Origin of the sequence: Providencia sp. PROV129 (genome assembly GCF_028482245.1) — a bacterium.
In the GTDB taxonomy this organism is placed as follows: Bacteria; Pseudomonadota; Gammaproteobacteria; order Enterobacterales; family Enterobacteriaceae; genus Providencia; species Providencia vermicola.
Window position 1 is genome coordinate 173,015 of the sequence record NZ_JAMPQD010000006.1, and the last position, 57,671, is coordinate 230,685.

Annotated in this window: 53 protein-coding genes and 1 tRNA gene (2 of these 54 running past the window's edge); 32 read left to right on the forward strand and 22 right to left on the reverse strand. The window is 40.7% G+C overall.

Translation table 11 applies throughout. The annotated features are described in order from the left end of the window. From PSF27_RS03655 to PSF27_RS03675, 5 genes are all read right to left on the reverse strand, one after another. Positions 1-207, reverse strand: partial view of a hypothetical protein gene (locus PSF27_RS03655; RefSeq protein ID WP_272573267.1) — the 5' portion only. Its footprint begins 195 nt before the window's first position; 207 of the gene's 402 nt are visible here — the first part of the coding sequence; it begins with the start codon at positions 205-207; its stop codon lies beyond the left edge, outside the window. After that, positions 204-1,544 carry a phosphatase PAP2/dual specificity phosphatase family protein gene (locus PSF27_RS03660; RefSeq protein WP_272538497.1) on the reverse strand — a complete coding sequence of 447 codons (1,341 nt, stop codon included), beginning with the start codon at positions 1,542-1,544 and terminating at the stop codon, positions 204-206. The genes PSF27_RS03655 and PSF27_RS03660 overlap by 4 nt, the downstream gene beginning before the upstream one ends. Positions 1,545-1,749: 205 nt before the next feature. Then, positions 1,750-3,516: a bifunctional alpha/beta hydrolase/class I SAM-dependent methyltransferase gene (locus PSF27_RS03665; RefSeq protein WP_206084138.1), complete on the reverse strand. Its 1,767-nt coding sequence runs from the start codon at positions 3,514-3,516 to the stop codon at positions 1,750-1,752. A gap of 9 nt (positions 3,517-3,525) precedes the next feature. Next, positions 3,526-4,149: a CDP-alcohol phosphatidyltransferase family protein gene (locus PSF27_RS03670; protein ID WP_272680884.1), complete on the reverse strand. Its 624-nt coding sequence runs from the start codon at positions 4,147-4,149 to the stop codon at positions 3,526-3,528. A 245-nt stretch (positions 4,150-4,394) separates the two neighbouring features. Next, positions 4,395-5,198 (reverse strand): AraC family transcriptional regulator, encoded by an 804-nt coding sequence (locus PSF27_RS03675; protein ID WP_206084140.1) that lies wholly within the window; start codon positions 5,196-5,198, stop codon positions 4,395-4,397. 154 nt (positions 5,199-5,352) lie between these two features. Between PSF27_RS03675 and PSF27_RS03680 the strand changes: the two genes are divergently transcribed. The 5 genes from PSF27_RS03680 (at position 5,353) to PSF27_RS03700 (ending at position 11,545) form a co-directional block, all read left to right on the forward strand. Beyond that, positions 5,353-6,303 carry a 4-hydroxyproline epimerase gene (locus PSF27_RS03680; protein WP_206084141.1) on the forward strand — a complete coding sequence of 317 codons (951 nt, stop codon included), beginning with the start codon at positions 5,353-5,355 and terminating at the stop codon, positions 6,301-6,303. A 10-nt stretch (positions 6,304-6,313) separates the two neighbouring features. Then, a complete protein-coding gene (locus PSF27_RS03685) occupies positions 6,314-7,561 on the forward strand; it encodes an NAD(P)/FAD-dependent oxidoreductase (RefSeq protein WP_272680885.1) in 1,248 nt (415 codons plus the stop codon). 17 nt (positions 7,562-7,578) lie between these two features. Further along, the gene (gene dapA / locus PSF27_RS03690; protein ID WP_272538494.1) at positions 7,579-8,445 is read left to right on the forward strand and encodes a 4-hydroxy-tetrahydrodipicolinate synthase; all 867 of its coding nucleotides are present in this window, start codon (positions 7,579-7,581) and stop codon (positions 8,443-8,445) included. A 10-nt stretch (positions 8,446-8,455) separates the two neighbouring features. After that, a complete protein-coding gene (locus PSF27_RS03695) occupies positions 8,456-9,940 on the forward strand; it encodes an aldehyde dehydrogenase (RefSeq protein ID WP_206084144.1) in 1,485 nt (494 codons plus the stop codon). Positions 9,941-10,027: 87 nt separating this feature from the next. Next, entirely contained in the window at positions 10,028-11,545 is a 1,518-nt protein-coding gene (locus tag PSF27_RS03700) for an alanine/glycine:cation symporter family protein (protein ID WP_206084145.1), read from the forward strand. Positions 11,546-11,554: 9 nt separating this feature from the next. On the opposite strand, the gene PSF27_RS03705 is transcribed toward PSF27_RS03700, so the two are convergent. Then, a tRNA-Ser gene (locus PSF27_RS03705) sits at positions 11,555-11,642 on the reverse strand. A 336-nt stretch (positions 11,643-11,978) separates the two neighbouring features. Here PSF27_RS03705 and ghrA point away from each other — a divergent pair. Together ghrA and PSF27_RS03715 are read left to right on the forward strand one after the other, a co-directional pair. Next, positions 11,979-12,920 carry a glyoxylate/hydroxypyruvate reductase GhrA gene (gene ghrA / locus PSF27_RS03710; RefSeq protein WP_206084146.1) on the forward strand — a complete coding sequence of 314 codons (942 nt, stop codon included), beginning with the start codon at positions 11,979-11,981 and terminating at the stop codon, positions 12,918-12,920. 144 nt (positions 12,921-13,064) lie between these two features. Continuing rightward, the gene (locus PSF27_RS03715) at positions 13,065-13,622 is read left to right on the forward strand and encodes a TorD/DmsD family molecular chaperone (protein WP_272538490.1); all 558 of its coding nucleotides are present in this window, start codon (positions 13,065-13,067) and stop codon (positions 13,620-13,622) included. 203 nt (positions 13,623-13,825) lie between these two features. On the opposite strand, the gene PSF27_RS03720 is transcribed toward PSF27_RS03715, so the two are convergent. After that, positions 13,826-14,386: a lipoprotein gene (locus tag PSF27_RS03720; RefSeq protein ID WP_206084148.1), complete on the reverse strand. Its 561-nt coding sequence runs from the start codon at positions 14,384-14,386 to the stop codon at positions 13,826-13,828. Between the two features lie 38 nt (positions 14,387-14,424). Next, positions 14,425-15,630, reverse strand: a complete 1,206-nt coding sequence (gene mdtH, locus PSF27_RS03725; RefSeq protein WP_206084149.1) for a multidrug efflux MFS transporter MdtH — start codon at positions 15,628-15,630, stop codon at positions 14,425-14,427. A 414-nt stretch (positions 15,631-16,044) separates the two neighbouring features. Here mdtH and rimJ point away from each other — a divergent pair, with 414 nt between their 5' ends. From rimJ to PSF27_RS03745, 4 genes are all read left to right on the forward strand, one after another. Next, positions 16,045-16,632: a ribosomal protein S5-alanine N-acetyltransferase gene (gene rimJ, locus PSF27_RS03730; RefSeq protein WP_272538486.1), complete on the forward strand. Its 588-nt coding sequence runs from the start codon at positions 16,045-16,047 to the stop codon at positions 16,630-16,632. Positions 16,633-16,715: 83 nt separating this feature from the next. Further along, positions 16,716-18,254: a murein biosynthesis integral membrane protein MurJ gene (gene murJ, locus PSF27_RS03735; RefSeq protein ID WP_272680886.1), complete on the forward strand. Its 1,539-nt coding sequence runs from the start codon at positions 16,716-16,718 to the stop codon at positions 18,252-18,254. A gap of 331 nt (positions 18,255-18,585) precedes the next feature. Further along, entirely contained in the window at positions 18,586-18,822 is a 237-nt protein-coding gene (locus tag PSF27_RS03740; RefSeq protein WP_206084153.1) for a hypothetical protein, read from the forward strand. 54 nt (positions 18,823-18,876) lie between these two features. Next, complete coding sequence (locus tag PSF27_RS03745) at positions 18,877-19,449, forward strand: helix-turn-helix transcriptional regulator (RefSeq protein ID WP_206084154.1); 573 nt, start codon at positions 18,877-18,879, stop codon at positions 19,447-19,449. A 19-nt stretch (positions 19,450-19,468) separates the two neighbouring features. Here the strand turns inward: PSF27_RS03745 and argS are convergent, their stop codons facing one another. After that, on the reverse strand, positions 19,469-21,199 hold the full coding sequence (argS, locus tag PSF27_RS03750) for an arginine--tRNA ligase (protein ID WP_206084155.1): 1,731 nt from the start codon (positions 21,197-21,199) through the stop codon (positions 19,469-19,471). Positions 21,200-21,365: 166 nt separating this feature from the next. Between argS and PSF27_RS03755 the strand changes: the two genes are divergently transcribed. From PSF27_RS03755 to PSF27_RS03775, 5 genes are all read left to right on the forward strand, one after another. Further along, a complete protein-coding gene (locus PSF27_RS03755) occupies positions 21,366-21,920 on the forward strand; it encodes a VOC family protein (protein WP_206084156.1) in 555 nt (184 codons plus the stop codon). Positions 21,921-22,104: 184 nt separating this feature from the next. After that, positions 22,105-22,866, forward strand: a complete 762-nt coding sequence (cutC, locus tag PSF27_RS03760; protein WP_272538485.1) for a copper homeostasis protein CutC — start codon at positions 22,105-22,107, stop codon at positions 22,864-22,866. A gap of 334 nt (positions 22,867-23,200) precedes the next feature. Next, the gene (locus PSF27_RS03765) at positions 23,201-25,624 is read left to right on the forward strand and encodes a DMSO/selenate family reductase complex A subunit (protein WP_206084158.1); all 2,424 of its coding nucleotides are present in this window, start codon (positions 23,201-23,203) and stop codon (positions 25,622-25,624) included. A 10-nt stretch (positions 25,625-25,634) separates the two neighbouring features. Beyond that, entirely contained in the window at positions 25,635-26,252 is a 618-nt protein-coding gene (locus tag PSF27_RS03770) for a DMSO/selenate family reductase complex B subunit (RefSeq protein ID WP_206084159.1), read from the forward strand. Between the two features lies 1 nt (position 26,253). Beyond that, on the forward strand, positions 26,254-27,030 hold the full coding sequence (locus tag PSF27_RS03775; protein WP_206084160.1) for a dimethyl sulfoxide reductase anchor subunit family protein: 777 nt from the start codon (positions 26,254-26,256) through the stop codon (positions 27,028-27,030). A 54-nt stretch (positions 27,031-27,084) separates the two neighbouring features. Here the strand turns inward: PSF27_RS03775 and cmoB are convergent, their stop codons facing one another. From cmoB to PSF27_RS03800, 5 genes are all read right to left on the reverse strand, one after another. Next, positions 27,085-28,056, reverse strand: coding sequence for a tRNA 5-methoxyuridine(34)/uridine 5-oxyacetic acid(34) synthase CmoB (cmoB, locus tag PSF27_RS03780; protein ID WP_225818332.1), 972 nt, complete (start codon positions 28,054-28,056; stop codon positions 27,085-27,087). Between the two features lie 2 nt (positions 28,057-28,058). Further along, positions 28,059-28,808 (reverse strand): carboxy-S-adenosyl-L-methionine synthase CmoA, encoded by a 750-nt coding sequence (cmoA, locus tag PSF27_RS03785; RefSeq protein ID WP_225818333.1) that lies wholly within the window; start codon positions 28,806-28,808, stop codon positions 28,059-28,061. A gap of 124 nt (positions 28,809-28,932) precedes the next feature. Further along, positions 28,933-29,331 (reverse strand): MAPEG family protein, encoded by a 399-nt coding sequence (locus PSF27_RS03790; RefSeq protein ID WP_206084163.1) that lies wholly within the window; start codon positions 29,329-29,331, stop codon positions 28,933-28,935. A 149-nt stretch (positions 29,332-29,480) separates the two neighbouring features. Next, a complete protein-coding gene (locus tag PSF27_RS03795) occupies positions 29,481-29,885 on the reverse strand; it encodes an NUDIX hydrolase (protein ID WP_206084164.1) in 405 nt (134 codons plus the stop codon). A 111-nt stretch (positions 29,886-29,996) separates the two neighbouring features. After that, complete coding sequence (locus PSF27_RS03800) at positions 29,997-30,320, reverse strand: DUF4377 domain-containing protein (protein WP_206084165.1); 324 nt, start codon at positions 30,318-30,320, stop codon at positions 29,997-29,999. A 518-nt stretch (positions 30,321-30,838) separates the two neighbouring features. Here PSF27_RS03800 and aspS point away from each other — a divergent pair. The 6 genes from aspS to ruvB all read left to right on the forward strand — a co-directional run bounded on the left by aspS (position 30,839) and on the right by ruvB (position 36,368). After that, a complete protein-coding gene (aspS, locus tag PSF27_RS03805; RefSeq protein ID WP_272680887.1) occupies positions 30,839-32,608 on the forward strand; it encodes an aspartate--tRNA ligase in 1,770 nt (589 codons plus the stop codon). An 8-nt stretch (positions 32,609-32,616) separates the two neighbouring features. Then, positions 32,617-33,048 (forward strand): dihydroneopterin triphosphate diphosphatase, encoded by a 432-nt coding sequence (gene nudB / locus PSF27_RS03810; RefSeq protein WP_206084167.1) that lies wholly within the window; start codon positions 32,617-32,619, stop codon positions 33,046-33,048. Between the two features lie 30 nt (positions 33,049-33,078). Continuing rightward, a complete protein-coding gene (locus PSF27_RS03815; RefSeq protein ID WP_206084168.1) occupies positions 33,079-33,822 on the forward strand; it encodes a YebC/PmpR family DNA-binding transcriptional regulator in 744 nt (247 codons plus the stop codon). Between the two features lie 239 nt (positions 33,823-34,061). Further along, positions 34,062-34,583: a crossover junction endodeoxyribonuclease RuvC gene (gene ruvC, locus PSF27_RS03820; RefSeq protein ID WP_206084169.1), complete on the forward strand. Its 522-nt coding sequence runs from the start codon at positions 34,062-34,064 to the stop codon at positions 34,581-34,583. 140 nt (positions 34,584-34,723) lie between these two features. Continuing rightward, positions 34,724-35,341 (forward strand): Holliday junction branch migration protein RuvA, encoded by a 618-nt coding sequence (gene ruvA, locus PSF27_RS03825; RefSeq protein WP_206084170.1) that lies wholly within the window; start codon positions 34,724-34,726, stop codon positions 35,339-35,341. Between the two features lie 16 nt (positions 35,342-35,357). Further along, positions 35,358-36,368, forward strand: a complete 1,011-nt coding sequence (gene ruvB / locus PSF27_RS03830; RefSeq protein ID WP_206084171.1) for a Holliday junction branch migration DNA helicase RuvB — start codon at positions 35,358-35,360, stop codon at positions 36,366-36,368. A 61-nt stretch (positions 36,369-36,429) separates the two neighbouring features. On the opposite strand, the gene PSF27_RS03835 is transcribed toward ruvB, so the two are convergent. The 3 genes from PSF27_RS03835 to znuC all read right to left on the reverse strand — a co-directional run bounded on the left by PSF27_RS03835 (position 36,430) and on the right by znuC (position 38,586). After that, the gene (locus PSF27_RS03835; RefSeq protein ID WP_206084172.1) at positions 36,430-36,897 is read right to left on the reverse strand and encodes a hypothetical protein; all 468 of its coding nucleotides are present in this window, start codon (positions 36,895-36,897) and stop codon (positions 36,430-36,432) included. 143 nt (positions 36,898-37,040) lie between these two features. Then, positions 37,041-37,826: a zinc ABC transporter permease subunit ZnuB gene (znuB, locus tag PSF27_RS03840; protein WP_206084173.1), complete on the reverse strand. Its 786-nt coding sequence runs from the start codon at positions 37,824-37,826 to the stop codon at positions 37,041-37,043. Further along, entirely contained in the window at positions 37,819-38,586 is a 768-nt protein-coding gene (znuC, locus tag PSF27_RS03845) for a zinc ABC transporter ATP-binding protein ZnuC (RefSeq protein ID WP_272680888.1), read from the reverse strand. The genes znuB and znuC overlap by 8 nt, the downstream gene beginning before the upstream one ends. A 76-nt stretch (positions 38,587-38,662) precedes the next feature. Between znuC and znuA the strand changes: the two genes are divergently transcribed. From znuA to PSF27_RS03890, 9 genes are all read left to right on the forward strand, one after another. Continuing rightward, on the forward strand, positions 38,663-39,622 hold the full coding sequence (gene znuA, locus PSF27_RS03850) for a zinc ABC transporter substrate-binding protein ZnuA (protein ID WP_206084175.1): 960 nt from the start codon (positions 38,663-38,665) through the stop codon (positions 39,620-39,622). A 20-nt stretch (positions 39,623-39,642) separates the two neighbouring features. Then, a complete protein-coding gene (gene mepM / locus PSF27_RS03855) occupies positions 39,643-40,980 on the forward strand; it encodes a murein DD-endopeptidase MepM (protein WP_241016837.1) in 1,338 nt (445 codons plus the stop codon). 118 nt (positions 40,981-41,098) lie between these two features. Then, on the forward strand, positions 41,099-42,073 hold the full coding sequence (gene lpxM, locus PSF27_RS03860; protein WP_206084176.1) for a lauroyl-Kdo(2)-lipid IV(A) myristoyltransferase: 975 nt from the start codon (positions 41,099-41,101) through the stop codon (positions 42,071-42,073). 1,249 nt (positions 42,074-43,322) lie between these two features. Then, positions 43,323-44,180, forward strand: a complete 858-nt coding sequence (locus tag PSF27_RS03865) for a LysR family transcriptional regulator (RefSeq protein ID WP_272680889.1) — start codon at positions 43,323-43,325, stop codon at positions 44,178-44,180. A 188-nt stretch (positions 44,181-44,368) separates the two neighbouring features. Continuing rightward, positions 44,369-44,890, forward strand: a complete 522-nt coding sequence (locus tag PSF27_RS03870) for a fimbrial protein (RefSeq protein ID WP_206084178.1) — start codon at positions 44,369-44,371, stop codon at positions 44,888-44,890. Between the two features lie 58 nt (positions 44,891-44,948). Next, on the forward strand, positions 44,949-45,611 hold the full coding sequence (locus PSF27_RS03875) for a fimbrial biogenesis chaperone (RefSeq protein WP_206084179.1): 663 nt from the start codon (positions 44,949-44,951) through the stop codon (positions 45,609-45,611). Positions 45,612-45,623: 12 nt separating this feature from the next. After that, entirely contained in the window at positions 45,624-48,110 is a 2,487-nt protein-coding gene (locus PSF27_RS03880; RefSeq protein ID WP_272680890.1) for a fimbria/pilus outer membrane usher protein, read from the forward strand. A gap of 8 nt (positions 48,111-48,118) precedes the next feature. Next, on the forward strand, positions 48,119-49,138 hold the full coding sequence (locus PSF27_RS03885; RefSeq protein WP_272680891.1) for a fimbrial protein: 1,020 nt from the start codon (positions 48,119-48,121) through the stop codon (positions 49,136-49,138). Between the two features lie 136 nt (positions 49,139-49,274). Beyond that, entirely contained in the window at positions 49,275-49,703 is a 429-nt protein-coding gene (locus PSF27_RS03890; protein WP_272680892.1) for a DUF7832 domain-containing protein, read from the forward strand. Positions 49,704-49,789: 86 nt separating this feature from the next. Here the strand turns inward: PSF27_RS03890 and pyk are convergent, their stop codons facing one another. Together pyk and PSF27_RS03900 are read right to left on the reverse strand one after the other, a co-directional pair. Then, complete coding sequence (pyk, locus tag PSF27_RS03895) at positions 49,790-51,232, reverse strand: pyruvate kinase (protein WP_206084183.1); 1,443 nt, start codon at positions 51,230-51,232, stop codon at positions 49,790-49,792. Between the two features lie 199 nt (positions 51,233-51,431). Further along, complete coding sequence (locus tag PSF27_RS03900; RefSeq protein ID WP_206084184.1) at positions 51,432-52,277, reverse strand: MurR/RpiR family transcriptional regulator; 846 nt, start codon at positions 52,275-52,277, stop codon at positions 51,432-51,434. A gap of 471 nt (positions 52,278-52,748) precedes the next feature. Between PSF27_RS03900 and zwf the strand changes: the two genes are divergently transcribed. Next, positions 52,749-54,224 carry a glucose-6-phosphate dehydrogenase gene (zwf, locus tag PSF27_RS03905; RefSeq protein ID WP_206084185.1) on the forward strand — a complete coding sequence of 492 codons (1,476 nt, stop codon included), beginning with the start codon at positions 52,749-52,751 and terminating at the stop codon, positions 54,222-54,224. 103 nt (positions 54,225-54,327) lie between these two features. Here zwf and PSF27_RS03910 read toward each other — a convergent pair whose 3' ends face one another. The 3 genes from PSF27_RS03910 to PSF27_RS03920 form a co-directional block, all read right to left on the reverse strand. Continuing rightward, the gene (locus PSF27_RS03910; protein WP_272538476.1) at positions 54,328-55,110 is read right to left on the reverse strand and encodes an ABC transporter ATP-binding protein; all 783 of its coding nucleotides are present in this window, start codon (positions 55,108-55,110) and stop codon (positions 54,328-54,330) included. Between the two features lie 73 nt (positions 55,111-55,183). Continuing rightward, positions 55,184-57,259, reverse strand: coding sequence for a TonB-dependent receptor (locus PSF27_RS03915; RefSeq protein ID WP_206084187.1), 2,076 nt, complete (start codon positions 57,257-57,259; stop codon positions 55,184-55,186). A 197-nt stretch (positions 57,260-57,456) separates the two neighbouring features. Next, on the reverse strand, positions 57,457-57,671 hold the 3' portion of the coding sequence (locus tag PSF27_RS03920; protein WP_241016838.1) for a FecCD family ABC transporter permease. It continues 826 nt past the right edge of the window; only the last 215 of its 1,041 coding nucleotides appear in the window; its start codon lies beyond the right edge, outside the window — the gene reads right to left on this strand; the stop codon is at positions 57,457-57,459.

Here is a 57,671-nt window from a genome sequence, read left to right on the forward strand (position 1 = left end):
ATTATCAAGCCACAAACGATAAATATAGTAATGACTAATAATAAATAAAATAATGCCAACAAATAAATAGTACTTTCCGTTATTTATACCTAAAAAAAGATTAAGCTGGCAAATTAAACCTAATACAGAACCTATAGCCAAATAGAGCCAACTTCGCGTCAGTATCTGAATGACTTCTCCGCAGTTTTTATCTGTAAGCTGGTTCATTTATGTTTCCTATTTAAATAATAGTGCGTAAACCAATTATTTAATTGTTCTTTAGTTGCTAAGTTTAAAATAACTTGTGGCCTAGCAAGTTCAACCATTTCGACTGCTTTATCTATCGTTTGAGCATCACCATGATGAACTAGCCATGCAACAGCAACGGTGGCACTGCGTGAATAACCCAGTTTGCAATGAATATAGACAGCACCGTGCTGGGCTAAACTGTCCATCGTATGGACTGATTGCTCGATATCCTCTGCGCTCAGTGGTAACAAATCTATTTGTGGCTGGCTACAATACTTCAGCCCTTTGCTAAAAGAATTGCGAGGCCATTCGCAAGTCATGTCTAAAACAGCTGCAGTTTGCAAAGGGTAAAGCGGGCGGCCTCCCAAAACGATATGTTGATTCACAATGCTAGGTTGCCTGCAATGTTTAGCAAAGTAATGATAGGTTCCCCAAGCAATTAGGCGATAAGGTAATAATAAGATAGCGGCGGACGGGGAAATCTTGCCATCGGGTGTTTTTTGAAAGATGCTGGCACCAGCGCCTAAGTAACCGAGAGTAATAAACAATAAAGCAACAGCAGGCCACAGCAATATCCAAGCAGCACCTTGAATCAAAAAAGCGAGAGCAAAGCAAACGACTGAGCCAATGCCATAATTTTTGCTCATTTTAAAACTGCGAGGGGACCCTGTGTAATGCCATTGCCAGCGTGTATTGATAGGCAGCAAATAACTGACAAGCAAACCAACTGAGAAACCAGCAATAACATCAATAAAATGGTGCTGCCAAGTCGTGAGGACAGAAATTAAGATCAAAACTGACCAACTGTGGAGCAGCCAACGCCACCGTGTTGGTGTATGAGCTCGAAAGCGTAGCCATAGGAGCCAAAGCAAAATGATATGTAATGAGGGGGCTTGGTTAAATGGCAGGTCAAAAAGTTCTAAGCTGTCAAACATCCAGCCAAAAGCGCCATCCGTAGTTGGGCGAGGAAAGCTAAATTTAAGTGGAAATAAAAGAAAGCCAACGCAGGCAGAAATGGAAGCGGTAATTAATCGTAGACCATGGATTGTTTGTTCACGCCGTGTTGTACAGATAAATAAGGATAATCCGTAGAATAGGTCAATGCTCCAATAGGGAATAATAGTCCAAGGAACAAACGGGATGTGCTTTTCCCATGAATACACAAAGGAAGGTACATGGGGTAAGGTCGCTGTGTAGTTATTGACCTGTCCATAAGTGAGAAAGAAAAATGGAGCTAAAAAAATTAGCCACAGCAGGCCAAACAACAAAGTGTGTTGTTTAGATAATAGCTGAGTAGGTTGGTGAAGGGCTGTCATCGTCCTTTGCAATATTCCTTTGTGCTCTAAAAATCATCTAAGAATAAATAGTGAGTGCTGCAATTACCTGTTTGTAGAAAGAAAATGTATATTTAACTCACAACATAGGGGCTTTGCCTATCAGAAGCAATAGTGATAGCCAATATTGGCAAACTTGAGGTTAGCTACGTTGACGGCAACCAACCTCAAATGATAGGTTAAAAGATTAACGGCGTCTCGCTATTGATACGCTGAATATTCCCCAGTTATCAATAGATTGACTTAATTTTTCGAACCCTGCTTCGTCAACTAAAGCATCCATTTCGCCTTGGCTGCGGCAACGCATAACCCAAGCTTGTCCGCCTTGGTGGCTGGGTAAAACACGAGCAATCATTTCCACTTGAGGGTGCCATGGTTGGCAAGTGTAAATGAGCAGCCCACCTGAAGGTATGACTCGGGATAATCCATCTAATGAAGCTCTAATTAGTTGGTTACTCGGGAATAGCTCATATAAACCACTCACAACACCCAGTGTAGGCGCAGGCGTCACGGAAGCTAAATCATCAGCGTCGAAGGCATTGCCTTCCACAAAATGGATTTTATCTTCAAGGAAACGCTCTTTTATATGTAAACGCCCCTGTTCTACATTAATTGGGCTGTAATCACGCAAAAGAACAGATTCAACTTTGCCATAATCGTTAATTGCATCGAAGATATAACGGCCTTGACCCGCTGCAATATCCATAATACGTACTGGCATATTGTTATCTGTTAAGTCACGGATAGCTTGGCGTAAAGTATTTTCAATATTGACTTTACGCTGACGGATCCCTTGCCAGCCAATACTGTTGAGGTATTGCCTGTCAATCACGCGTCCGAATAGGCCTTTTCCTTCCGCTTTATCACGATAGACATAGTCTAAAGTTGATCCTGAATCAAAGCCCTTATCGTAACCGATGCGAACCCCCTCAGAAGCTTTACCTAAGGTGTTCATTGATTTACTCATAATCTTGAAGGCAAGGTTTTTCGGGCACCATTTGGGTAACGGAGTAGCCAGTTTACGGTAATTTTCTGCGCTAGTGCTCCATGTGTCTTCGTACTGGTAATCATGTCGGTAAACAGGGAGACTAAATAATTTACTAATAAAATCACGTATTTTTTCGATAGGAATATGACGCTCTTTCTCACCTAAAGTATCGTGATAAAAGCCTGGTAAGATGTGCTTTTCTTTGATTGGTGTATTTAAGCGCTCAAAAAACTGATGCTGTGGGCGGTGATGAACAACATGGTCGCTACCTGATATAAATAATTGAGTTGGCAAGGTAATTGCGTTGGCATCTGCAACGACTCGATCGGCTGTTTTATACAATTCAAGTAAGATATTAACGGCAATAGGTCGAGTGATTAGCGGATCGCGGTTAAACGAATCAATACGCTGTTCATCATGGGTAAGAAATTTCGCTTTTACATAAGAATTAACATAGAACAGGCCTCGCATTTTTTGCATTAAAGCTAACCCTGTGCGAGCAAAAGGAACATACAGTTTAACTTTAAATGCAGGTGAGGCAAGAACCATCCCACGAATTTTCGGCGCATAGTCATGTACCCATGCGGAAACCAACACAGCCCCCACGCTTTGCCCAATTACAATGATATTTTCTAAAGGGATTTGATATTGCGTGGAGACATATCGGACAAATTCATCGACATCATGGATGGATGTGCCAAGAGAAGGGCTATAGCCCCTTGGACCTTCATTTCGCCCATGACCGCGAGCATCCCAAGCGAACATGGCGTAGTCAGGAAAGTTTAACTCATCAACAAGGTGTGCAACACGGCCTGAATGCTCATGACCACGATGGAATAAAATAATTGCTTTGTCCGTTGTCGTTTCCGTTGGCCAGTGGCGGTAAAAAAGCGAAGTGTGATCACTAGTTGTAAATTGCGATTCTAAAACAGGGCGTTGCGTCAGATAATCTGTCTGAGCGTTCATAATTATTCCTTAATTATTATCCGAAGACGTGCGAAACTCATCCAATGCACGGCGGATACGGTTATAGCAGGTATAAAGCAGCAACAAAGATAGAATAATAAAGAGATAATTTATCCAATCAGCGAACAGAAGCTGAGGAAAAATACTCACGAATAATCCGAGAGCGCCAAAAATAAAGGCTCGGTCACTTTTCCCGATAGGGCCGTCATAGCGTCTTGACGCACCTATTGCTTGTGCGGTGACACCAATAAACTCAGTCAATAGTGAGAAAAATAAAATAAGCAAAATTAGCCAAATTGCATGGGGAAAAATAATAGCAAAAGGGAGGTATAACGCGACATCAGAAACGACGTCACCTAATTCATTGAGGATTGCACCTAATTGGCTTTTTTGATGATGTTCTCGTGCTAGCATGCCATCAATAGCATTGAGCGCCATGCGGATAAACAACACAAACGGCAATAAAATAAATAGATGTGGGTTTGGGAAGAAAAACAAAACTAAACCGACAATAATGGAGAGTAATAATGCAGCCAAAGTCACTTGATTAGCCGTGATCCCTGCATTAAATAATTTACTAACGATTGGGCGAAGTAGATCTTGAAATTTTGGTTTCAGATCATAAATGGTCATTTTTTATCCTTTTATATGACATGCAATAGTGTCTTACATTGGACATATCAATACGCTATTCATAAATAGCCGCAATAAGAGCTATCTTAAGTTAATTTATTTTACTTAGGCATATTAAGATCAAAGTAGGATGTTTTTTTCGATTAGCCTATTGAAATCAATGAGGAAATTAGCTTAATCAACAAAGATTAAACAAAGCTTGTTTTATACTCAGTAAGATTAGAGATGAACAATAAGATACCCGATCACGCGATTATTTTTTGCTTATCAAGTGTTGAACGCATACGCTTAAATTGGCTGGGTGTCATGGTGGTCATTTCTTTAAATTTGCGACAAAAAGCACTGTGATCAGTGTAAGCACATTTTATTGAAATATCTGTAATTGAATGGTCATCTTCTAATAACTCAATGGCATGTTCGAGACGCTTTTTTTGAATATATTGTTGCGGTGTAATTAAAAAAATAGCTTTAAATTGACGATTTAATTGTGAAAGTGAAAGTCCTGAAATATCCGCAAGTTTCGTTATTTTAATTGCAGTATCAAAATGGTCACTAATATAGCGTTCAACGAGGCTAAGTTGGTTATTTAATTTAGGACTAACAGATTTAATATCTTGTAAATCGACAGAAATCCCTGCTACACCAATTACTTGGTTTCGAGTATTAAATATGGGTACCTTTGTGGTTAAACACCAACCAAGTAACCCAGCTTTATAAAGATGTAACTCAAGTTTATTAATCACACTGATTTTCTTTTCCATCACAAGGTAATCTTGCGAACTGTAACTTTGCCCTAATTCAGCGTGAAATAACTCTTCTGCACTTTTACCAATTACGTCATTAATACCATTCTTTTTACAGCGAATCGCCAAGTTATCATTGGCAAGTAAATACCGTGCATTATGGTCTTTCACAAAAAAAGTGACATTAGGGAGTGTATTAATTAACGGCATGACTAAACCGAGATGGTTTAGTAAAACTTCAATGTTATCAACAGGAAAAAGCATATTTTCTTGGCTGATTAATAATAACTTATTTAAATTGATCATGCTGCGCCCCCAAATATTAAATTATTGTTACTAATTTTCTTAAATATTTTTAGATTGTGCAGAAAAACGCATAAGTTCGATGGAAAGATATCAAGATTGATTAACAAAAATCAAGCAATCTATTAACAAATCATGATTAATAGGGTGCTAATCAATGCGATCTGAATATTCTAAAATTGAAGTAATAGATTCCCATACAGCAGGGGAACCAACACGCTTAGTGATTGAAGGATTCCCTCAGCTAGGTGGTGAAAGCATGGCAATACGTTTGGCAATATTGCGTGATAACCATGACGAATGGCGAAGAACAACCATCCTAGAACCACGAGGCAATGACATTCTCGTGGGGGCACTATTATGTAAACCACAAAATCCGAAAGCCGCGGCAGGGGTGATCTTTTTTAATAACGAAGGGTACCTTGGGATGTGTGGGCATGGAACGATAGGTTTAGTCGCATCCTTGCATTTTCTCGGGAAAATTTCTTACGGAAAGCATTTGATTGAAACCCCTGTTGGGGATGTTACGGCGGAACTGCACAACGATGGCAGCGTGAGTATCCAGAACGTATATTCATATCGTTACCGTAAAGCAGTACAAGTTGATGTGCCTGATATCGGTATGGTCACAGGGGATATCGCCTGGGGGGGTAATTGGTTTTTTCTTGTAGAAAACTCACCTATTTCGATTGATTTTAAAAACGTTAAATTGCTAACAGACGTAAGTTTGAAAATTAAACAAGCACTTGTTGACCAAAAAATCTTTGGTAAGAATGACCAAGAAATTGATCACATCGAACTATTTGGTTCACACCCTAAAGCCGATAGCCAAAGTTTTGTGTTATGTCCTGGTGGTGCTTATGACCGCTCCCCTTGTGGGACAGGTACCAGTGCCAAATTAGCCTGTTTAGCTGCGGATAAAAAACTCGCAGCGGGAGAAATTTGGCACCAAGCGAGCGTGATTGGCAGTGAGTTTCAAGCGAGTTTCCAGCCCGCGGATGAAAACGGCATTATTCCTACAATTCGAGGAAATGCCTATATTAGCGGCCAAAATACGTTGCTGATTGATGCGCAAGACCCATTTCGTTTCGGTATTTCGGTTGCGTAAGGGGATGGCGATGAAGAGTCAATATTCAGTGATTGTTGTCGGCGGTGGAATTATTGGCCTAAGCATTGCGCTTACCGCACAAGCTAATGGTACCGACGTCCTGCTAGTGGATAAAAATGAAATTGGCTCTGGGGCGTCATTTGGTAATGCAGGGCATATTGCAACTGAGCAAGTGTTCCCCATTGCAGACCCTTCTGTATTGAAATCAATTCCGAAAATGTTGCTCGACCCACTTGGCCCATTACGTTTGGATTGGCGTTACTTATTACCACTAACACCGTGGATGTTAAAGCTAGTCGGTAACATGCGCCATAAGCCGTTTACCCACATTCACCAGACGTTAATGATGTTAAATAGTGCGGCTTTTGACTCGTGGCAAGCCTTTATTCAAAAATGGCAACTCAGCGACCTTGTTAAAATGCAAGGCTCATTATTAGTGGCTGAAAAAAAAGAAACACTCGAAAAGCTCCATCAACATGGTGAATCTCTACAAAACATGAATGTACACAACTTGGTTATCGATCAAACCGAGTTACTTGAGCGCGAACCTGCACTTGCCACGAATCAACTTGGAGGGCTATTTTTCCCAAATACTGGGCATGTGGTTGATTTATCAAAATTACATTCAAAACTTGCGCAGTCATTTGTTGAGTTAGGTGGAAATATACTGACCAACTGTGAAGTCATTGTGATATCTTCGACATCAAATAAAGAAGCCTCTATCACCACAACCCAAGGGAAATTTACAGGGCAAAAAGTGGTTATTGCAGGCGGCGCATTTTCTAAATCATTAGTCAAAATGGTCAGTCGTATTAATGTGCCACTTGAAACAGAGCGCGGCTACCATTTAATGCTACCTCAAGAACAAGGGCGGCTGAATATTCCCGTATCCAGCATGGACAGGCGTTTCATTATGACCCCGATGGCGGGTGGTTTACGCCTTGCTGGTACCGTTGAATATGCAGGGTTAAAGCGCCCTGCAAATATGCAGCGGGCTCGTCACTTTTTACCACTCGCCGCCCCAATGCTAAAGGCGCCATTAAATGATGCACAATCAACACCGTGGATGGGGTTTCGCCCATCAACATCAGATTCATTGCCTGTCATTGATAATAAAGGCCCGTATATTTTTGCATTTGGTCACCAACACCTAGGGCTCACACAGGCAGCAATCACGGCTGACCTTGTAAATAGTTTTATTCACGAGCAGCCGACTGTTATCGACTGCACCCCTTTTTCCATTGAGCGATTTCTATAATTTTAAGGAGAATTCAGATGAATTTTCATGGCATTCTTGTCCCTTTAGTTACCCCTTTTCATGACGATTATTCATTAAATATTAGTGCATTAGCTGATTTAACTGAAAAGCTTATTGACCAAGGCGTCACAGGGTTAGTGGTCTGCGGCACGACAGGGGAATACTACGCGTTAAATGAAGATGAGCGCAAAACCGTTTTATCAACCGTGAGCAAAATTGCGAAGGGGCGCGTAACGTTGATTGCAGGGATTAACGATCTATCAACGGAAGGTGCGATCGCGCGCGCAAAACAAGCAAAAGACCTTGGATATGAAGGTTTAATGTTATCACCACCACCGTATAGTTTGCCTGACCAACAAGGCGTGTACGGGCATTATAAAAAAGTTGCAGAGGCCACAACGCTGCCGATCATTATGTATAACTTCCCTGCACGCATTGGTATCGAAATTGAGTACGAAACTGTGGTTAAGCTGGCTGAAATCGACAACATAGTTGCCATTAAAGAGAGTAGCGGGGATTTCAGCCGTGCTTTACGCCTATTACAGACACCGTTTAACAACTTCGAGGTGATTTGTGGTTGTGATGACCAACCCGTTGATTTCTTCTTTTGGGGTTCAAAAAGCTGGATAGCGGGTGCAGGCAATGTGTTCCCTGCTGAACAAGTCGCTATTTTTAAGGCGACACAAACAGGAGATTGGCAAGAAGCGAAAAGAATAATGAATGAAATATACCCAGGAATTTATTCCATGGAGTCTGGCGATTATAACCAAAAAGCCAAAGCAGGTTGCTTAAATGGCACGTTTAACGCAGGCCCTGTGCGTTTACCTTTAACTAATTTAGCCGTTGAAGCTAAAGACGAATTTGTCAAATTAGTGAAAAGGTAAGGTGGGGATAATGAAACTAAATCAACAGCAGGTTTTTGAACTCGCCAAGCAAGGAAAACTATGGGCGGGTAATTTAATTGATGGGGTGAATATTTCTCAACCTAAATTAGAAAACCGAACTCCCATTGACAATAGCCTTATTGGCTATATCGCTGACGGTGAAGCAAGAGATGTTGATGCTGCAGTAAAAGTTGCTCGAAATACCTTTAAAAGCGGTGAGTGGAGTGCACTTTCTCCTCAAAAACGCAAAGAGGTGATGCTCAAGTGGGCGGATTTAATTGCTGAACACAGCGAAGAACTTGCAGCACTTGATTGCATTGATGCGGGAAAACCCATTACCGAATGTATCAATACCGATATGCCAGCAACCGTTGAAACCTTTTATTGGTATGCCGAAGCGATTGATAAATTATTTGGAAAAATAGCACCAACAAGCCAACAAGAATTAGGGTTGATAGTTAGCGAGCCTATTGGGGTTGTGTGCGCGGTTCTACCCTGGAATTTCCCAGCCCAAATGTTTGCATGGAAAGTTGCGCCTGCGCTTGCTATCGGCAACTCTGTGATTGTGAAACCCGCGGAGCTAACGTCACTGAGTGCTTATCGAATGGTTGAGCTAGCTTATGAGGCAGGTGTACCGAAGGGGGCGCTCAGCTTAGTTTGTGGGCTGGGCGAAAAAGTGGGCGAAGCACTGGGACGTCACCCAGACGTGGATGTGGTGTCATTCACAGGGTCAACCGAAGTGGGGCGCTTATTTTTAAAATACTCAGCGGAAAGCAACTTAAAAGAAATTGTTCTCGAATGTGGTGGCAAAAGTCCGCAGGTTGTATTTGAAGATGCCAACCTTGATGCGGCCGTTCCCCATATCATGGCCGCCGCCTTTTGGAATATGAGTGAAAACTGTAGCTGCGGTTCTCGCTTAATTGTGCATGAAAATATTAAACAAGCTCTGCTGGATAAACTGGCGATTGCAGCAAAAGAATGGAAAGTGGGTGACCCGAGGCAAGCGGATGTATCAATTGGGCCGATGGTTGAAAAAGCGCACTTTGATAAAGTGAAATCGTTTTTAGATATCACAAAGCAAGAAGGGGGGAAAATCGCTATTGGTGGTCGCGTTCACCATGAAATTGGTTCTGGGTGGTATATCGAGCCGACAATTTTCGATAATGTGACTTCAGATATGTCGTTGTTTAAAGAAGAAGTTTTTGGCCCTATCTTAGCAGTAACCTCATTCAAAACGGAAGAAGAGGCAATTACGCTAGCCAATAAGACACAATATGGGTTAGCGGCCTCTTTTTATAGTCAAGACGTCCACCGAGCCATGCGCGTTGCTCGCCAAATTAGTGCGGGAACGGTCTCAGTCAATGGTTTTAGTGAAGGGAATATTACCACGCCATTTGGTGGTTTCCGTCAATCTGGTTTTGGCGGAAAAGACAATGGCCTAGAGGCTTTTGAACAGTATAGCCAAACCAAAGTTATCTGGTTTGTTCACCAATAAATAACGTTGACCTGAGTCTACAATGCTCAGGTTTTTTTTTACCCTGCAAACACACAATAAACAATTACAATAACGAAGGAGTACAAAATGGAAGCCATCGTTAATACCATCGTTGGTTACATATGGGGTAATGCACTGGTGTTTTTATCACTGGGCGTAGGACTCTACTTCACTTTAGCGACTCGTGGCGTGCAATTTCGCTATCTCATCAAAATGATTTGTTTATTAAAGGAAAATAAAGCATCAAAAGAGGGGATTTCTTCCTTCCAAGCTTTCTGTTTAGCATTGTCAGGCCGTGTTGGTGTTGGCAATATTGCGGGGGTTGCTACTGCAATAGCTGCTGGTGGGCCAGGTGCCATTTTTTGGATGGTAGTCATGGGGCTATTAGGTGGCGCGAGTGCCTTTATTGAATCTACACTTGCTCAAATCTATAAACAACGTTCAGATGGGCAATATCGCGGTGGTTCCCCTTATTATATTGAAAAAGGGTTAAAGTTGAAGCCGTTTGCCATCATTGTTGCCGCCGTAATTTGTTTATCTTACGGTGTATTAGTGCCAGGTATTCAGGCTAACACCATTGCTGACTCTTTCCAGACATCGTTTAACCTTCCTCCGATGGCGACTGGGGCGATTGTCACCGTATTAATGGCATGGCTTATCTTTGGTGGCGTGAAACGTATCGCAAGTGCAGCAGATAAAATCGTTCCCTTGATGGCGATAGCTTACTTGGTGATGATGGTGATTATTTTGGGCAGCCATTATGAAAAAGTACCTGCGATGTTTAATTTAATCTTCCAAAGTGCATTGGGTATGGATGCGGTATTTGGTGGGATTGTTGGAACCGCAGTATCATGGGGTGTTCGTCGCGCGGTATTTTCCAATGTGGCAGGTGCTGGTGAGGCAACATTTAGTTCAGCGGCTGCAGAAGTGAGTCATCCAGTAAAACAAGGACTTATTCAAGCATTCTCCATTTATATTGATACGGTTGTAGTCTGTACAGCATCAGGCTTAATGATCCTTGTCACCAATATGTATAATGTATTCCCCGATGGTTCTGCAACTGCACTGGTGGAATATGTACCAGGTGTTGCAGCAGGAACCGCATGGACACAGATGGCGGTTTCTACAGTGTTTACCTCTGCGGGCTCAGGCTTTGTGTCGATAGCAGTATTCTTATTCGCATTCACAACCTTAATGGCTTATTACTATATTGCTGAAACAACCATTGTCTACCTTGACCGCAAACTTGCTTATCCTGTTTTAAAACTGATACTTAAGTTTGTGTTCTTAATTATTGTGTTTATGGGTAGCGTGCAATCAGTGAGCTTAATGTGGAGCTTAGGTGATATTGGGTTTGGTAGTATGAGTTACCTAAATTTAATTGCGATAGTGTTTCTTTCTAAACCTGCGCTAAGAGCGCTGCGAGATTATGAACGGCAGGAAAAATTAGGTGTTGACCCTGTGTTCAGTCCAAAAGTTGCAGGGATAGAAAATGCAGAGTTATGGGAAGATATTAGCCGTGAATATCATGAGCGAGGTATTGGTATTGAGCAAAAGAATAATGAAAATAAAGGGAAACTACAGATAAAAGAAGAGGAAAACTAGTAGAAAAAATGGCGGTGAGGGAGGGATTCGAACCCTCGATACGTTGCCGTATACACACTTTCCAGGCGTGCTCCTTCAGCCTCTCGGACACCTCACCGTTTTTTCTAAATCCGTTGCAGACCAGAGAGAAATCCTGCTGTGCAACGGGGCGCTACTATAGGGAAAATAGCGTCTTGCGTCAACTCCCTATTGATTCTTTTTCTTACTTTTATGTCCGTTTAGCTAAATAAAAATCAATTTGTATAATATCTAATCTTAATTGTTGCTTGTTAAGATAAATCATTTTTTTAATGTTAATAAGAACTGCAAGGATTAAGCATAAAATTCGTTAGCTAGTTAACAAAATCCTCAACGAAAGTGATCTTGGTTGCGGTATGGACTTGAAAATAAACGTCATTGCGCACACTCTGTTAGAAACCTAAGAGGAGCTGCCATGAATATTTTATTTTACCATCCATTCTTTAATTCAGAACAATGGATTGAAGGAATGCGTGCTAGATTACCACAAGCTAATATTCGCCAATGGGAAAAAGGGGATAAGCAAAGTGCAGATTACGCTATGGTGTGGCTGCCACCCTATGAATGCCTTGCGGGGCGCAATGATTTAAAAGGTATTTTTGCATTAGGTGCAGGTGTGGATGCCATCTTAAAGCAAGAGCAAGATAAACCAGGTACACTCCCTGCGGGTGTCCCTGTGATGCGCCTTGAAGATACAGGTATGGCTATCCAAATGGAAGAATATGCCTGTGCAAAGGTCCTAGCATACTTTCGTCGTATGGATGAATATCGGCAGTTACAATCTCAGCGTCAATGGAAGCAACTGCCTGCTTATCAACATGAAGAGTTTGTGATTGGTGTCATGGGGGCTGGCGCATTGGGCCAAGCTGTTGCGAAGCGCTTAGTCAGCTTTGGTTTTCATGTCAGAACGTGGAGCCGTTCTGAGAAACAGATCCCTAATGTAAAAAGTTATTATGGCAATGAGCAGTTACCTGCATTCCTTTCGGGAACTCGTGTGGTCATCAATTTATTGCCAAGCACGCCAGAAACGGTTGGGATTTTAAATCAACAGCTGTTTAGCCAATTGCAACAAGGCGCTTATGTCATCAACTTAGCTCGTGGTGCACATTTGATAGAGCAGGATTTATTATCTGCATTGGATGCAGGACAAGTTGCTGGGGCTGCATTAGATGTGTTTGCGAGTGAGCCTTTATCCCAAATGCACCCGTTCTGGACGCATCCACGTATTGCGATTACGCCGCATGTGGCTGCATTTACCCAGCCGAAAGAAGCAATGGATATGATTGTCAGTAATATCAAGCGCATTGAAGCGGGGGAAGCGCCTGTGGGAGTGGTTGATATGGAACGTGGTTACTAATTACATCTAAAAGAATTGCAAGCTACCTGCTTTTTTCTAGCTTGCAATTTTGTTGTGTTTTTCTTCTCTAATACGTTTCTTATTTTTTCGGTATACTGAGCTTAAGAGCTGAGTCGCAACTGAATTTTAAATAGGAAAACCCATATGAACGAATTCTCAATCGTCTGCCGTATTTTAGGCACATTATTCCAACGCAGCGCTGATGACGCTCTTGTTAAACCTCTTATGGATATGATTGCGCAGGATAAATTGAAAGCATCATGGCCTCTAGAGCAAGATGAATTGTGGGCACGTATGGCGAAAGGATTGGATATTAAAGCGATTAGTGCTGACTACCAAGCCATGTTTGTCGGTGAAAATGCCACAGTATCAATGCTAGCCAATGATTATGACGAAGAAGTCACAGAAGCTGAAATCCGTGAGTTTTTAACCGTTAGAGGCATGACCTTAACGGATGCGCCAGTGAGCACATTGGGGGCGTTATTATTGGCTGCTTCTTGGTTAGAAGATCAAGCCGCCGAAGATGAAACCGCGGCACAAGAAGAATTATTTGATAGCTACATTCTCAGCTGGTACGGCGCATTTTTAGGTAAAGTCGAAGCCCATGCCACGACGGCGTTTTATCGCACATTAGCCCAAATTGCCCGTGATGCCGTTATTGCGCTGCGCGATGAGTTAGATTCCGAGGCTAATGAGGACTAATTTGTGAGTGTTTTATCGGTAGCCAGACCTCATGACTTACGGAATGCAAAAAGGCCAACGAAAGGCTCTTATGTGACACTGTCACTTATATTTAAGATCGATAATAAACAGTATTGATTAATATTTCTGATTGAGTTAAAAAGGCAACAGATTTCTCTGTTGCCTTTAATGCTTTTCTCAATCAAAAAAATTTATGGTTAAAATTAATCCACTAATGGAATGACCAGTTTACCTGGTTTAATCTCAAGTCCCTTAGCCAATTTTTTGGCTGTTGCTTCTGCAGCGCCGTTATCTGGGTTGAGGACATAGACGGGCTGTGTTTCGAAGAAAGTTTCAAGGGAACTATTTAGATAAGGGATTACCGCAGACATGGCGGTATCCATGTTCTCTGGGGTGACTTTATAATTGCTTATATTCAATTCTTTTAAGTAGATAGACCCTGTTTTTGCATCAAAAATTGGGCGAGCCGTTAAGGTTAAGCTAATTTGCGCCTCTGCTTTTCCAATCAAAGAGTCTAACTTAACCGTAGCATCACCATTTAGGGCGATTTTACCTGGCTCACTACGGCCTATTTCAGATTTTAAATTCGCCAGTTGGATATCTGCATCAGCAAGCCCAGAAATCCCCACTTTGTGGTCATATTTTACTTTATTAGCAAGGTAGCTATTTATTTGGGACTCACTAATACTGAATTCAGATAATTGGCTACAGCCCGTTATTAGAGTGATAAAACCAATCATTGTGGCCAATAAAAATTTTTTCATAAAGACTCCTTTTACAGTAATACCGCTAGTTTAGCGCATTACTGCCCACTCAACATGACTGTTTCAATTTTTTTACGGTTAAATTGCTTATGTAACGCCCACAGAGTGACAAAACCGATTATCCCCAGTAAAAACCAAGGCAATTGAGGCATATTCCATTGGTGCCCAATATCATACATCCAACCACCACCCGTATAACCAACAGCACCACCTAGGGCAAGGCCGAGACGGCTAAAGCCCATATAACTGCCACGAGCTCGGGGATCTGCAAGTGAAGCACTCAGCGTTTCTCTAGCAGGATCGGCAGTCACGGTCCCTAAATAGAATAGACAGATTAAACCAAATAACATATTTAACGAAGTTGTCATCCCTATTGGGAACATACTTAAGCTCATTAAAAATAGGCCTGCCATTAACCGCTGCTCTAGGCGAAAATGTTTTTCACTCCAACGTGCAATGGGGTAAAGCAAAGTGAGAGAAATCATAGCTTCAATGGCATACATCCATTTTACTGCCGTTGGTGTTCCAGCTAGCTCATTGACAACAATTGGGAACATTAACATCACTTGCACAGAAAGCATAAAGTAACCTGCTAAGGTCACAACATAGGTGACAAACCGTTTGTCTTTTAAAACACGGTTCATACCTTCTTTAATCGGAGTCCTTACCGTTGAAATACGATAAGCGGGGAGTAACCATGCATTACAGATGGCGGCAATGATAAACACCACGGCACCCGCCCAGCAGACATAGTGGAAATCATATTGTAGCAGCCAGCTACCAATCAAAGCACCGATAACAGCACCAGCACTATCTTGCATCAATAAAAGTGAATAAAAACGGCCGCGTTCGTAGGGGCGAGTAAGTTTGATAACCAGCGCCGTTCTGGGGGGATCAAATAGCGTGCCACCAAGGGCAGAAAGCACACAAGATAGCCACAACACCCAAGGGTCGTAAGCGATTGCCATCAAAGCAAAGCCACTTGCTCGTAAAAGCATTCCAATAACAATCATAGGCTTAGCACCAAATCGGTCAGCAATTGCGCCACCAAAAATACCCAAGCCTTGTTGAACAAATTGCCGTAGGCCTAATGCGAAGCCTACCACTACAGCGGCCCAACCTAGTTGGTCAACAAATCGGATTGAAATCAACGGAAAAACGACAAAAAAGCCGAGGACAACTAACATGTTGTCGAGCAAAAGGAAATATTTACCAAGGCTTCTTGCCCGTGACACCTGTGCCATGACACACCATTAAAAAATTGCTAAGAGAGGATTGTTCCATAATGTTACTTATCAATAATATCAGTATAATAGAGAGCAATAGATGATATTTTTTTATCGAGGGTGGCATCGAGGATCGATGATTTATTTTTATCGATGCAATAGCCGTCATATTTTGCACCGCAGTGTTGTTGGCTACACTTAGCTCCCCTAATCACATACTTTTGTATGCTCATAGGGATAGCTGCGTTTGCCGCCTAGCTGCAATGCAAACTATTGAAGAATTGAAAATTGAGAGCAAGATAATTCATCTGTTTGACTGACTGATTTTAGATGCTCATCAATAATAGAGAATGCTACACTTTGCTATTTAGCTAACGAATAAATATGCACGGCTAGGGAATCTAGCTATTTTAAATTAATAAAGGGTTAACGATGTTTGGTTATCGCTCAAATGTACCGAAGGTACGCCTGATCACTGATAGAATGATTATTCGTTTGACTTATGAGCGAGATAATTATCGCCTAGCTGATTATTACAGCTTGAATAAAGACTTTCTTATCCCTTGGGAACCGACTCGAGATAACTCTCACTATCAACCCGCTGGCTGGCAAAATCGTTTGCAAGTGATGAATGAAATGCATCGCGAAGGTAGTGCTTATCATTTTCTACTATTAGATAAAGAAGAAAACGAGGTGATGGGAGTAGCAAATTTTAGTAATGTCCTGCGTGGCTCATTCCATGCGTGCTATTTAGGGTATTCTCTGGGCGAAAAATGGCAAGGGCAAGGCTTGATGTTTGAAGCGTTAACCCAAGTAACTCGCTATATGCAACAACATCAGAAAATGCACCGCATCATGGCAAACTATATGCCTCATAATATGCGTAGTGGTAATCTATTGGCCAAGCTTGGTTTTGAGCGTGAAGGCTATGCAAGGCAATACTTACAAATCAATGGTGAGTGGCGTGACCATGTATTAACTGCATTGACGGATAATTCTTGGGCAATGAATAAAGCGTAAACTCTTAATTTACTTTTCAATCGTAGTCAGTGGCAGCCCGCGCTGTTAAACTGATACGATTGTTTACTTTTAGTCTATCAATCATGAATTTATTAAAATCGCTGGCGGCAGTAAGCTCAATGACCATGATGTCTCGGGTCCTTGGTTTTATTCGCGATGCCATCATTGCTCGGGTATTTGGTGCAGGCGCCGCTGCCGATGCTTTTTTTGTCGCGTTTAAATTGCCAAATCTGTTACGTCGGATTTTTGCAGAAGGGGCATTTTCTCAAGCATTTGTCCCCATATTAGCGGAATATAAAAACCAACAAGGTGAAGAAGCTACACGTACATTTGTCGCTTATATTGCGGGGATGCTCACCCTTGCTTTAGCGATAGTCACTGTATTGGGCATGATTGCGGCGCCCTGGATTATCTATGTGACAGCCCCTGGCTTTACTGATGATGCGGATAAGTTTGCGTTAACAACCGACCTGTTGCGAGTCACATTTCCCTATATTTTTCTAATCTCACTCGCTTCCCTTGCTGGGGCAATTTTAAATACGTGGAACCGCTTCTCTGTACCCGCCTTTGCACCCACACTACTCAATGTGAGTATGATCATTTTTGCTGCGTTTGCCGCACCTTACTTTGACCCGCCGATCATGTCACTGGCATGGGCGGTATTAGTGGGGGGGGTGCTACAATTGGTCTACCAGCTTCCCCATTTAAAGAAAATTAGTATGTTAGTGTTACCGCGCCTATCATTTCGCGATAGCGGTGTTTGGCGTGTAATGAAAATGATGGGGCCTGCGATTATCGGTGTGTCAGTCGCGCAAATCTCATTAATTATTAATACTATATTCGCCTCATTCCTACAGTCAGGGTCTGTTTCGTGGATGTACTATGCGGACAGATTGATGGAGTTACCCTCTGGAGTGCTTGGTGTGGCCTTGGGAACGATCTTGCTGCCATCTCTCGCGAAGAGCTTTACGAGTGGAAACCAGAATGAATATCGACAATTAATGGACTGGGGACTGCGTCTTTGCCTGCTATTAGCATTACCATGTGCTCTTGGTTTAGCTATCTTATCTGAAGCGCTGACGGTTTCATTATTCCAATATGGTAACTTTACCGCACATGATTCGTTAATGACACAATATGCATTGATAGCCTATTGTGTAGGGCTAACAGGCATGATTTTAGTGAAAATTTTAGCGCCTGGTTTCTATTCACGCCAAGATATTCGTACTCCAGTTAGAATTGCCATCGTGACCTTAATTTTGACGCAATTAATGAACTTAGCCTTTATAGGGCCTTTACAACATGCTGGTTTGGCATTATCTATTGGCTTAGCGGCTTGTTTTAATGCAGGTGCTCTGTATTGGCAATTACGTAAACAAGATATTTTCCAACCGCTTGCAGGGTGGAAAGGTTTCTTATTTAAGCTACTGATTGCGTTAGTTGTAATGGGCGCGGTGTTATTTGGCCTGCTGCACTTTATGCCATCTTGGCAAGAAGGGAATATGCTCATGCGTATGTTGCGCTTAATTGGTGTGGTGATTGTCGGAGCTGGTAGCTATTTTGTTGCTTTATATATATTAGGTTTCCGCCCACGTGATTTTATGAAGAGAAGCATCGCGTAACATGCTGAAAGTCTGTTAATTTAATGAAAGCCCATTAATTTGGGCTTTTTTGTCTCGATATTCTATCGTTTTAAACCCCATTGTATTTTCTATCCATTTCCAATTTTTTCATCTCTTTTAATAATTCCTCAATTAATAATATTATAATTATTTTATGATATATCAAGTAATTGTTTTTATTAATAAAAATAACATTCATTGTTTGTTTTACGGTATATTTAGTGCGCGCTTGTTTTTTATCAATAAAGCGTAGGAGGCCACTAGAAATTGGCATAAATAGGATGTTGACCAATGTCAACGTTTTTGGTTATAGTGTATTTATCGGAGGGCGATGAAAAAACATCCGAACAAGCATATTCAAGCAGCCATTGAATATGCGATTGCTAATGGCTGGTTTTGGGTGAGTGCAGGGAGTTCATCACATACATTTTGTAAATTACGTTGTGGTAACGCTGTTGATGAGCACAAAACACATATGATGAGTGTTTGGTCAACACCAAGAGTGATGGAAAACCATGCCAAGCAGATCATCCGGAAAGTGGATCACTGTATTGCACTTTCGAAATAATTATAGCGGCTTAGGCCGCTTATTAGATGATAAAAAAGAGATTAAGGAGCTTTGATGGCGCAATACGCATTCACGTTAACACTTTCTGGGGTAACGGTAGATACCACGGGCTTAGAAGATGCTTTATTTACGGCAGGCTGTGATGATGCCTTGGTGTGCTACTATGGTAATTCCGTTTATTTAGAGTTTGATAGAGAGGCGAGTTCACTGGATGCGGCTATTGAAACGGCAATTGCTGATATTGAGAGCGCAGAAATCTCAATGCAAGTGGCATCAGTTGATAGCACGCTGGTTGGTTTAAGTGATATTGCAGAGTTAGCAGGGTTAACACGCCAAGCGGTTGCATTATTAAAAGATGGGTCAAGAGGAAAAGGCAATTTTCCAGCCCCAGTACAACGTTTAAGTGGCAACTCACCTTTGTGGGATTGGGCTAGTGTGGCTAGGTGGTTAAAGGATAATAATCGTTTAGGGCATGACCCTGAACTTTGTGAAAAAGCAAAAACATTGTGTAAGTGGAATCTAGTCTTACAAAATTGTGCGAATGAAAACGTTGAAGAAATACAGACTTTGACGCAAAAGTTACTTACGCGACGAAAAGAAAAACAGCCCACCGAGGCGAGCTGTTAATTAAATAACGCGAACGTGATTACATTCTTTCGACTGTTTCAATACCTAATGTATCTAAACCTGTTTTTAAGGTTTTTTGCGTTAACGCCGCCAGTTTTAAACGGCTTTGGCGTACAGCGTCATCTTCGGTCGATAAAATTGGGCAGTGTTCGTAGAAAGAAGAGAATAGGCCTGCAAGTTCATACAGGTAAGCACACATCACATGTGGCGTTCCATCACGCGCAACAGTGAGAATGGTTTCTTCAAACTGCAATAAACGTGTCGCCAGTGCGATTTCACGTGGGTCTTGCAGTGAAATTGGTAAAGTCAGATCTGCTTGAGTTAAGTTGGCTTTTTTGAAGATAGAAGCAACACGGGTATACGCATATTGCATATACGGTGCGGTGTTTCCTTCAAACGCTAACATGTTATCCCAATCGAAAATGTAGTCCGTTGTTCTGTTTTTCGATAGGTCTGCATATTTTACTGCGCCAATACCAACGACATTCGCCACATTCAGTAGCTCGTCTTCAGGCATGTCTGGGTTTTTCTCGCGGATCAGCGCTTGTGCACGTTCAACGGCTTCATCTAATAAGTCAGATAAACGTACAGTACCACCTGTACGGGTTTTAAATGGCTTCCCGTCTTTACCCAGCATCATTCCAAACATGTGGTGTTCAAGTGCCATTGTCTCAGGGATATAACCCGCTTTACGGACGATAGTCCAAGCTTGCATCAAATGTTGGTGCTGACGTGAATCGATGTAATATAATGAGCGATCGGCATGGAGCGTTTCGTAACGGTATTTGGCGCAAGCGATGTCAGTGGTGGTGTATAAGAAACCGCCGTCTTTTTTCTGGACGATCACGCCCATTGGTTCGCCTTCTTTATTTTTAAATTCATCAAGGAAAACGACGGTAGCGCCTTCACTTTCAACGGCTAAACCTTTGGCTTTTAAATCAGCGACAATGCCTGGTAACATGCTGTTATATAAGCTTTCACCCATTACATCGTCTTCAGTTAAAGTGACATTTAGGCGTTTGTAGGTTTCTTGATTCTGCTGCATAGTGATATCAACAAGCTTACGCCACATTTCACGGCAGTATTCATCACCTGATTGCAGTTTTACGACATAACCACGAGCACGTACCGCAAATTCTTCATCTTCGTCATAGTGTTTTTTAGCTTCGCGATAAAACTCTTCCAGATCAGCGAGCGCCATGTCATTGGCACTTTCGTTTTGCACTTTTTCAAGATAAGCAATGAGCATACCGAACTGAGTTCCCCAGTCGCCAACATGATTAGCGCGGATCACGCGGTGACCGATAAATTCTTGCGTACGTGCAGCAGCGTCACCAATAATGGTTGAGCGCAAGTGACCAACGTGCATTTGTTTTGCCACGTTAGGTGCAGAATAGTCGATAACGATGGTTTCGGCTTTTACAGGGGCAAGGCCTAAACGTTGGGAGGCTAATGCTTCTTCAACGTGTTTTTCAACCCAAGAAGGTTCAAGGAAGATATTAATAAAGCCTGGTCCAGCAATTTCCACTTTGCTGGCAATACCATCTAAATCTAAATGATTGAGGATCTGTTCAGCGAGTTGTCGTGGTGGCATCCCCAGTTTTTTAGCCGCGCCCATGACGCCGTTGGCTTGATAATCACCAAATTGGGCTTTAGCGGATTGACGCACGAGTGCATCACTGTCTGCTGGAGCGCCCGCTGCAAGCATTGCAGTACTAATTTTGTCTGAAAGAATCGCCTGAATATTCACTGAATTACCTTAAATTACGAACATAGTTACCACATTGTGCCATCACATGTGGAGAACTAAAAGGTGGAAGAGAAAAATCGGCAGGTTTTATACCATATTTTGGGGGACTCATGCTACAGTCAGCGCCATTGTTTAGATGATAAGTAGATAAAAAGAGGTTTTTGTTGTGCTGCCATTTCGTGAAGTTCCACAATTAAACGATTTATGGGAAGACTTACCTAAATTTGCCAACCAGTTGCAATTAATGGCGAAACAACTTGATGTGTCATTAACGGCTTACGTTATCGATCATATTTCAGTACGCTGCCACTACCTTGAAACAGCACAGCGCTGGCATGAAGGTTTATTGCAATGCGGGCAGATTATTTCCGATAATATCATCAATGGCAGGCCAATTCGTTTATATGAACTTAGCCAACCACTACAAATTGCTGGGCAGAGTGTATTTATCGTTGAGCTACCGTTTCCAAAAGATAAAAAATACCCACAAGAAAGTTGGGAACATATTGAAATGGTGATTAATGTGCCTCCCGCAGAATTGGAAAAAACGGCACGAGCATTACTGCCGAACCCTCTTCCAATCGGATTTAATGTGAAAGTAAGTCAGCCTAAAGGGCAGCAAGAACGTTTGCCCAATCCAACATTGGCAGTGTCAAATGGTAAGATAACCGTCAAATACCACCCATTTACGCTAAAAAAGATAATTGAAAGTGAAAAATAAGTGATGCAATTAACGTTATTGATCAATAGTGCCAGTGTTTTTTTCGGGGTGTGATATCCATCCGATAACATTTTTTAATAAATGGCATTATTCAAAACGGTATTAACAATTATTATTCTACCCCTATCTATTTGTATTAGGGGAATTTAAAGCATGGGCTTTATTACCACATTTGGAGGTAATCATGGCGAAACTGGAAATTTGCTGTTTCGGAATTGAATGTGCTCAAGTAGCGCAAGAATACGGTGCTGACCGTATCGAATTATGCTCTGGTGCCGCAGATGGCGGTCTAACACCAAGCTATGGCTATCTGAAATTAGCAAGAGAAAAACTTCACATTCCAGTTCATCCCATTATTCGTCCTCGTGGTGGTGATTTTTGCTATAACGTTAGCGAATTTGACGTTATTCGTGAAGATTTAATCATGATAAAGGAAATGGGGTTTCCAGGAGCAGTCATTGGCATTCTTGATAGTGAAGGGCGCATTGATATTAACCGTATGCATGGGTTGATGGAAATCGCCAATGGGATGAATATAACTTTCCATCGCGCGTTTGATATGTGCATCAATCCACTGCTTGCCTTAGAGCAATTAAATGAATTAGGTGTAGCGCGAATTTTAACTTCGGGCCAGCAGCAGAGTGCAGAATTGGGATTGCCATTATTGAAAGAATTGCACGAAAAAAGCCAAGAAATCAATGGTCCTAAAATTATGGCAGGTGCGGGGGTTCGTTTAGCTAATTTAAGTAAGTTTATGGAAATTGGTTTAACTGAAGTACACAGTTCTGCAGGTAAAACGGTACCATCAACCATGAATTACCGTAAAGTGGGCGTGACGATGGCATCTAATAGTGAAACGGATGAGTTCACACATTATTGCGTTGATGGGCCTACTGTAGAAGCGATGAAGGACTTTATTTCTATTACGGAAAAAGTACTAATTTAACGGTGCTCAAAATTTAAAGGAGAAACCTATTATGGGTTTCTTCTTATTTTGTCTTGGTGCTATAGGGAATAGCAAAAGCAGTCAAGTAAACATTAGAGTAGTAAATCTATAATTTCTATAAATATTCTTTTTTGAAGTTCTGACTTTTACTAGTTGATTATGCGTTAGAATTTAACAAAAACCATGGATTATTGGGTTTAAGTAGCCAACATATTCACAAACTCATCTTGGTTGATGCATATCAATTAACCTTACAAAATACATGCCTACTATCTAATTATTATAAAAATATATTTTTTAGTTTATTTAATAATAATTAGAAGGTAGCAATGTAATGATTAATCACTTAGGAAAGAAAGCGTTAAGCAGGAGACGATTTATTCAAGTCTCTGCCTCAGCCGCAACAGCAACTGCCGTTGCAGGTTCTATCTCGTTACCCTTTACGGCTCAAGCCGCTTCAATGGCTAAAACCCAGCCAGATGAAATTAATGAAAAAATCAAATATAGCGCCTGTTTAGTGAACTGCGGAAGCCGCTGTCCACTAAAAGTTCATGTCAAAGATGATGTTATTACACGTATTTCTAATGAAACGATGTACGATGACAGTCAATTTGGTTTACACCAGATACGCCCTTGCTTAAGAGGGCGTTCTGTTCGTTGGAAAACCTATAACCCAGACAGAATAAAATACCCAATGATCCGTGTTGGTAAACGGGGAGAAGGCAAATTTAAACGTATTAGTTGGGATGAAGCGACAACCATTGTTGCTGAAAAATTAAAAGAGACAATTAATAAGTACGGCAATGAAGCGATTTATTACCAATATGGCTCGGGTTCGACAGGGGCTAATTTACAAGGGCGTAATGCCTGTAAACGTTTATTAAATCAGCTTGGTGGTTTTCTTGATCAACACGGAACATATTCAACAGCACAGATAAACGGCGTGATCCCTTATGTATATGGTAAGTTGGATGATTCCCTTTTATCTGAAATTGCCAACAGCGATCTCGTTGTTATGTTTGGGCACAACATTGCAGAAACGCGCATGTCAGGTGGTGGGCAATTCTATGAAACCTTGCAAGCATTAGAAAAAAGCAAAGCAAAAGTGATTATTATCGACCCGCGTCGTACGGATAGTGTGACAACATTAGGCGCAGAGTGGATACCTATTTATCCTGGAACGGATGGTGCGCTCGTTGCTGCTATCATTCATACTTTAATTAAAGAAGAATTAACAGACGAAGCTTTTCTCGCACAATATTGTGTTGGGTGGGATAGCCAAACATTACCAGACTCGGCCCCTAAAAATGCCTCCTATAAAGATTACATTTTAGGGTTCGGTGAAGATGGTGTCGAAAAAACACCAGAATGGGCGAGCAAAATAACGGGGGTATCACCAACGCGGATCATTCAATTGGCTCGTGAATTGGGCAATGCCAAGGCCGCGTGGATTTCGCAAGGTTGGGGCTTACAAAGAACCGCATCAGGGGAACAAGCTGCACGGGCGGTGATGATGTTGCCTATCGTGACGGGCAATATTGGTCGAGCAGGCACCAATGCAGGGGGATGGGGCGGTAACGTAGCTTATCCCGTTCCTGGATTTGCGATACCTAACCCTGTAAAAACTAAAATCCCGTGTTTTATGTGGACTGATGCCATTGTCCGCGGTACTGAAATGACAGCGGAAAATGCCACGCTATTAGGAAAGGACAAGCTTGAAACCAACGTAAAATTTCTTTGGCATTACGCTAGTAATGTGACGGGAAATCAACACTCAGATTTAAATAAAACCCATAAGATTTTGGCGGATGAATCACTCTGTGAATTTATTCTTGTGTGGGATATCCACATGACGCCATCCACAAACTACGCAGATTTAATTCTACCTGATGTGAGCAGCGTTGAGTCGAATGACTTAATCAATAATTCCTATGCAAGTGGAGCTTATCACTATGCGATACGCCTGCAAAATGCGATCACACCGCTGTGGGAATGCCGACAATCTTACGATGTTTTAACTGATATTGCTGACAAATTGGGGATTAAAGACCAATTTACTGAGGGGCGAACTCATGAGCAATGGATAGAACATTGTTACAACCAAATGCGTGAAAAAAATCCACAGTTACCCACTTTCGAAGAAACCAATGACATGGGGATTGTTGATAGAAAACTCGCAAATAGTGCAGACTATATTGCACTGAAGTCTTATCGGGATTCACCAACCGAAAACCCGCTGCCAACGCCATCAGGTAAAATTGAAATTTACTCAGCACGCTTAGCAAAAATAGCCCAAGAATGGGACTACCCTGATGACCAACGTATTCCCGCAGTGCCTGAATATTGTGTGAATACAGAAGGGGTTGAAAATACAAAGGCAAGGGAAAAATACCCACTACAAATGACGGGCTTTCATGATAAAGGCCATGCGCATTCATCCTACTTTAATGTCGCGGTATTGCGTGAGGCTGTACCACATCAATATTGGATAAACCCAATCGATGCATCCGCTCGAGGTATCCAAGATGGCAATCTCACTGAGATTTTCAATGATAGAGGGCGCATAAAAATTAAGGCGAAAGTAACGGCGCGGGTATTACCAGGCGTGATTGCGGTTCCTCAAGGGGCATGGCGTGAACTTGATAGCGAAGGCGTTGATATTGGTGGTTGTATTAATACGCTAACGACTCAGCAGCCGTCTGCACTCGTAAAAGGTAATCCTCAACATACTAACCTCGTTGATGTGAAACGTGCATAAGGAGCGACAAATGAAACAGTATGGTTTTTATTTTGATTCGACCAAATGCACGGGGTGTAAAACCTGTCAGGTCAGTTGTAAAGATGAAAAGGATTTAGACCTTGGCCCTAAGTTCCGCCGTGTTTATGAATTCGGAGGGGGAAGTTGGCAGCAACAAGACGGTATTTGGCAGCAAAATGTGTACAGCTATTACTTGTCAATTTCTTGTAATCACTGTTCAAACCCAACATGTGTCGAGGGTTGCCCAACAGGAGCGATGCATAAACGAGAGCAAGATGGCCTCGTGGTTGTTGATCAAACTATTTGTGTCGGTTGTCGGTATTGTGAGTTACGTTGCCCTTATGGCGCTCCGCAATATGATGAAAAGAAAAAGCTGATGAGCAAATGTGATGGCTGTTATGAGCGAGTAGAAAAAGGCATGAAACCTGTGTGCGTCGAATCATGCCCTCAGCGTGCGTTAGATTTTGATGATATTAACGTGTTACGTGAGCGCCATGGACAAATTAGTGGGATTGCCCCAATGCCAGACCCAAGTTTAACAAATCCCAATATCGTGATTAAACCGCATAAAGATGCTAAACCATCGGGTGATAAAAGCGGGATATTACAGAACCCTGCGGAGGTCTAACATGCACGAACTTCCTCTTGTTTTTTTTACTGTTTTTGGTCAGTCTGCCGCTGGGCTTTATCTGTTTGCTTATCTAAGCAAACGAATCGGTTGGTCGAGTAGCGAACAATTACGCCAATCGAACATTCTGGCTTTTGTATTGATGCTTATAGCTTTAGTTATCGGCAGTTTGCATGTGGGGCAACCATTGCGTTTTTTCAATATGTTGTTAGGTGTAGGGCGCTCGCCAATGAGTAATGAAGCCTTACTGAGCGGTATTTTTGTCGCATTTGGTGCAGGGATTGTCTTTTTTACGTTGTTTGTCAAAAATGCCATGTTACGAGAAGTCTGTAATGTGGGCGCGATCATTTTCGGATTGGCATTCGTATGGTCAATACCGCAAGTCTATAATATTGAAACTGTTGCCAACTGGTTTACGGTTTTCACAACACTGCAAATGTGGATGACACTGTTTGTTGGCGGTGGGGCACTGGCGATTTTAATGGGGGCGCAACGGCTTGGTTCAATGGCATTTCTGCTTGGTGCGATTATCATTTTTGCCACAAGAGCGGCATATATCTCATTCCTAGGTGAAACAGGGCCTGTAATAAGTGCTGAACAAGCTGGTTTTTGGGCGTTTCAATTAGTGGTGATAGCAATCATGCTATTTGTTTTTCCTGCGCTGCTCTATCGCGGCAGAAACTCTGCTATTGTGCTCAGTATTTGCGTGTTAGCGGTGATACTCGCCGAGTTATCTGGACGAGTTGCATTTTATAACTTATGGCAAATAGCGATGTAATAATGGGCTGATGAAATGTGCCTATGGGGTTATACCGATAGGCACATTACTCGTTTAAGGCTTTCGTGCAACTAGAATTGCCCGCAGTGGAGCTGGATAGCCCTCAACCGTCTTAGTTTGGTCATTCGGATCCAAAAATTCTGCGAGAGAATCTGTTTTCATCCACGGTGTGCGGCGCTGTTCCTCTAATGAAGTTACGGCTTGGTCAACAATACGCACATCGACGAAACCGCATTTTTCTAACCACACCTTAAGCATTTTAGCGGAAGGGATAAAATAGACGTTACGCATTTGTGCATAGCGATCACCTGGGATGAGGCATTGAAATTCATCACCTTCAACCACTAAACTTTCGAGCACTAATTCGCCTTCACTAACTAATTGGTTTTTTAATTGCCATAAGTGGTCAAGTGGAGAGCGGCGATGATATAAAACCCCCATGGAGAACACAGTATCAAAGGCTTTTAGCTCAGGAAGTTGCTCAATACCGAGAGGTAATAAATGCACTTGTTGGTTATCACCCAATAATTTTCTTACCGCTTCAAATTGGCATAAGAAAAGTTCTGTGGGGTCAATGCCGACAACAAATTTGGCTTCTTGCCCTAACATCCGCCACATATGATAACCGCTGCCACAACCTACATCTAACACATACCTATCTTTTAATGATGAAATATGCGGTAAAACACGATCCCATTTCCAATCTGAACGCCATTCGGTATCAATATTGACACCATAAAGGGAGAAAGGGCCTTTACGCCATGGCATTAATTGCTCAAGGATATTATTTAAACGGCGTGTTTCCCCAGAGGTCAGCGCTGGATCGCGAGTTGCCGTCACACTGTTAATTAAGTCTAATTGGGTTGGATGCATAACAGGCAAATTATCAAGCATTTTTTCCCATGAGGAAAAACCACCGTGTAAACCTTGTTTTTTCCACTCCGTTAACTGCGCAGGTAATGTTTCTAACCAGTGACTTAATGGGCCAACGGCAATTTGTTGGTAAAAACGACCGAAATCAATCATCTTTAAGCCTCTTTAAGCGCTAACAGTGAGCCAAAATTAAAACATTGGAACCAAACTTCGCAGTGGCTAAACCCAACGTGTTTTAGGCGAGCTTTGTGTGTTTCAACGGAGTCAGTCAACATCACGTTTTCTAACATGCTGCGCTTTTGGCTAATTTCTAATTCGCTATAGCCATTTGCCCGTTTGAAATCATGATGCATATTGAACAGTAACTCACCGATTTCGTTGTCTTCAAAATTAAATTTTTCGGAGAGAACCAAAATGCCACCTGGTTGTAACCCGCGATAAATTTTTTCGAGTAATAAAAGTCGGTCATCAGGCTTGAGGAATTGCAAAGTAAAATTGAGTACAACCATTGATGCATTTTCAATATTCACATCACGAATATCACCTTCAATCACCTCAACGGGGGTCTTTGCGCGGTATGCATCAATATGGCGGCGGCATCGTTCTACCATCGCTGGGGAGTTATCGATAGCAATAATTTTACTGTTCTCAACTGTAATATTGCGTCGAATAGAAAGCGTTGCCGCACCTAATGAGCAGCCTAAATCATATACGCGGCTGTTTGGCTTCACAAAACGGCCCGCAAGCATACCAATCATGGTAATAATATTGGAATAGCCAGGCACAGAGCGCTGGATCATATCGGGGAATACTTCGGCGACTTTTTCATCAAATTGCCAATCACCAAGGTTAGCAATCGGTGCGGAAAAAAGACTGTCTTTGTGGTTTGGATCCTGACTTGACATAAGTTCTGTATTAATAATCAAACAAAAGTAGTGGGGGATTGTATCAGAAAGGTAGCACAGTGAAAATCAATCCATTGAGAATGAAATAATGAGGCGGCACATTAAGTCGTGCCGTAGAAGAGCACTAAAGATTAAATGAAACGATTTGTAGCCATGGCAGATAATAAGTATTGGCGATAACCATTAATGCCATCGAAAGATAAGTTGCAACCATACCTGAGCGGCGATAAGAGTAATCATGGTTTTTTAAGCCATAAGAATGGAGTAACCGACCTGCAATTAAAATTAAACCACAAATGTGGATCATCCAAACTTGAGCACCGTTCATCTCCATTAAAAGTAATAAAATAAGGGAGATAGGTATGTATTCAATGGCATTGCCATGAACACGAATTGCGGTTTGCAGTTCATAAAAACCACCATCCCCATAGGCTATACGGTACTGGTTACGTAGCTTCACAACATTTAAAGATAATCTAAGCAGCAGTAAGGCACCCAGTACAGCGTACAAAGAGCTGACCATTTTTTACTCCACCATAAAACGAATCAAATTATGAAAACACCTAAAAATATAAGTTATAGTAATGGGTATTAACGATATTTTCTAAATTGTAAATCCTAAAATGCCGTTCGACAAATGAATTAACAACTTTTTTGGGTAATCACGTAGCGTTACTTGACTAAGCCATCTTGTTTTAATTGGGATAGAACCGCGGCGGCTGTCGTTGAACATCGAGGTAAATCTTCACTGGTAAACCATGCTAACTCAGCAATTTCAGCGGCAGGTTGCGGTATTCCTTGATAATCTGCAAAATAGCAGCGAATACGCACTTGTGTGCCACCGTCTTTACCATCAGCAAGTCCTATAAACTCACCATAAAAGCCAATAGAGCCAGGTACTAAGTTTAACGTCAATTCTTCTTCAATTTCACGACATAAAGCTTGCTCATCACTTTCACCTTGCTCGCGCTTTCCGCCTGGGATGTAAAATAAGCTTTTATTGTGTGAGCGTACCATGGCAACTTTATTTTCAGACAAAGCAATTAACCCAAGTTTATCAATAATTTTATCACTCATAATTTTGCTACTCTTGTTATTTCCGATGGTTAGTTTGCTCAATTTGGTTGAGATAAAATAAAGCCATTAAGCAGGAAGTAAGCCCACTTAATGACTATCAAGGATTAAAATTTATTTCTTTTCAACGATTTTTACAAGTTCATAGCGGATGCTTGGCGCATCAGCTGGTGGGTTTGGTACATCAAATTGTTTAACTTGTAAGACGTAAGAGAAGCCTGGTTGATATTCAAAACCTTGAATAGAACTATAGAATAACTGCCAGTCATCATTTGGGTTTTCTTTGACTTTCATACACTTCATTGGAGCAACACCCACGCAGTCAGCGAGTGTGGAATCGATGTAAAATGTTTTATTGTTATCAATATCTGCAGTTTTCACAGTTTGGCATCCAACAAGTAGCATCAGCATAGATGAAGCAATTAACAGTTTTTTCATGTGTGATCCTTAAGCAGCAGATGATTAATTAGGTTGATTACTGAGTTAATTGGATTATAGCAAACTGAAAAAGGTAACAATTCCTAAATCGACCTAATTCCCAGAATGCCTAAGCTATTAAGTTATAAAAAGGGATGAAGGTCTTACTCTGTAAGCTTCGTGTACTTTTTGTGCAGCAATAAGTGATATTAGAAATAAACCTTTGCCATAATATATACATGGCGTCTTTAGTCCCTTAAAATCAACTTAACCATATTCCTCATTTAACCCTGTCTAGCTAAGGGTGGTAATCACAATGAAGTTGATGAACAACCATAAAAATGATGAAAATATGATTAAAAACAAAATGGTTTAGGCGATAAGCGGTATTCGCAACTATTTGTCTAACAGAATTTCCTGTATAATGTCTGCCTTTTTGACATTCTGAATTTTCAGCCCGTGTTTCGCAAATAGGGTTCAGCAAAATGCCAAAATCCCGCAGCAAGCAAAAGCACAACAGCTGAGTAAAAGGATATTGTATGCGTACTAATTATTGTGGGCAGTTAAGCATTGCTCACGAAGGCCAACAGGTCACTCTTTGTGGATGGGTAAACCGCCGTCGCGACTTAGGTGGTTTGATTTTTATCGATATGCGTGACCGTGAAGGCATCGTTCAAGTTTTCTTCGATCCAGATCGTAAAGACATATTTGAAAAAGCGTCAGAGCTGCGTAATGAGTTCTGTATCCAAATCACAGGGACAGTACGCGCGCGTCCAGATAGCCAGAAAAATAAAGATATGGCGACTGGGGAAATTGAAATTTTTGCGCAAGAGCTTTATGTATTCAATAAATCAGAACCGTTGCCACTCGATAGCAACCAAACAAATACAGAAGAGCGTCGCTTAAAATACCGCTACCTAGATTTACGCCGTCCTGAAATGTCTGAGCGCTTACGAACTCGTGCGAAAATCACCAGTTTTGTCCGTAATTTCATGGATACAGAAGGCTTCGTTGATGTTGAAACGCCAATGTTAACTAAAGCAACGCCTGAAGGCGCTCGTGACTATTTAGTTCCAAGCCGTGTTCATAAAGGTAAATTTTACGCGCTGCCACAGTCTCCACAACTGTTTAAACAGTTACTGATGATGTCTGGCTTTGACCGCTATTATCAAATCGTAAAATGCTTTCGTGATGAAGATTTACGAGCAGACCGTCAACCTGAATTTACCCAAATCGATGTTGAAACCTCATTTATGACTGCAGAGCAAGTACGCGAAATCATGGAACGCATGATCCGCAATCTCTGGTTAGACGTGAAAAATGTTGATTTAGGCGATTTCCCAATCATGACGTTTGCAGAAGCAATGCGTCGTTATGGTTCAGATAAACCAGACCTTCGTAACCCAATGGAACTGGTGGATGTTGCTGATATCGTTAAAGATGTTGAGTTTGCCGTATTCTCTGGTCCTGCGAATGATCCGAAAGGCCGTGTTGCGGCATTGAAAGTGCCTGGCGGCGCAGCAATGACCCGTAAACAAATTGACGAATATGGCCAATTCGTGGGTATATATGGTGCGAAAGGGTTGGCTTGGATGAAAGTCAACGAACGTGCTAAAGGAATAGAAGGTATTCAAAGCCCAGTCGCAAAATTCCTCAATGAACAGGTGATTAACCAACTGTTAGACCGTACTGGTGCAGCGGATGGCGATATCATTCTGTTTGGTGCAGGTGCGAAAAATGTGGTCACAGATTCAATGGGTGCACTGCGTTTGAAAGTGGGGCGTGATTTTGAACTGACAGATCTAAATAGCTGGCAGCCACTGTGGGTCATCGATTTTCCAATGTTTGAAGAAGATGGGGAAGGTGGTTTAACCGCGATGCACCATCCATTCACATCGCCGAAAGATTTCTCACCAGAAGAGCTAGCAAGTAAACCAGAAGATGCTGTTGCCAATGCTTATGATATGGTGATTAACGGTTATGAAGTGGGTGGCGGTTCAGTGCGTATTCACCGTAATGAAATGCAGCAAACCGTGTTTAGCATTTTAGGTATTAATGAAGAAGATCAACGTGAAAAATTTGGTTTCTTATTAGACGCACTGAAATACGGCACACCACCACACGCAGGTTTAGCTTTTGGCCTTGACCGTTTAGTGATGTTATTGACTGGAACGGATAACATCCGTGATGTTATCGCTTTCCCGAAAACAACCGCTGCGGCTTGTTTAATGACGAATGCACCAAGCTATGCAAACCCAGACTCGTTGACAGAGTTGGCGATTGCTGTTGTGGCGAAAGACGAAGAGTAAGACGGCGAATGACCGCATTTAAGCGCCCTGAATCGGTATTAGTCATCATCGTGGCTGAAACAAGCGGTCGGGTGCTAATGCTACGGCGTAAAGATGATCCAGACTTCTGGCAGTCCGTGACTGGAAGTCTGGAACCTAACGAAAAACCGTATGAAACTGCGTGTCGTGAAATCAAAGAAGAGACTGGTTTTGACGTTAAACAAAACGGCTTGCAAGACTTGTCCCATAGCATCATCTTTGAAATTTTTCCGCATTTCAGGCATCGTTATGCACCGAATGTAACACATTGCAAAGAGCACTGGTTTAAAATGGTGCTAGATGAAGAACACATGCCATTACTGACTGAACATACAGAGTTTCGTTGGTTAAGCCCAAATGAAGCGGCAAAACTTACTAAATCATGGAGTAACAGTCAGGCTATTTTAGAATTTGCTAATTAATTATTGTATTGACGTTTTTGGAGATATTTCATGGCAGGTCATAGTAAATGGGCCAATACCAAACACCGTAAAGCAGCCCAAGATTCTAAGCGCGGTAAGATTTTCACAAAAATTATTCGTGAACTTGTCACTGCTGCACGTTTAGGTGGTGGTGATACTGGCACTAACCCACGTTTACGTGCCGCAGTAGATAAAGCATTATCAAATAACATGACTCGTGACACCTTAAACCGTGCAATTGCACGCGGTGTGGGTAATGATGAAAGTGATAATATGGAAACCATCATTTATGAAGGTTATGGTCCTGGCGGTACTGCTGTTATGGTTGAGTGCTTAAGTGACAACCGTAACCGTACCGTATCTGAAGTGCGCCACGCGTTTACTAAAACAGGTGGTAACTTGGGAACAGATGGTTCAGTCTCTTATTTATTTACCAAACGTGGTGTTATTACTTATGCACCAGGTGTGGATGAAGATGCATTGATGGAAGCGGCGCTTGAAGCGGGTGCGGATGACGTTGAGACCTATGACGACGGTGCAATCGATGTTTACACTACCTTTGAAACATTTGGTACGGTTAAAGATGCATTAGATGCAGCAGGCTTTACGAGCGAAGCGGCTGAAGTTTCAATGATCCCATCGATCACAGCAGAACTTGATGCTGAAACGGCACCAAAATTGATGCGCCTTATCGACATGTTAGAGGATTCTGACGACGTTCAAGAAGTTTACCATAATGGTGATATTTCTGACGAAGTCGCAGCGACACTGTAATCAGTGACGTACTATTTTACATCTGTAATCTAGTCCCTCCGCGTAGAGAAAGCGGGCTGACCCAGCCTGTTTTCTCTAACGCCTTTGTTCTTCTTTCTTTTTCTTCTACTATACTTTTTATATTCCATGGATAACATTAAGAATCAAATAGCTATTTAATTGAAATAGATAGTATTATGCTACTAAGTAGAATGATGAATAAATAGCATTTAATAATAAGAGGTACAAATCGATTCTTTATGGCAATTATATTAGGAATTGACCCTGGTTCTCGTGTCACTGGCTACGGCGTTATTCGCCAACAAGGTCGGCAATTACTGTATCTAGGCAGTGGTTGTATTCGCACTCAGGTTGATGATTTACCAAGTCGTCTGCAACGTATTTATGCGGGGGTCTCGGAAATTATCACACAATACCAGCCCGACGTTCTTTCAATCGAACAAGTCTTTATGGCAAAAAACCCAGATTCAGCGCTCAAATTAGGCCAAGCACGTGGCGTCGCGATAGTTGCAGCGGCAAATTTGAGTATTCCAGTGTTTGAATATGCGGCTCGCCAAGTTAAACAAACGGTTGTTGGGACAGGGGCCGCTGAAAAAAGCCAAGTACAACATATGGTTAAATCAATACTCAAGCTGTCCGCTAACCCACAATCCGATGCTGCGGATGCGTTGGCGATTGCGATTACACATTGCCATTTTAATCAGAACTTATTAAAAGTGGGTGATCCTCGTTTAGTATTAACGCGTGGGCGGTTAAGGTAGAAGTTTGTCTGAAAGCTGACGGTATGAAAACAAATAGCTTGCAACTGGATATGCATCCAGCCCTTTTTGTGGTATAAACAGCACTATTAATAACTTTGGCTAAACAGATTTCGTTTTAGGCCATAATAGAGGAATTCAATGTGATTGGTCGTTTACGTGGTATCGTATTAGAAAAGCAACCACCAATAGTTTTATTAGAACTTCAAGGGGTAGGTTATGAAGTTCATATGCCAATGACGTGTTTCTATGAATTACCTGATATCGGGCAAGAAGCGATTGTTTTTACACATTTTGTTGTTCGTGAAGACGCCCAATTACTATATGGTTTTAACGATAAGCAAGAAAGAGCACTGTTCAAAGAATTAATCAAAGTTAACGGTGTTGGGCCTAAGCTTGCATTGGCAATTTTGTCTGGTATGTCAGCACAACAATTTGTTTCTGCAATTGAACAAGAAGCGATTGCATCATTGGTTAAGTTACCAGGGATTGGTAAAAAAACAGCCGAACGTTTAGTTGTTGAAATGAAAGACCGTTTCAAAGGGTTGAATGGTGATTTATTCAATCAAACCAGTGAGATCAACTTACCTAATGTGAATAGTAAGGTACCAAGTACTGCTGATATCGAAGCAGAAGCAGCGGCGGCATTAATTGCATTGGGCTATAAGCCACAAGAAGCGAGTCGCATGATAAGCAAAGTCGCGAAGCCAGGCAGTGATTCTGAAACATTAATCCGTGATGCCTTACGTGCAGCACTCTGATTAAGAGGCCATTGAGATGATTGAAGCAGATCGCTTAATTACTGCTGAAGTTTTACAGTCGGATGAAGAAGCCATTGATCGTGCGATTAGACCAAAATTACTCAGCGAGTATATTGGTCAGCCACAGGTTAAAGATCAAATGGAGATTTTTATCCAAGCAGCCAAAATGCGGGGTGATGCTCTCGACCATCTGTTGATTTTTGGCCCCCCAGGGCTGGGTAAAACAACCCTCGCAGGGATTGTTGCTAACGAATTAGGCGTAAATTTACGGACAACCTCAGGGCCTGTATTGGAAAAAGCAGGTGATTTAGCTGCGATGCTAACCAACTTAGAGCCACATGATGTGCTCTTTATTGATGAAATTCACCGCCTCTCACCTGTTGTTGAAGAAATTCTTTATCCTGCAATGGAAGACTACCAATTGGATATCATGATTGGTGAAGGGCCTGCGGCGCGTTCCATTAAAATTGACCTACCGCCATTTACGTTAATTGGTGCAACAACGCGGGCTGGGTCACTAACTTCCCCGTTACGTGATCGGTTTGGTATCGTACAACGCCTTGAATTCTATCAGGTTGCGGACTTACAGTATATTGTCAAACGTAGCGCCCAATATATGGGGCTTGATATCACCGAAGAAGGTGCCATGCAAGTTGCCATGCGCTCTCGCGGCACGCCACGTATTACAAATCGCTTGTTACGTCGTGTACGTGATTTCGCACAAGTTAAAGGTGATGGCTCTATTGATGAGCTAATCGCAAACCAAGCTTTGGATATGTTAAATGTCGATGCAGCAGGCTTTGATTACTTAGACCGTAAGCTACTCGTGGCGATTATCGATAAATTTATGGGTGGTCCTGTTGGTGTGGATAACTTAGCAGCAGCAATTGGGGAAGAACGTGAAACAATCGAAGATGTTTTAGAGCCTTATTTAATTCAACAAGGTTTTATCCAACGTACTCCTCGAGGACGAATGGCGACAGCGCATGCGTATAACCATTTTGGTTTAACGCCAAAAGAGGTGTAACCAATACCCCACCAGCGAATTAAGGTGGGGGAAACTTTACGTGCTGGGTAGCGTTGAGCATTTATCGGGAATTTGGGTCGGTTGTAAAATCGATATCAATATCATCCGTGTCTTTCGGTAAACCATAATCTAGAATACTGTACAAGTTCAGGTTCGATGATGATTTACATGCTTTTTTACTGATAATTTTGTCACCTTTGTAGACAACAACACCTTGATAATACCAACCTTTACCCTCCCCATCATAAAGTACATAATTATAATTACCATTCTGAAAACGAATGTAGACTGAGCTTGCACCACCGATAAACATCCCTTCTCCGACAAAAATATTCTCTTTACCTTTTGTATTGGTGGGCAGAGTAATCTCAGTTTTACCTAAGGTTCCATAACGATAGACAGGGGGTTTGCCTTTTTCTATAACAACGCTAACTAATTTGTTATTTTCTAACTGGCATGAGTATTCTATTGCGCTTGCCGATGCTGAAAATAACCCTAGAGCAACCAAAAAGGTGAGGGACTGCTTCATGTTACCATCCTGTGATTTAAATTACTCTTTGTGAGTATGGATAATCGGTAAAGGAAAAGCCATTTATATTAATTAAGTTTATATAAATAAAAACGCCGTTGTTCAAAATAAACAACGGCGTGGATAAACTTTTAAGTTATCAATTAGTTTTTTGCTTTAACTGTTAAGCTAAGCACAAATAAAACGGCAGAAACCAAAACAACTGATGGGCCAGCAGGGGTATCATAAAATGCCGAAAAGGTTAATCCACCCGTGACCGATATCATACCAATTAACACCGCAATAAATGCCATTTGCTCAGGTGTACGTGCAAAACGACGAGCGGTAGCGGCTGGAATAATCAGAAGTGAAGTAATAATTAGTGCACCAACAAACTTCATGGCGATACCGATTGTTAATGCAGTGACTAACATCAATAATAAACGTAAACGTTGAATATTGATGCCATCGACAAAAGCAAGCTCAGGACTAACGGTAATGGATAAAAGCGCTCGCCAGCGATAAAAAAGTAACCCGCAAACGACAATCACACCAATAAAGATCATGATAATATCTTCATAGTTAACAGAGAGAAGATCACCAAATAAGTAAGCCATTAGGTCAACACGTACATTAGCCATTAAACTTACGACCACTAAACCGAGTGATAACGAGCTGTGAGCCATAATTCCGAGTAATGTATCAACGGCAAGTTGTGGACGTTTTTCAAGCCAAACTAAAATTAGTGCAAGTAAAAGGGTAACGGCAACGACAGCATAAAAAGGGTTAATATTTAGTAATAACCCAAAGGCAACACCCAATAAAGAAGCATGTGCTAAAGTGTCACCAAAATAGGACATGCGACGCCAAACAACGAAAGAGCCTAATGGCCCCGCTGCAATCGCAAGTAACATGCCCGCTATCCAGCCAGGTAATAATAACTCAATCATGCTTGCAGTCCTTGCTGTGTTGATGGCTACGAATAATATTACCTTCTAAATCATGTTGGTGATTATGTTGATGGCGATATACCCCTAATTGTTGCGCACCGCGATACCCAAACATAGCAACAAATTCAGGGTGATTGGACACCACATCAGGTGCACCTGAACAACAGATATGGCCATTAATACAGAGTACTTTATCTGTTTTTGCCATCACTAGGTGTAAGTCGTGAGAAACCATGAGTACGGCACAGCCAAGCTCTGTTCTTAATTGATTAATTAAGTCATACAAAGCAACTTGACCTGTAATATCAACACCTTGCGCAGGCTCATCCAGTACGAGCAAGTCAGGTTTGTTGAGCAATGCACGTGCGAGTAAAACGCGTTGAGTTTCACCACCCGATAACTTTTGCATCGGTTGCTCTAGAAGATGAGTCGCATTAACACGCTCAAGAGCAGGTAATAAATGTTCTTGGCGAACACCTAGCTTGAGTAACATAAAACGCTTTACTGTTAGGGGGAGCGTTGTATCTAAATGCAATTTTTGAGGAACATAGCCAATAGAAAGTGATGAGGCACGTTCAATTGAGCCTGAAGTCGGGGGAAGTAACCCAAGAACAACACGTACTATGGTTGATTTTCCTGCACCATTTGGCCCTAAAAGCGTCACAATGTCTCCTTTGTTAAGTTCAAAGGACACATCTTTAAGGACTTGCTTGTCACCAAATGAAACAGAAATTTTATTTAAAGTCAGTAATGGTTGCATATGAAAAACATCTTGCAGAAATCATGTTGTGTTATATTATAACATTTCAAAATTAAAATCACGGAAAAAGACTGCTATGATACATAAATCGAAACACATTGCCCGTAAATTTCTTTTCGGAGCTGTGGCGACCTCCGTATTGAGTGCAACATTGGTGTCTACCTCAAATGCGGATGTGGTAACATCGATTCGTCCATTGGCTTTTATTGCCTCAGGTATTGCTGATGGCGTGACGGAGACACAAGTTCTACTGCCAGACGGTTCATCCCCGCATGATTACGCATTAAAACCTTCTGATTTGAAAAAAATTAAACAAGCAGACTTATTTGTGTGGGTTGGACCTGATCTCGAAATGTTTTTACAGAAGCCTATCAATACGTTACCTCAGAATAAACGTCTGGCACTAGCGGAACAGACAAACATTAAATCACGACTTATGGCCGAGTCTCATGAAGATGAACATGACCATGAACACTCGGATGAAGCTAATCATGACAAGGATCACGAACATCATCACCATGGTGAGTATAATATGCACATCTGGTTATCCCCAGAGATCGCAAATTTCGCTGCACAGGACATTCATGATCGTTTAGTAGAGCTTTATCCTGATCAAAAAGATAAGCTAGACGTAAACCTTCGTAAATTCAGAGAAAATATGGCGCAAAGTGATAAAAAAATTGCTAGTATTTTGCAGCCAGCTCGAAACAAGGGTTATTTTGTTTTTCACGACGCTTATGGCTACTTTGAAAAACACTATCAACTCGCTCCTTTGGGGCATTTTACGATAAACCCAGAAATACAGCCTGGTGCGCAGAAATTACATCAAATACGAACACAATTGGTTGAGCATAAAGCGCAATGCGTTTTTGCTGAGCCACAATTCAGGCCTGCAGTAATTGAAAGTGTAGCGCGTAATACGGGAGTCAAAATGGGAACTCTCGACCCACTCGGAATTGGGCTGGTACTTGGACCAGATAGCTACATGCAGTTTTTGACAAACTTGTCGGAACAATATGCCAGCTGCCTGAATTAAAAATAGAAGGAATTGTTTAAGTGCAGCAAATGGCCAAAGGTCTGGCTCAGGTATATGGTAGCCTGTCTAGAACTCATAAAATCGTATTAAGTACGCTTACAGTCGCTACCATGGCCGTCGCAATTTGGCGGCCAGTTCATGTTCCAACGACTTCTGAAAATGATGGTATGCCTGATACCATCATTCCTCTAGCGTTATTACCTTCCACTGATGCCACTGACGATATTATTCAAGATAGTAGTGATCAATTACCTGACGAAGGTCTTGCAGATACCGAAGCAGAAGCAGATGGTGCGGAGGGGGAGACAACGCCGTTAGCCCATGAATATGTTGTTGCAAGCGGTGATAACTTAACAACAATTTTAACTCAGTTTGGTATTGAAGCTGGGGATGTTGCAACACTTTCGAATCAACATAAGTCACTGAGAAACCTAAAAATTGGTCAGGCACTAAATTGGTCTTTGACAGAGCAAGGTGAATTAGAATCACTAACATGGGAAGTGAATCGCCGTGAAACGCGGGTATTTAACCGAGTAGGCACGACGAATAAATTCGAAGAGGTTAAGCAAATTCGTACTGGCGAATGGACGAACAGTATTTTAAAAGGTACTGTTGATGGTTCTTTTGCACAAAGTACCAGTAAAGCAGGTTTAACACGTAATGAAGGCCGTGAAGTCATTAAAGCGCTACAATGGCAAATTGATTTTCGTAAATTGAAAAAAGGCGATAAATTTAGTGTGTTAATGAGCCGTGAAATGCTCAATGGCCGCAGCGAACAAAGCCAGCTTGTTGGTGTACGTTTGCAAACTAATGGTAAAAGCTATTATGCGTTCCGAGCTGAAGATGGCAAATACTATGATAGCGAAGGGAATGGCTTAGAACGTGGTTTCCTGCGTTTTCCAACAGCGAAACAATTTAGGGTTTCTTCCCAGTTCAATCCTCGTCGTGTCAATCCAGTAACAGGGCGTGTTGCACCACATAAGGGTGTAGACTTTGCAATGCCAGTAGGGACACCCGTTTTAGCAGTTGGTGACGGTGAGGTGATTGTGTCGAAATACAGTGGTGCTGCGGGCAACTTTATTGCTATTCGTCATGGTCGCCAATATACCACTCGTTATATGCATTTACGTCAATTACTTGTTAAACCTGGTCAAAAAGTTAAACGTGGTGACCGCATCGCATTGTCAGGTAATACAGGGCGCTCGACAGGGCCGCACTTGCATTTTGAAATGTGGGTAAATCAGCAAGCGGTTAATCCTTTAACTGCCAAATTACCAAGTTCAGGTGGGTTAACAGGTAAAGAGCGCAAAGAATACTTAGCGTTAGTTAAAGAAACAAAACCTCAACTGAAGCTGTAATAAATTCTTCTCCTTTCATAACTGGCAGGTACTTGTATCTGCCAGTTTTTTTTGAAATGCTTCCATAAATCATTATTTTAAGCTATAAAAATATAGCCATTATTCACTTGAGTGCAGTATGAATAAAGATAAAGACACAGACAGTAAAAAAGGCTATGTGCCAACATTTCATCGTTCTTATTTATTGCCAAAATATTGGGGTGTTTGGTTGGGAGCCGCTGTATTTGCAGGGCTTGCTTATATACCTGTTAAAATTCGTGACCCGATGCTGGCTAAAATAGGCAAATGGGTGGGCAGAATAGCCAAAAGTGCTCGTCGTCGTGCGAAGATCAACTTACTTTATTGCTTTCCTGAGTACACGGAAGAGCAAAGAGAAGATTTAGTTGATCGCATGTTTGAAACTGCACCGCAGTCTTTTGTCATGTTGGCGGAATTGTGCCTACGAGGGGCAAATAAAACGTTAGCACGTACACATTGGCATAATGAAGAAATCATTCAGCGGTTAAAAGAACAACAAAGTAATGTGATTTTTATGGTGCCACATGGGTGGGCAGTCGATGCACCTGCGATGTTATTAGCGGCAAAAGGCCAGCAAATGGCCGCAATGTTTCACCATCAAAAGAATCCTGTTGCAGATTATCTTTGGAACAAAGCGCGCTATCATTTTGGTGGCCGCCTCCATTCGCGAGAGGCGGGGATTAAGCCATTTATCGCATCCGTGAGGCAAGGGTACTGGGGATTCTATCTTCCTGATCAAGACCATGGTGAGGAACACAGTGAATTTGTTGATTTCTTTGGTACATACAAAGCGACACTTCCTGCAATTGGTCGTTTAATGAAAGTATGCAAAGCGAAAATTGTGCCGCTATTTCCAGTATATGATCATAAAACTCATCAATTACACATTTATATTCGTGAGCCAATGGATGACATTGATGGGAAAGACGATGAGTATATAGCACGTAGGATGAATGAAGAGCTTGAATACCTCGTCTTGCCTAGCCTTGAACAATATACATGGATTTTAAAACTATTGAAAACGCGCAAAAAAGGGGAGATAGAACCCTATCAACGTAAGGATCTGTACCGGTAGTGCGACTTAAACGTTACAATTGAAACCATCACATTACTGTGGTGGTTTTTTTTCGCTAAGAATCATGATATTCAAGCCCAATGTGTTTTTATAATTTTATAAGTTTTAACATGAAAATTTAACATAAGGTAGGGTAATCCTAGGTTAAAATATTTATTTTTAGACTTACTTCTAAAATTAAAAAATTCACGAAGATAATCCATATATAATATTTCATTCTCAATTTATTGAAATTTAAAGAAATATTTTTATTTATTGTCATTTGCATTCCATAAATTAACCTCATTTTCTACGTCAAAAACCATATTTCCCTTTTTAAATGCTTTTAAAGAGTAAGTAAACTTTATCTATTTGATGATTTGATAAAGTTTATCTATGTTATAGTTTAATGTTTTACATATTTATATTTAATGTAATTCTTCATATACATTGATTTTTTGAACAAAACAGAAATCTAACCTTTATGTCTAATCTATAACACGCATTTAAAATCGACTTAATAAGCCAGATGATTGAGGGCAATAATACGGGTTATAGGTAAAATAAATTTCAGTTAAGGAGTGCGTTAAGCGGAAGACTAATATATTTATCTATCATCATGACTGGAAAAAAACATGCTGGTTTTGTTAAACCCTCAAAATTAGAGATAAATGTGATGAAAAATGGATGTTTAGGCTAACGTTATTAAATTAGCACGCACAGATCATGGTTTCTACCGTTGACTATTGTGCTATATTTCATTTTTTATATGAGTTTTTTTAAATGTGAAGCATTTAATGTTAATTTATTATCATAAAAAGACTAACTATTAATGATAATACAGGGGGTAATTTATTCTATTATGATTAGAATTATGTTATTTTTATGATTAAATATAGATGGTAATTTAATCGTATAAAGAGAAATTTAATGATAAAGTAAAAAAAAATTATATTAAAATAAAAATTAAATAGTTTATTTCTATTTGTTATTTTAAATGAAAAATAAAAAGTCTATTTTTTTATTTATTAATTTTTAAATTAATTAAATATTATTGATTTTCATTTGATTTTTTAATTGTTAATAAATAAGAAACAATTGACCATTTAAAAACTAATGTTTTAATTTTTAAGAAAATTAACTTAAAAAAAACTAAACATATGTTTGTTAATTAACCTCTATGTATAAATACCTATTAACGCATTTAAAATATATTGCTATATTTTAATGGAATTAAAAAAATAACTTCAGGCTAATACTTGGAGAGATTATGGAAAAAACCCGAACGACATTAGATCAATGGATTACTTTACAAGCTGTCGTTGACTATGGTGGCTTTGCTCAAGCAGCTGAAATTTTGCATAGAACACAATCATCAATTAGTTATACGATTAGCAAATTAGAGCAAACATTGGAACTTGAGATATTTTCTTTAGAGAGACGCCGTGCGGTACTCACTAAACAGGGCGAACAACTTTTAGCATTATCTAGGGAGGTTACAAATAAAGCAATTTCATTAGAAGAGTTGGCTAAATCATTGAATTATGATGGTAATGGAAAAATTAATATTGTAATGGACTCTTTGTATCAAAGTGATGAAATACTTGAAAAAATAGGACAGTTCACACGTCTAAGAAAGGATTATGATATTGATTTTAAAAGAGTTTCATTAGACAGGGCCGATGTGCTATCACTGAAAAATTATGATTTGCTCATTACTCATCATAAAATTGAGTCTTTAAACCCAATTTATTTAGAGCAAGTTGATGCTATTTTAGTGACAAGCCCAGACCATAAATTACAATCATGTAATGAGTCTAATATACTGAATTTATTAGAAAAAACAACACATATCGTTCTGCTTCCTGCTTTTGGTGAAGTTGAGAAAAGCATTCAGACAATTAATGTAGCTAACGTTGAAATAGCGGTAAAATTAACTGAAAATTCAGTTGGATATTCATGGTTACCTAAAAATCTAATACAGGATGAGCTGAATAATAATTCACTAAAAGAGCTGAGAATTGCAAATAAAAGCAATGAATATCGCTTTTATATGTATTTGAATAAAAATTCAATGGTGAGTGATATTTTAAAATATTACCTTATCGATAATGATAAAAATAAATAAATACATCTTTTTTTGAATGATAAAAATAAACATAAAAATTTTAGATGTAATTTAAAAAAATTCAATGTATCAATTTGTTAACTTAACTAAAGGTAAATGGTATATTCCGTCCGCACTCCCAATATGAGTAATGTAATTATTCATTAAGTAATAATTAATAATTAAAGATCTATATTATAGGAACTATTATGAGTATTCTAAAAAAATCCCTAACAGTAATAGGGGTGGCTTTAGCTGTAACATCTGCGTCAACCGTTTTAGCTTCAGGTACAATTAATTTTACTGGAGAAATAACAGATATCGCTTGTACAGTAGATAGCAACTCTAAAAATTTAAATGTTGACCTTGGGAAAGTTTCATCAAAAAGCTTAGCTGCACAAGGTGAAGTTGCTGGACTAAAGGATTTTACAATTAAGCTTGTTGATTGCCCTGCTAACTCTAAAGTGACAGTACGTTTTGGCGGCACACGTGATACGGCTGACCGTGACATTCTTGCGATCAACCAAGCTGCGGGCGTTGCTAAAAATGTGGGTATCGCTTTATTTGAAAAAGATGCAACGACACAAATTAAACTGTTTGAAGATTCAAAAGAAGTTGAATTTGATGGTGCAACAGTCGATTTAGACTATGTTGCTCGTTATAAAGCAACGGGCGCTGCAACCGCAGGTCCTGCAAACAGCAGTGCAGTTTATAGTATTCAATACCATTAATACTATTAGAGGGTGGTATTCGCCACTCTCTATCTTTCCTTAAATCCAGGCTGTGTTTATGAAAAGAATATTACTTTCAGTATTTTTATTTACGTTCACTATGTCCAATTTTTCTTACGCAGCAGGTATTAGCGTTGGGGGAACACGATTTGTTTATGAAGAGAATAAACGTGAAATTGATATTCCAATTTATAATAGTGATAAAGAAAAACCATTTTTAATACAAAGTTGGGTATCACCCTATGAAGGTGAAGGAAAAACGCCATTTATAGCGACGCCACCTTTATTTAGGATTGAACCTGACACAAATGGTTCTGCACGTATTTCATATATAGGCGAGCCAATAGGGGCTAATCAGGAAAAACTGTATTTATTGAATATCAAATCTATACCACCAAAGGATAGTGGAATAGAAAACGAATTACAGATAATTATTAACTCACAGTTTAAATTATTTTTGCGTTCAAAAGATATTGAGCCATTCGACTTCGAAAAGGTTTTTTTAGTAAAAAAAACAGATGGAATTATGATTAATAATCAAACACCTTACCATTTGTCGATAAAAAATATATTAGTGAATGGCAATGTGGTAAATGGCAAAAACCTAATTTACCCATTTAACAACGATTATATTCTTAAAAAAAATATGAACAATGATAATTCTATAGTGGTGCAATTTATTAATGATTATGGCGCCATTATTGAGAAAAAAAACAAGTAAGAGTATATAAAAATGTCAGTTGCCTGCGCGAAAAATAAGCTAGCCTATTCTAAAATATTTATACCTATCAGCATGGTGATTTATACAAATAGTGCTATTTCTGAAGATATATTTGATATTAATGCAATTAATACAGGCATTGAAAGCCAAGTGGCGGACGTTAATAGTTTAGGCTACCTTTCGCAAGTCGGTGGACAACTGCCAGGTACTTACTATGTCGATATCTATATAAACAATAATTTAGTTGTGAACAAGAGCATAACCTTTGTTTATGACAATAAAATAAAAAAGCTCATCCCTGAAGTGACAAAAAAAATGTTATTAGAATGGGGAGTGAAAAATTCAGTAAGCCAAGAATTCTCAGATATGAATGAGAACGAATATGTGAAAAACATTGAGACACTTATTCCAGGGGCGAAGCTGGGCTATCATTTTGAAGTTAATCAATTGCAATTAAGTATTCCTCAAATTGGGTTAGAGAATACGAGCCGTGGTTATGTTGAACCAAGTGAATGGGACGACGGAATTAATGCCGCGTTTGTTAATTATACAGCAAGATATAACAAGTATTGGTATAAAGACAGAGATAACAATAATAACTCATTTCTAGGTTTGAGAAGTGGCATTAATTTAAATGCATGGCGGCTAAGAAATCATAGTACATACAGTAAAACGATGGATGAAAGCCATTGGAATAACCTACAAACTTATTTAGAACGGGATATTCGAACATTAAAAAGCCGTTTAACGATTGGCGAAACATCTTCTGATAATGGTGTAATGGAAAGCAACCCGTTTCGTGGGGTTAGATTAGCGTCAGATGAGAGCATGTTACCACAAAGCCAGAGGGGCTTTGCACCTGTTGTAACGGGAATTGCACAGACCAATGCCATTGTGACGGTAAGGCAAAATGGTAATGTCATTTACCAAACGACAGTACCGCCAGGTGAGTTTTCGATTAATGACCTTTACCCAACATCTTATAGTGGTGATTTAGACGTTACTATTGAAGAAACAAATGGTACAACACGTTCTTTTATTCAACCATTTTCAGCTGTGCCAATGATGCAAAGGTCTGGAGCGCTAAAATACAGTCTCGATATTGGTAAATATAATGTTGATAATGCGCGAAGAAATCCTAATTTTGCACAAGCTTCTGCAATTTATGGTTTACCTTATAACATGTCGATATATGGTGGTTTTTTAGTTTCCGCTGATTACCAAGCTTATACAATGGGAACTGGCATCAATTTGGGAAATATTGGCGCTATCTCAACGGATATTACGCAAGCCTCGACAACATTAATTGATAAAACAAAAGCGGATGGGCAATCATATCGCGTTCAATATTCAAAATACCTGCCTGGTACAGGTACATCATTTTCGTTAGCTTCATATCGTTATTCAACAAAAAACTATTATGATTTTTCTTCATCAAATAACTACTTCTACGATATAGGCAGGAAAAAGCAACAATTCCAAGCGTCTATTTCACAGTCATTGGATGGAGTTGGCTATTTTTCCGTCAATGGCTATCAACAGTATTATTGGGATAAGGGCGGTTCAGATAAAAATTTGACAATGAGTTTTAGTTCAAATTACAACGCGATGAACTACAGTGTTGCTTATTCATATATAAAGCAAGACTACTCTAATACAAATGATCAAATGCTTTCGGTGAATTTGAGTATCCCATTTGATATTGGTCAGAAAAATAATTGGGTTAATTATAGTTTTAATACTAGTCGTAAAGGAGATTCAACAAGTTCGCTTAGCTTTAATGGCACACGTTTAGAAGATAATAACCTTCAATACGACCTTACTCAACGTTATAACCATAGCAGAAATGAATACAGTAATTCGATAAGTGCTAACTATATTATTTCTGCAGGAGAATACAGCGCTGGATATAACTATGATCCTAAATATAACTCTGTAGATTTAGGTGCAACAGGTGCGCTGTTACTGCATTCTGGCGGAATGACGGCATCTCGAACAATTTATGACTCAGCGGTATTAGTTAAAGCGGAAGATATCGACAATCTTAAAGTGAATAACTCCCAAGCTTTATATACGGATGCCTCGGGTTATGCGGTTATTCCAACAGTGACACGTTATGAACGTAATAAGGTAAGTGTGGATACTGCCACATTGACAGGAAATAATGATGTTGCAATCAATACGACGACAGTTGTTCCGACACAAGGTGCAATTGTATTAGCAAATTTCCAAGCGAAACGCGGGGCAAGAATTTTATTAAGGTTAATGAATAAAGATAATCCGATTGCTTTTGGTACTCAAGTCTTCGTGTTTGAAAAAGATAAACAAGTGACTAGTGGTATTGTAGCCAATGATGGTGAAGTGTATTTAAGTGGTGTACCAGAGCAAAGTGTTATTAAAGTGAAGTGGGGGAATAAACCAGCGCAGCAATGCACTGTGCCGCTTTTATTATCACTAGAGAGTGACAAAATTCAGTTTATAGAACGCGTTTGTGAATAGGAGTTATCATGAAAAAATTAGGTTTAATATTCTGTATTCCTGCGCTTTTATATTCACAATCTGGTTTCGCAGAATATAGAGCTGAATTTGTGACAAGAACAAAAGATGTAGCAAAAACACTTTATGTGCCTCGAACTTTGCCTGTTGGCAGTTTTATTGATTCGGTCGATTTGGGAGGTTACACACCGTGGGTTTGGTGGAATGTCACAGGTCGAACAGAAGTGGGAATTTATCTTACAGGGCTTTCAGCTCCATCAATAAAAATCCCTGGTGTTGGTTATGTGAGAGAGATCAACAGCTCAGGTGTAGGCTATGCGCTTCATGGCACAGTGACAAGCCCTTGTTCAGGAAATGCATATGTTGACGGCGTGAATACTAAAGATGGAAATATTAGCAATAGAATGATTTGTGGTGTTAATTCATCTTCAGCATCCTATTCCGTACAGTTAAGAGCAGATTTTTATAAAGTGGGTGAAAATGTTACAACACAAACATTACCCAGTATTGAGGCTGCAATGCTTATTTTGTACAACAATGGTTTTATTACGTCTGATTCATATGGAAAAACGGAGCCACGAGTCATGATGGGTCCAGTAAAGGTAGTTTCAAGCGGGTGCGAAGTGAAAAATAAAAATATTGATGTTCCTTTTGGAAATGTTAGCAAAACAACTTTTTCAGGCGTGGGGTCAACGAGTCCAGAGAGTCAGAAAAATCTTCAAATACAACTCGATTGTGACCCTATTTCGGCAATTAGGGTAACGTTTATCGGAACACAAGATGCGAGCCAAACACCAGGGGCTATTGCATTGAATGACTTAAGCGACATCAATACCGCGCAAGGTTATGCTATTCAAGTTAAATATAAAGGCGAGCCAATTAAATTGAATCAGCTGATGACTTTAGTCGAAAAAAATAGCAGTGCAGGGTTATATAATATTCCTTTAGAAGCCGCCTATATACAAACACAATCTGCAACGAAAACAGGCAAAGCGAATGGCACATTACAGTTTAATCTACAATATCATTAGCAATGGTAGCTTCTGTATTTAGCAAACAACTAAATGCAGAAGCACACTGTTTTATGCCAAATTTCCTATCAATTAAATGAATTTAACCCTGTATAGTAATGGTCGTTGATAAATAATAATGAAGGTGTAAAAGACAATGGCAATTGATCGTATGGATTGGCACTATGGAGGCGATTACCCTGAAGGGCTTCCTACTGAAAATGGTGGAACGCACATTGGTTTTTACCTGACTTGGATCATTCAAAATAATTTAGTTGGTGAGTTTCACCTTGAAGAATCGGAAGATGAAATTGAGTTAGTTAAAGCACGAAAAATGGATGGTCGCGAATTCTTAATTTCTATGTGTGATGAAAAATTTATCAGTGAAGATTTAAACGATGAAGGTAATGCGTTCACTGAGTTTTATTACGGGGCAGAAGAAGGTGGGTACTTCGATGATTATGAACGTGTTTTACAAAGTGATTTACCGTCTACTTATCATGTTGAAAATAGTTGGGAAAATTACGATAAAATTGCCGTAATAATTAGCGATGCGTTTGCCAAGTGGAAGAAGGCAAAAGCTTGATGATACGGATATGATAAAGGCAGCGAATAACCGCTGCCTTTTATGTTCGATAACCTAATTCCGCTCAGTTGAACACAGAGGGAAGATTATTCGACTTCTAAGATACGGCAAGTATTAGTGCTTCCTACTGTACCCATCAGGTCACCTTGGGTCACGAGGACGATATCTCCACTCATTAAATAGCCGTTATCACGTAAGCGAGTGACGGCCTCAGCTGCAGCTTCAATACCATCAGTGTGTGTGCTACAGAAAACAGGGGTAACGCCGCGATACAATGAGCACTGGTTCAGTGTTTTTTCGTGACGTGACATAGCGAAAATAGGTAAGCCAGAACTGATGCGGGACATCATACGGGCGGTACGACCTGATTCAGTCATCGCAATAATTGCTTTTACCCCTTTCAGATGGTTAGCTGCGTACATCGTTGACATCGCGATGGCTTCTTCAGGGCTGCTAAATTCAGCATCTAAACGGTGTTTAGACACATTTAAACCAGGCATTTTTTCTGCGCCAAAACAAACTTGTGCCATGGCGGCAACGGTTTCTGCTGGGTACTGACCCGCGGCGGTTTCTGCGGATAACATCACCGCATCCGTGCCATCTAACACTGCATTCGCCACATCCATGACTTCTGCGCGTGTTGGCATTGGGTTTGTTATCATTGACTCCATCATTTGGGTTGCAGTGATAACGACACGGTTTAATTGACGTGAACGGCGGATTAGCTTTTTCTGGACAGCAACGAGTTCAGGATCACCAATTTCCACGCCTAAGTCACCACGAGCGACCATAACAACGTCAGAGGCAAGGATAACTTCATCCATAACTTGGTCATTTGCAACGGCTTCTGCACGCTCAACTTTCGCTACGATTTGGCATTCACAACCTGCGTCACGCGCTAAACGACGCGCATAATCTAAATCTTCCCCTGAACGTGGGAAAGAAACTGCTAAGTAGTCGACATTAATTTTAGCGGCAGTTTTGATATCTTCTTTATCTTTGTCTGTTAACGCTTCAGCAGAAAGGCCACCACCTAATTTATTGATACCTTTATTATTTGATAATTGGCCGCCAACGGTTACTTCCGTAAAGACTTGCAAACCTTGTACTTCACGGACTTTTAATTGAACACGCCCATCATCAAGTAGCAGGATATCACCAGGAACGACATCAGCAGGTAACCCTTTATAGTCGATGCCGACTTTTTGCTGGTCACCTTCACCTTTGCCTAAGTTTGCATCAAGAATGAATTTATCACCGATATTTAAGAATACTTTACCGTCTTTAAACGTAGAAACACGAATTTTAGGACCTTGCAAATCACCGAGGATCGCAACATGGCGACCTAAACGAGCGGCAATTTCACGCACTTTGTTAGCACGTAGCTGATGGTCTTCTGGAGTTCCGTGGGAGAAGTTAAGGCGAACAACATTGGCACCTGCATTGATAATTTTTTCGAGGTTATTATCACGATCAGTAGCTGGACCAAGAGTTGTAACAATTTTAGTTCTTCTAAGCCGTCTAGACATGTATGACTCCGTTGACCTGTAATGGTGTTGATAAAAGAGTGAAACCATTTCACTCCATTTCGAAACCTGTTTACTGCAAATAGGGATGCTGACACGAGCACAGCTATTATATACTGCAAATTTCTTAATGCTATCAGGTCTGTAAAACTATTAAAGTCCGATGAGCACAGAAAGACATTTTATCCTGTCAGTTTTAGCTTTAGACGTTATCAAACCGCGAATCGCGTAAGGCTTCTTTGACACGCTTCAAGTTATCTCTAAATTTTTCACCTCTTCTTAACGTAAATCCAGTTGTTAATACATCAACAACAGCAAGTTGCGCCATTCGAGAAACCATCGGCATGTATATATCAGTATCTTCAGGGACATCAATAATGATAGATAATGAAGCGGCTTGTGCCAGAGGGGCATTTTCTGAAGTGATAGCGATGACCGTTGCATCATTTTGTCGGGCTAATTGAGCCATCTCAACAAGGGCTTTTGTTCTCCCAGTATGGGAAATGAGCACAATGACGTCCCCTTCAGTACTATTCATACAGCTCATACGTTGCATGACAATATCATCAAAATACATGACAGGAATATTAAAGCGAAAAAACTTATTCATTGCATCGTGAGCGACGGCAGCGGATGCGCCGAAGCCAAAAAAACTAATTTTTCGTGCTTGGGTGAGTAAGTCAACAGCTCGATTAATTGCGCCGATGTCAAGCGTATGTTTCACATGATCAAGACCCGCCATCGCGGATTCGAAAATTTTGTGTGTATAGGTGTTTACTGTATCCGTTTCTTCTACATGTCGATTAACGTAGGGGGTGCCATTAGCCAAGTTTTGGGCGAGGCGAAGTTTGAAATCGGGAAACCCTTTGGTATCCATCTTTCGGCAAAATCGGTTAACTGTAGGTTCACTGACATCAGCTAATTGAGCAAGGGTTGCGATACTCAGATGAATAGCGCGCTGTGGCATCCCTAAAATCACTTCAGCCACTTTTTTCTCCGATTTGCTTAAAAAATCGAGGCTGGTTTTCATTTGTTCTAAAATATTCATAATAGCAAAAGCGCCTATTTCATCAAAAGGAGAAATTTTTCTGCCATCACGCTATGTTATGTTTCATTATAAGCTGGCTGTCGTGAGGCAATCACTTAGAGTGAAAATATACTATGTGCGGTAAGTAGGCTATCTGAATGCAGGTGATAAATGGCAGCTTTTTTGTAAACTTTGAAGCGTATCTAATTTTCACCTCAGTAAGTTGACCTCATTTTTTGTCATTTTATTACGGAAGCTGGCTCCTTTCAGTTTTCGAGTTAGTTTTACGGGTAGGATGACATAAAGTGTATAATGGCAGTTAAGAACAATGATATGCTGCTTTTTTCAGCATAAAAACTGTGATCAGTATCATGAAGATTTACTGAGCACTAGCAACAGGGTACATTAGCGGAATTAGGGCTAATTTTAACAAAATTACAATAAGGCCTATCCTAGTTAGGTCTTAGATTCCGCAAATTGAGGAGAACCAATATGGCGGTACATAATGCTGCTCAAGCTTGTGACTTAATTATTTTCGGTACCAAGGGAGATCTCGCGCGTCGTAAGCTGCTTCCTTCTTTATATCAGTTGGAAAAGGCGGGTTACATCCACCCTGACACACGAATTATCGGCGTAGGCCGTGCAGATTGGACACAAGCTGATTATGTCGAATTCGTTAAAGAAGCGTTAGACAAATTCTTAAAAGAAGAACTCGATTCAGCATTGTGGGAAAAACTCAGTGCCCGCTTAGATTTCTGTAATTTAGACGTTAACGAAACAGACAGTTTTGTGCGTTTAGCGGATATGCTAAAGCAAGATTCACACCCAGCTATTCATTACTTTGCCATGCCACCAAGCACATTCGGTGCAATGTGCCAAGGTCTTGGTCACGCAAAATTAAACAAAAAACCAAACCGTGTCGTGATGGAAAAACCATTAGGTACTGATTTGGAATCTTCTCAAGAAATCAATAATGAAGTAGCGAAATACTTTGACGAAAGCCAAGTTTATCGTATTGACCACTATTTAGGCAAAGAAACAGTTTTAAACCTGTTAGCGCTGCGTTTTGCAAACTCGTTGTTTATCAACAACTGGGATAATCGTACGATTGACCATGTGCAAATTACTGTTGCAGAAGAAGTTGGGATTGAAGGCCGTTGGGGCTATTTTGACCAAGCAGGTCAAATGCGCGATATGATTCAAAACCACTTACTGCAAATTCTGACGATGATTGCCATGTCGCCACCTGCCGATTTAACCACTGACCGTATTCGTGATGAGAAAGTCAAAGTGTTGCGCTCATTACGCCGTATTGACCATACCAATGTGCGTGAAAAAGCAGTGCGTGGGCAATACACCTCTGGTTTTGTTCAAGGTAAAAAAGTCCCTGGCTACCTCGAGGAAGAGGGGGCTAACAAGCAGAGTATGACGGAGTCATTCGTTGCACTACGTGTGGATATCGACGATTGGCGTTGGGCGGGTGTGCCTTTCTATTTACGTACAGGTAAGCGCCTACCAGCAAAATGTTCAGAAGTGGTTGTGTACTTTAAAAAGCCTGCACTGAATATTTTCTCTGAAAGCTATCAAGATTTACCACAAAACAAACTGACTATCCGTTTGCAGCCAGATGAAGGGATTGATATCGAAATTATGAATAAGGCTCCAGGCCTTGATCATAAACACCGTTTGCAAACCACTAAATTGGACTTAAGTTTCTCTGAAACCTTTAATCAAACTCATCTAGCCGATGCCTATGAGCGTCTACTGCTTGAAGCAATGCGTGGTATCCAAGCGTTATTCGTACGTCGTGATGAAGTTGAAGAAGCATGGAAATTTGTTGATTCTATCATGGATGCATGGGCAATGGATAACGAAGCACCAAAACCATATCAAGCGGGAACGTGGGGGCCAATTGCTTCTGTTGCAATGATTGCTCGCGATGGCCGTTCTTGGAATGAATTTGAATAATTATAGGTAAAACAGTTATTCATTGCAGTTAAGCCTCATCTTGAAGTGACTCAATAAATTGGTCATCTCACAGGTGGGGCTTTTTTTTTGCATAAAAATAGACTTAATAAGGCACTATCATTGGGGTGTGGGTGATAGGGTCAGGCGTAATTAAACAATTGACATCAAATACTTGCTTAATTAATTGAGCGTTGACGATATCTTGGGGCTTGCCTTGGGCAACAATCGAGCCTTTTACCATGACCACGAGGTTGTCTGCATAACGGCAAGCCTGATTGAGGTCATGCAGTACGGTGACAATAGTACGGCCTTGTTGCTGGTTTAAACGCTGAAAAATATTGAGTAACTCTATTTGATAAGCAATATCAAGGTAGGTAGTTGGCTCATCTAACAGGATAATTTCTGTTTGCTGGGCGAGGATCATCGCAACCCAAACGCGCTGGCGTTGCCCTCCGGACAACGATTCGACAGGGGTATCAGCAAATTCAGTAATACCAGTCAGTTGCATCGCTTCAGTAACCGCGAGTTTATCTTCATTACGCCACTGGTGCATTAAGCTTTGATGAGGAAAGCGGCCTCTAGCCACTAAGTCCATGGCAGTGATACCTGATGGCGCTTGCATTGTTTGTGGTAACAAGGCTATTTGTTGAGCTAATGTTTTAGTCGAATAGGTTGACAATGGTTGCTGGTCAAGGGAAACATAGCCGGAGCGTGGCGTTAACAAACGGCATAAACTGCGCAGTAAAGTGGATTTACCACACCCATTAGGCCCAATGATGACAGTCACTTGGTTATCAGGGATTATTAATGATATATCATGGCAAATAGGGACGTCATGATAACCGAGCGTTAATGCATGGGTTTGTAACCGACTATTATTATTCATATAATTTCATTGTGCTATTAAAATAAGAGGTGCGTTTTACCTACACCTCTATTTATTGACGTTAAAAGTAATTTTAGAAACGCAGTTCCATTGTTGCACCTAACATTCTAGGGCGTTGATAAATCGCGGTTTCAATGTTGTTATCTGGGATCAAAATACGTTTATCCGAGTCAAACAGGTTTTGGGCAAATACCGTCGCACGTCCCCACTTAAAGTCATAGCCTAATTGCAGGTTTGCAACCCAAAATGAGTCTATTTTAGATGTTTCATTGTTATTAGCTTGCGAGAAGTAATCACCAGAGAACTGCACATTACCACTGATATCAATGGATGGAGTTAATTGGTATTTTGCACCTACATTTGCAGTGTAATTAGGGGCGCGGGCGAGTTCTTTACCTTCGATTCCACTATTACCAAAGTCTTTAATATTGGTTCGCAATAAACCGAGTCCGGTATTGAGTTCTAATGACTCAACGGGCTGATAGGCAACGCTAAATTCAGCACCATAGGTTTCGACTTTCTTTGCATTACGAATCGTGGTCGAATTGGGCCCTAAATAAAAGGGTAATTGCATATCCTTGTAATCGTTGTAGAACAGGTTGGTCATGATTGATAGCTTGTTATCCAATAAGCTATTACGACCATACAAACTATAGTTCCACACGTATTCAGGGGAATATGTATAGGTGACGATTGGTTTTCCAAGGGTTACCCCTGCACCACCCCCGTTATAACCTCGTCCAATTGCGAACCCAACCGTCTGGTTTTGAGCGGGTTTCCATGCAAAATCGGCTTTGGGTAAGAAGGTGTTATAGGTTTCATCGAAGTCGATATATACCGCGGGGCTTCCACCTTTACGAGTATGCTGCTCTCGTTCAAATCGTCCTGATAAAGTAATATCAACTTCGGGAACTACTGCATAGGTGACAGACCCATAAGCGGAAGCAGTTTCTGTTTTATCATCAAAGTAACTGCCACCAAATAAATCGACAAACTCATCTTGTTTACCATGGAAATAGCGCACACCGACGATCCCATTGAGAATGTCGTTATCGGTTTTAAATCGCAGCATTGGTTCTAATTCAAATTCTTTGGCATCAATGTCTGCGCGCGGTGTTGGTGCTTTTGTTCGACGGTGGGTAGTGAACCCCGTATAGATTAGCGTATTTTCCCACGTTAAATTTTCATTGGCTTCCCATGAGGTATTCCAAATACCGCTGGTGGTTTTGCGCTCGATAACAGGTCGGAAACGAGAAGGGGCTTCTGGTGCTAAATTTTTCGCCATATTAGCTTCATTTTGTGGCGAACGGCTATCCATATGTGAGAATGTTAATTTACTTTTAAATTCAGGCATATCGAGGGGTTCGTATAATAATTTGCTACGAACGGTGGTTGACTCAATATCACGTGGATTACCGACGGGAGAGTAGCTATCCATTTTGGTAAAGCTTTCACGCTCTTGCTTTTCTACCGTAAAACGAAAAGCGAGTTTATCATCAATTAACGGCCCCGAAACCATGGCGGCAGTTTGTTGAAAACCTTGTTGGCCGAGGCCCCCTTTTACTGCACCTTCCCAATAAAATGTCGGGTCTAAAGTTTTGACTAAAATAGCCCCTGCAATGGCATTTCGCCCTTGTACGTAGCTTTGTGGGTCACGGAAAATTTCAACGCTGTCAACATCCCATAAAGACTGTGCACCATATCCAAATTCATTGTAAGTAAAGGAACGGCCATCGACAGAAAAATTAACCCGTGGCCGCGTGCCGGCAAGGAAGGCAATTGCACCCTGTGCAGGGCCTGAGCCGTCCACGCCTCGAATAGCGGGTAAGGCATTGCTGTTTCCGGTATCAACGATATTGGGTGTCATCTGCAACAGCGTATTGACATCGGCATTGGGGATAGCTTCAATTTGTTTAAAATCATACACAGTGACACTGGAACCAGTGTCATATATTGATTTATTCAGTTTTTCCCCTGTCACAATTAGTACGTCACTGTGGTTTTCACGCTTTTTATTGCTTTGCGAAGTCGATTCGGTATCAGCTGCATACGCTTGTGGAATAGCGACCCAAAGGGTACTAAATAAAGCAGCTTGTACCATCGTTGTTATTGATTTTCTTTTTATATTAATAGCTGGAACATCAGACATTAATCTTTTCCTTCATGCTATGAGCATGTAATAAGACGATTGATGAGATGCATTCACTACTTGCCAGTGACGAAAAATGAACTATTACCATTCCTAATAGCCCATTGAAATAGAAATAAAATTACGTAGTTTATTATTGTTAGTTTTATTATATATAATGATTATCATTACATAAACATAATAATAATCATTAATATTTAAAGATGTGAGCTGCGTGTTAGTAACCAAAGCAAATATAACCCTCCAATGATCCCAGTCATTAATCCAACGGGTAGGGTTAAACCAAAAGGGAGTTGCTGAGAAAGGGTATCTGCACAAATTAGCAGCACAGCGCCCATCAAGGCAGAACCGATAATAGGCAGTTGGCCTGAGTGGCTTAAACGGACAATAAGTTGAGGGGCAGCTAAGGCAA

Coding starts and splice junctions, on each gene's coding strand:
- PSF27_RS03795 (WP_206084164.1), bottom strand. CDS start 29,885: ATGAGTGATAAAATTATTGATAAACTTGGGTTAATTGCTTTGTCTGAA.
- nudB (WP_206084167.1), top strand. CDS start 32,617: ATGACCGCATTTAAGCGCCCTGAATCGGTATTAGTCATCATCGTGGCT.
- ghrA (WP_206084146.1), top strand. CDS start 11,979: ATGAATATTTTATTTTACCATCCATTCTTTAATTCAGAACAATGGATT.
- ruvB (WP_206084171.1), top strand. CDS start 35,358: ATGATTGAAGCAGATCGCTTAATTACTGCTGAAGTTTTACAGTCGGAT.
- PSF27_RS03670 (WP_272680884.1), bottom strand. CDS start 4,149: ATGACCATTTATGATCTGAAACCAAAATTTCAAGATCTACTTCGCCCA.
- cmoA (WP_225818333.1), bottom strand. CDS start 28,808: ATGTCAAGTCAGGATCCAAACCACAAAGACAGTCTTTTTTCCGCACCG.
- mdtH (WP_206084149.1), bottom strand. CDS start 15,630: ATGGCACAGGTGTCACGGGCAAGAAGCCTTGGTAAATATTTCCTTTTG.
- rimJ (WP_272538486.1), top strand. CDS start 16,045: ATGTTTGGTTATCGCTCAAATGTACCGAAGGTACGCCTGATCACTGAT.
- PSF27_RS03775 (WP_206084160.1), top strand. CDS start 26,254: ATGCACGAACTTCCTCTTGTTTTTTTTACTGTTTTTGGTCAGTCTGCC.
- PSF27_RS03675 (WP_206084140.1), bottom strand. CDS start 5,198: ATGATCAATTTAAATAAGTTATTATTAATCAGCCAAGAAAATATGCTT.
- PSF27_RS03660 (WP_272538497.1), bottom strand. CDS start 1,544: ATGACAGCCCTTCACCAACCTACTCAGCTATTATCTAAACAACACACT.
- PSF27_RS03875 (WP_206084179.1), top strand. CDS start 44,949: ATGAAAAGAATATTACTTTCAGTATTTTTATTTACGTTCACTATGTCC.
- PSF27_RS03720 (WP_206084148.1), bottom strand. CDS start 14,386: ATGAAAAAATTTTTATTGGCCACAATGATTGGTTTTATCACTCTAATA.
- znuC (WP_272680888.1), bottom strand. CDS start 38,586: ATGCAACCATTACTGACTTTAAATAAAATTTCTGTTTCATTTGGTGAC.
- PSF27_RS03715 (WP_272538490.1), top strand. CDS start 13,065: ATGAACGAATTCTCAATCGTCTGCCGTATTTTAGGCACATTATTCCAA.
- dapA (WP_272538494.1), top strand. CDS start 7,579: ATGAATTTTCATGGCATTCTTGTCCCTTTAGTTACCCCTTTTCATGAC.
- PSF27_RS03890 (WP_272680892.1), top strand. CDS start 49,275: ATGGCAATTGATCGTATGGATTGGCACTATGGAGGCGATTACCCTGAA.
- PSF27_RS03740 (WP_206084153.1), top strand. CDS start 18,586: ATGAAAAAACATCCGAACAAGCATATTCAAGCAGCCATTGAATATGCG.
- PSF27_RS03910 (WP_272538476.1), bottom strand. CDS start 55,110: ATGAATAATAATAGTCGGTTACAAACCCATGCATTAACGCTCGGTTAT.
- PSF27_RS03685 (WP_272680885.1), top strand. CDS start 6,314: ATGAAGAGTCAATATTCAGTGATTGTTGTCGGCGGTGGAATTATTGGC.
- PSF27_RS03700 (WP_206084145.1), top strand. CDS start 10,028: ATGGAAGCCATCGTTAATACCATCGTTGGTTACATATGGGGTAATGCA.
- PSF27_RS03900 (WP_206084184.1), bottom strand. CDS start 52,277: ATGAATATTTTAGAACAAATGAAAACCAGCCTCGATTTTTTAAGCAAA.
- cutC (WP_272538485.1), top strand. CDS start 22,105: ATGGCGAAACTGGAAATTTGCTGTTTCGGAATTGAATGTGCTCAAGTA.
- PSF27_RS03770 (WP_206084159.1), top strand. CDS start 25,635: ATGAAACAGTATGGTTTTTATTTTGATTCGACCAAATGCACGGGGTGT.
- PSF27_RS03790 (WP_206084163.1), bottom strand. CDS start 29,331: ATGGTCAGCTCTTTGTACGCTGTACTGGGTGCCTTACTGCTGCTTAGA.
- lpxM (WP_206084176.1), top strand. CDS start 41,099: ATGAATAAAGATAAAGACACAGACAGTAAAAAAGGCTATGTGCCAACA.
- znuB (WP_206084173.1), bottom strand. CDS start 37,826: ATGATTGAGTTATTATTACCTGGCTGGATAGCGGGCATGTTACTTGCG.
- aspS (WP_272680887.1), top strand. CDS start 30,839: ATGCGTACTAATTATTGTGGGCAGTTAAGCATTGCTCACGAAGGCCAA.
- PSF27_RS03680 (WP_206084141.1), top strand. CDS start 5,353: ATGCGATCTGAATATTCTAAAATTGAAGTAATAGATTCCCATACAGCA.
- murJ (WP_272680886.1), top strand. CDS start 16,716: ATGAATTTATTAAAATCGCTGGCGGCAGTAAGCTCAATGACCATGATG.
- PSF27_RS03815 (WP_206084168.1), top strand. CDS start 33,079: ATGGCAGGTCATAGTAAATGGGCCAATACCAAACACCGTAAAGCAGCC.
- znuA (WP_206084175.1), top strand. CDS start 38,663: ATGATACATAAATCGAAACACATTGCCCGTAAATTTCTTTTCGGAGCT.
- PSF27_RS03695 (WP_206084144.1), top strand. CDS start 8,456: ATGAAACTAAATCAACAGCAGGTTTTTGAACTCGCCAAGCAAGGAAAA.
- PSF27_RS03745 (WP_206084154.1), top strand. CDS start 18,877: ATGGCGCAATACGCATTCACGTTAACACTTTCTGGGGTAACGGTAGAT.
- PSF27_RS03665 (WP_206084138.1), bottom strand. CDS start 3,516: ATGAACGCTCAGACAGATTATCTGACGCAACGCCCTGTTTTAGAATCG.
- PSF27_RS03865 (WP_272680889.1), top strand. CDS start 43,323: ATGGAAAAAACCCGAACGACATTAGATCAATGGATTACTTTACAAGCT.
- PSF27_RS03765 (WP_206084158.1), top strand. CDS start 23,201: ATGATTAATCACTTAGGAAAGAAAGCGTTAAGCAGGAGACGATTTATT.
- PSF27_RS03835 (WP_206084172.1), bottom strand. CDS start 36,897: ATGAAGCAGTCCCTCACCTTTTTGGTTGCTCTAGGGTTATTTTCAGCA.
- PSF27_RS03885 (WP_272680891.1), top strand. CDS start 48,119: ATGAAAAAATTAGGTTTAATATTCTGTATTCCTGCGCTTTTATATTCA.
- ruvC (WP_206084169.1), top strand. CDS start 34,062: ATGGCAATTATATTAGGAATTGACCCTGGTTCTCGTGTCACTGGCTAC.
- PSF27_RS03915 (WP_206084187.1), bottom strand. CDS start 57,259: ATGTCTGATGTTCCAGCTATTAATATAAAAAGAAAATCAATAACAACG.
- PSF27_RS03880 (WP_272680890.1), top strand. CDS start 45,624: ATGTCAGTTGCCTGCGCGAAAAATAAGCTAGCCTATTCTAAAATATTT.
- zwf (WP_206084185.1), top strand. CDS start 52,749: ATGGCGGTACATAATGCTGCTCAAGCTTGTGACTTAATTATTTTCGGT.
- PSF27_RS03870 (WP_206084178.1), top strand. CDS start 44,369: ATGAGTATTCTAAAAAAATCCCTAACAGTAATAGGGGTGGCTTTAGCT.
- PSF27_RS03800 (WP_206084165.1), bottom strand. CDS start 30,320: ATGAAAAAACTGTTAATTGCTTCATCTATGCTGATGCTACTTGTTGGA.
- cmoB (WP_225818332.1), bottom strand. CDS start 28,056: ATGATTGATTTCGGTCGTTTTTACCAACAAATTGCCGTTGGCCCATTA.
- pyk (WP_206084183.1), bottom strand. CDS start 51,232: ATGTCTAGACGGCTTAGAAGAACTAAAATTGTTACAACTCTTGGTCCA.